The 57,671-nt window shown below is 28.6% G+C and carries 60 protein-coding genes and 1 tRNA gene (2 of these 61 only partly in view); 38 read left to right on the top strand and 23 right to left on the bottom strand.

Features of this window, described 5'->3' with window-relative positions; all coding sequences use genetic code 11:
• A protein-coding gene (argS, locus tag ACULEV_RS03385; protein WP_445457268.1) for an arginine--tRNA ligase crosses the window boundary here: on the bottom strand, positions 1-955 show its 5' portion. Its footprint begins 833 nt before the window's first position; 955 of the gene's 1,788 nt are visible here — the first part of the coding sequence; its start codon is at positions 953-955; the stop codon falls past the left edge of the window.
• 179 nt (positions 956-1,134) lie between these two features.
• Here argS and ACULEV_RS03380 point away from each other — a divergent pair, with 179 nt between their 5' ends.
• On the top strand, positions 1,135-3,489 hold the full coding sequence (locus ACULEV_RS03380) for a TonB-dependent receptor domain-containing protein (RefSeq protein WP_445457267.1): 2,355 nt from the start codon (positions 1,135-1,137) through the stop codon (positions 3,487-3,489).
• Between the two features lie 38 nt (positions 3,490-3,527).
• Here ACULEV_RS03380 and ACULEV_RS03375 read toward each other — a convergent pair whose 3' ends face one another.
• Complete coding sequence (locus ACULEV_RS03375; protein ID WP_445457266.1) at positions 3,528-4,046, bottom strand: DUF4348 domain-containing protein; 519 nt, start codon at positions 4,044-4,046, stop codon at positions 3,528-3,530.
• Positions 4,047-4,054: 8 nt separating this feature from the next.
• Positions 4,055-5,062 (bottom strand): 3-oxoacyl-ACP synthase III family protein, encoded by a 1,008-nt coding sequence (locus ACULEV_RS03370; protein ID WP_445457265.1) that lies wholly within the window; start codon positions 5,060-5,062, stop codon positions 4,055-4,057.
• 184 nt (positions 5,063-5,246) lie between these two features.
• Between ACULEV_RS03370 and ACULEV_RS03365 the strand changes: the two genes are divergently transcribed.
• Positions 5,247-7,658, top strand: a complete 2,412-nt coding sequence (locus ACULEV_RS03365; protein WP_445457264.1) for a prolyl oligopeptidase family serine peptidase — start codon at positions 5,247-5,249, stop codon at positions 7,656-7,658.
• Positions 7,659-7,697: 39 nt separating this feature from the next.
• On the opposite strand, the gene ACULEV_RS03360 is transcribed toward ACULEV_RS03365, so the two are convergent.
• Positions 7,698-8,627: an ABC transporter ATP-binding protein gene (locus ACULEV_RS03360; RefSeq protein WP_445457263.1), complete on the bottom strand. Its 930-nt coding sequence runs from the start codon at positions 8,625-8,627 to the stop codon at positions 7,698-7,700.
• Between the two features lie 152 nt (positions 8,628-8,779).
• On the opposite strand from ACULEV_RS03360, the gene ACULEV_RS03355 reads away from it, so the two are divergent.
• On the top strand, positions 8,780-9,382 hold the full coding sequence (locus tag ACULEV_RS03355; RefSeq protein ID WP_445457262.1) for a hypothetical protein: 603 nt from the start codon (positions 8,780-8,782) through the stop codon (positions 9,380-9,382).
• A gap of 84 nt (positions 9,383-9,466) precedes the next feature.
• Here the strand turns inward: ACULEV_RS03355 and ACULEV_RS03350 are convergent, their stop codons facing one another.
• Both ACULEV_RS03350 and ACULEV_RS03345 read right to left on the bottom strand, forming a co-directional pair.
• Positions 9,467-10,162, bottom strand: coding sequence for an OmpA family protein (locus ACULEV_RS03350; RefSeq protein WP_445457261.1), 696 nt, complete (start codon positions 10,160-10,162; stop codon positions 9,467-9,469).
• A gap of 12 nt (positions 10,163-10,174) precedes the next feature.
• Positions 10,175-10,648, bottom strand: coding sequence for a lipocalin family protein (locus ACULEV_RS03345; RefSeq protein WP_445457260.1), 474 nt, complete (start codon positions 10,646-10,648; stop codon positions 10,175-10,177).
• A 173-nt stretch (positions 10,649-10,821) separates the two neighbouring features.
• Here ACULEV_RS03345 and htpG point away from each other — a divergent pair, with 173 nt between their 5' ends.
• Positions 10,822-12,708 (top strand): molecular chaperone HtpG, encoded by a 1,887-nt coding sequence (gene htpG / locus ACULEV_RS03340; RefSeq protein ID WP_445457259.1) that lies wholly within the window; start codon positions 10,822-10,824, stop codon positions 12,706-12,708.
• 86 nt (positions 12,709-12,794) lie between these two features.
• Here htpG and trhA read toward each other — a convergent pair whose 3' ends face one another.
• On the bottom strand, positions 12,795-13,421 hold the full coding sequence (trhA, locus tag ACULEV_RS03335; RefSeq protein WP_445457258.1) for a PAQR family membrane homeostasis protein TrhA: 627 nt from the start codon (positions 13,419-13,421) through the stop codon (positions 12,795-12,797).
• 44 nt (positions 13,422-13,465) lie between these two features.
• On the opposite strand from trhA, the gene ACULEV_RS03330 reads away from it, so the two are divergent.
• From ACULEV_RS03330 to ACULEV_RS03305, 6 genes are all read left to right on the top strand, one after another.
• Positions 13,466-14,032, top strand: coding sequence for a YdeI/OmpD-associated family protein (locus tag ACULEV_RS03330; RefSeq protein WP_445457257.1), 567 nt, complete (start codon positions 13,466-13,468; stop codon positions 14,030-14,032).
• A gap of 373 nt (positions 14,033-14,405) precedes the next feature.
• Positions 14,406-15,230 (top strand): alpha/beta hydrolase, encoded by an 825-nt coding sequence (locus ACULEV_RS03325; RefSeq protein ID WP_445457256.1) that lies wholly within the window; start codon positions 14,406-14,408, stop codon positions 15,228-15,230.
• Positions 15,231-15,236: 6 nt separating this feature from the next.
• Complete coding sequence (locus ACULEV_RS03320; RefSeq protein WP_445457255.1) at positions 15,237-16,157, top strand: hypothetical protein; 921 nt, start codon at positions 15,237-15,239, stop codon at positions 16,155-16,157.
• On the top strand, positions 16,157-16,675 hold the full coding sequence (locus tag ACULEV_RS03315; RefSeq protein ID WP_445457254.1) for a GNAT family N-acetyltransferase: 519 nt from the start codon (positions 16,157-16,159) through the stop codon (positions 16,673-16,675). The genes ACULEV_RS03320 and ACULEV_RS03315 overlap by 1 nt, the downstream gene beginning before the upstream one ends.
• A gap of 109 nt (positions 16,676-16,784) precedes the next feature.
• Positions 16,785-17,618, top strand: coding sequence for a hypothetical protein (locus tag ACULEV_RS03310; RefSeq protein ID WP_445457253.1), 834 nt, complete (start codon positions 16,785-16,787; stop codon positions 17,616-17,618).
• Between the two features lie 143 nt (positions 17,619-17,761).
• Entirely contained in the window at positions 17,762-18,154 is a 393-nt protein-coding gene (locus ACULEV_RS03305) for a DUF2721 domain-containing protein (RefSeq protein WP_445457252.1), read from the top strand.
• 5 nt (positions 18,155-18,159) lie between these two features.
• Here the strand turns inward: ACULEV_RS03305 and ACULEV_RS03300 are convergent, their stop codons facing one another.
• Complete coding sequence (locus ACULEV_RS03300) at positions 18,160-20,373, bottom strand: ATP-binding protein (RefSeq protein WP_445457251.1); 2,214 nt, start codon at positions 20,371-20,373, stop codon at positions 18,160-18,162.
• 67 nt (positions 20,374-20,440) lie between these two features.
• The gene (locus tag ACULEV_RS03295; protein WP_445457250.1) at positions 20,441-21,061 is read right to left on the bottom strand and encodes a murein L,D-transpeptidase catalytic domain-containing protein; all 621 of its coding nucleotides are present in this window, start codon (positions 21,059-21,061) and stop codon (positions 20,441-20,443) included.
• A 341-nt stretch (positions 21,062-21,402) separates the two neighbouring features.
• Here ACULEV_RS03295 and ACULEV_RS03290 point away from each other — a divergent pair, with 341 nt between their 5' ends.
• From ACULEV_RS03290 to ACULEV_RS03230, 13 genes are all read left to right on the top strand, one after another.
• Positions 21,403-22,302, top strand: coding sequence for an EamA family transporter (locus ACULEV_RS03290; protein WP_445457249.1), 900 nt, complete (start codon positions 21,403-21,405; stop codon positions 22,300-22,302).
• Between the two features lie 46 nt (positions 22,303-22,348).
• Positions 22,349-22,702, top strand: a complete 354-nt coding sequence (locus ACULEV_RS03285; RefSeq protein WP_445457248.1) for a DoxX family protein — start codon at positions 22,349-22,351, stop codon at positions 22,700-22,702.
• 42 nt (positions 22,703-22,744) lie between these two features.
• Positions 22,745-23,347, top strand: a complete 603-nt coding sequence (locus ACULEV_RS03280; protein WP_445457247.1) for an alpha-ketoglutarate-dependent dioxygenase AlkB family protein — start codon at positions 22,745-22,747, stop codon at positions 23,345-23,347.
• A 140-nt stretch (positions 23,348-23,487) separates the two neighbouring features.
• A complete protein-coding gene (locus ACULEV_RS03275) occupies positions 23,488-23,769 on the top strand; it encodes a DUF2805 domain-containing protein (RefSeq protein ID WP_445457246.1) in 282 nt (93 codons plus the stop codon).
• Positions 23,770-23,864: 95 nt separating this feature from the next.
• Positions 23,865-25,724, top strand: a complete 1,860-nt coding sequence (locus ACULEV_RS03270; protein WP_445457245.1) for a M61 family metallopeptidase — start codon at positions 23,865-23,867, stop codon at positions 25,722-25,724.
• 168 nt (positions 25,725-25,892) lie between these two features.
• Positions 25,893-26,621, top strand: coding sequence for a DUF4369 domain-containing protein (locus ACULEV_RS03265; RefSeq protein WP_445457244.1), 729 nt, complete (start codon positions 25,893-25,895; stop codon positions 26,619-26,621).
• 26 nt (positions 26,622-26,647) lie between these two features.
• Complete coding sequence (locus ACULEV_RS03260; RefSeq protein WP_445457243.1) at positions 26,648-27,775, top strand: trans-sulfuration enzyme family protein; 1,128 nt, start codon at positions 26,648-26,650, stop codon at positions 27,773-27,775.
• Between the two features lie 422 nt (positions 27,776-28,197).
• A complete protein-coding gene (locus ACULEV_RS03255; protein ID WP_445457242.1) occupies positions 28,198-28,941 on the top strand; it encodes a hypothetical protein in 744 nt (247 codons plus the stop codon).
• A gap of 249 nt (positions 28,942-29,190) precedes the next feature.
• Entirely contained in the window at positions 29,191-30,048 is an 858-nt protein-coding gene (locus ACULEV_RS03250) for a sensor histidine kinase (protein ID WP_445457241.1), read from the top strand.
• Entirely contained in the window at positions 30,041-30,811 is a 771-nt protein-coding gene (locus ACULEV_RS03245; protein ID WP_445457240.1) for a LytR/AlgR family response regulator transcription factor, read from the top strand. Before ACULEV_RS03250 ends, ACULEV_RS03245 begins: the two co-directional genes overlap by 8 nt.
• A 52-nt stretch (positions 30,812-30,863) precedes the next feature.
• The gene (locus ACULEV_RS03240; RefSeq protein ID WP_445457239.1) at positions 30,864-31,229 is read left to right on the top strand and encodes a hypothetical protein; all 366 of its coding nucleotides are present in this window, start codon (positions 30,864-30,866) and stop codon (positions 31,227-31,229) included.
• A gap of 135 nt (positions 31,230-31,364) precedes the next feature.
• Positions 31,365-31,739, top strand: a complete 375-nt coding sequence (locus ACULEV_RS03235; RefSeq protein ID WP_445457238.1) for a LytTR family transcriptional regulator DNA-binding domain-containing protein — start codon at positions 31,365-31,367, stop codon at positions 31,737-31,739.
• Positions 31,740-31,836: 97 nt separating this feature from the next.
• Positions 31,837-32,955, top strand: a complete 1,119-nt coding sequence (locus ACULEV_RS03230) for an acyltransferase family protein (RefSeq protein WP_445457237.1) — start codon at positions 31,837-31,839, stop codon at positions 32,953-32,955.
• 62 nt (positions 32,956-33,017) lie between these two features.
• Here ACULEV_RS03230 and ACULEV_RS03225 read toward each other — a convergent pair.
• The 6 genes from ACULEV_RS03225 to idi form a co-directional block, all read right to left on the bottom strand.
• Positions 33,018-33,091: transfer RNA gene (locus ACULEV_RS03225), tRNA-Thr, on the bottom strand.
• A 117-nt stretch (positions 33,092-33,208) separates the two neighbouring features.
• A complete protein-coding gene (locus ACULEV_RS03220; RefSeq protein ID WP_445457236.1) occupies positions 33,209-33,478 on the bottom strand; it encodes a hypothetical protein in 270 nt (89 codons plus the stop codon).
• 57 nt (positions 33,479-33,535) lie between these two features.
• Positions 33,536-34,495 (bottom strand): type I phosphomannose isomerase catalytic subunit, encoded by a 960-nt coding sequence (locus ACULEV_RS03215; RefSeq protein WP_445457235.1) that lies wholly within the window; start codon positions 34,493-34,495, stop codon positions 33,536-33,538.
• Between the two features lie 116 nt (positions 34,496-34,611).
• Positions 34,612-35,064 (bottom strand): peroxiredoxin, encoded by a 453-nt coding sequence (locus ACULEV_RS03210; RefSeq protein ID WP_445457234.1) that lies wholly within the window; start codon positions 35,062-35,064, stop codon positions 34,612-34,614.
• 1 nt (position 35,065) lies between these two features.
• A complete protein-coding gene (locus tag ACULEV_RS03205; protein WP_445457233.1) occupies positions 35,066-35,476 on the bottom strand; it encodes a 6-pyruvoyl trahydropterin synthase family protein in 411 nt (136 codons plus the stop codon).
• 66 nt (positions 35,477-35,542) lie between these two features.
• A complete protein-coding gene (gene idi, locus ACULEV_RS03200; protein ID WP_445457232.1) occupies positions 35,543-36,070 on the bottom strand; it encodes an isopentenyl-diphosphate Delta-isomerase in 528 nt (175 codons plus the stop codon).
• A 316-nt stretch (positions 36,071-36,386) separates the two neighbouring features.
• Here idi and ACULEV_RS03195 point away from each other — a divergent pair, with 316 nt between their 5' ends.
• From ACULEV_RS03195 to ACULEV_RS03160, 8 genes are all read left to right on the top strand, one after another.
• Complete coding sequence (locus ACULEV_RS03195; protein WP_445457231.1) at positions 36,387-36,833, top strand: cold-shock protein; 447 nt, start codon at positions 36,387-36,389, stop codon at positions 36,831-36,833.
• 282 nt (positions 36,834-37,115) lie between these two features.
• On the top strand, positions 37,116-37,538 hold the full coding sequence (locus ACULEV_RS03190; RefSeq protein ID WP_445457230.1) for a hypothetical protein: 423 nt from the start codon (positions 37,116-37,118) through the stop codon (positions 37,536-37,538).
• A gap of 160 nt (positions 37,539-37,698) precedes the next feature.
• The gene (locus ACULEV_RS03185; protein ID WP_445457229.1) at positions 37,699-39,447 is read left to right on the top strand and encodes a hypothetical protein; all 1,749 of its coding nucleotides are present in this window, start codon (positions 37,699-37,701) and stop codon (positions 39,445-39,447) included.
• 470 nt (positions 39,448-39,917) lie between these two features.
• Entirely contained in the window at positions 39,918-40,397 is a 480-nt protein-coding gene (locus tag ACULEV_RS03180; protein ID WP_445457228.1) for a hypothetical protein, read from the top strand.
• A 145-nt stretch (positions 40,398-40,542) separates the two neighbouring features.
• On the top strand, positions 40,543-41,055 hold the full coding sequence (locus tag ACULEV_RS03175; RefSeq protein WP_445457227.1) for a hypothetical protein: 513 nt from the start codon (positions 40,543-40,545) through the stop codon (positions 41,053-41,055).
• A gap of 47 nt (positions 41,056-41,102) precedes the next feature.
• Positions 41,103-41,867: a hypothetical protein gene (locus ACULEV_RS03170; RefSeq protein ID WP_445457226.1), complete on the top strand. Its 765-nt coding sequence runs from the start codon at positions 41,103-41,105 to the stop codon at positions 41,865-41,867.
• 80 nt (positions 41,868-41,947) lie between these two features.
• A complete protein-coding gene (locus ACULEV_RS03165) occupies positions 41,948-42,271 on the top strand; it encodes a hypothetical protein (protein WP_445457225.1) in 324 nt (107 codons plus the stop codon).
• Entirely contained in the window at positions 42,240-42,752 is a 513-nt protein-coding gene (locus tag ACULEV_RS03160; protein ID WP_445457224.1) for a hypothetical protein, read from the top strand. Before ACULEV_RS03165 ends, ACULEV_RS03160 begins: the two co-directional genes overlap by 32 nt.
• A 69-nt stretch (positions 42,753-42,821) precedes the next feature.
• Here the strand turns inward: ACULEV_RS03160 and ACULEV_RS03155 are convergent, their stop codons facing one another.
• On the bottom strand, positions 42,822-44,381 hold the full coding sequence (locus ACULEV_RS03155; protein WP_445457223.1) for an FAD-dependent protein: 1,560 nt from the start codon (positions 44,379-44,381) through the stop codon (positions 42,822-42,824).
• 38 nt (positions 44,382-44,419) lie between these two features.
• Entirely contained in the window at positions 44,420-45,469 is a 1,050-nt protein-coding gene (locus ACULEV_RS03150; RefSeq protein WP_445457222.1) for a DUF2891 domain-containing protein, read from the bottom strand.
• Positions 45,470-45,549: 80 nt separating this feature from the next.
• Between ACULEV_RS03150 and ACULEV_RS03145 the strand changes: the two genes are divergently transcribed.
• Positions 45,550-45,786 (top strand): hypothetical protein, encoded by a 237-nt coding sequence (locus ACULEV_RS03145; RefSeq protein WP_445457221.1) that lies wholly within the window; start codon positions 45,550-45,552, stop codon positions 45,784-45,786.
• Here the strand turns inward: ACULEV_RS03145 and ACULEV_RS03140 are convergent.
• Positions 45,783-46,649, bottom strand: a complete 867-nt coding sequence (locus ACULEV_RS03140; protein ID WP_445457220.1) for an AraC family transcriptional regulator — start codon at positions 46,647-46,649, stop codon at positions 45,783-45,785. The two genes, ACULEV_RS03145 and ACULEV_RS03140, sit on opposite strands and share 4 nt — an antisense overlap.
• A gap of 89 nt (positions 46,650-46,738) precedes the next feature.
• On the opposite strand from ACULEV_RS03140, the gene ACULEV_RS03135 reads away from it, so the two are divergent.
• Positions 46,739-47,101 carry a DUF983 domain-containing protein gene (locus tag ACULEV_RS03135; RefSeq protein WP_445457219.1) on the top strand — a complete coding sequence of 121 codons (363 nt, stop codon included), beginning with the start codon at positions 46,739-46,741 and terminating at the stop codon, positions 47,099-47,101.
• 50 nt (positions 47,102-47,151) lie between these two features.
• On the opposite strand, the gene recQ is transcribed toward ACULEV_RS03135, so the two are convergent.
• Positions 47,152-49,347: a DNA helicase RecQ gene (gene recQ / locus ACULEV_RS03130; RefSeq protein ID WP_445457218.1), complete on the bottom strand. Its 2,196-nt coding sequence runs from the start codon at positions 49,345-49,347 to the stop codon at positions 47,152-47,154.
• Positions 49,348-49,433: 86 nt separating this feature from the next.
• Here recQ and ACULEV_RS03125 point away from each other — a divergent pair, with 86 nt between their 5' ends.
• The 5 genes from ACULEV_RS03125 to ACULEV_RS03105 all read left to right on the top strand — a co-directional run bounded on the left by ACULEV_RS03125 (position 49,434) and on the right by ACULEV_RS03105 (position 53,983).
• Positions 49,434-50,399, top strand: coding sequence for a KpsF/GutQ family sugar-phosphate isomerase (locus tag ACULEV_RS03125; protein ID WP_445457217.1), 966 nt, complete (start codon positions 49,434-49,436; stop codon positions 50,397-50,399).
• Complete coding sequence (gene tatC / locus ACULEV_RS03120) at positions 50,399-51,223, top strand: twin-arginine translocase subunit TatC (protein ID WP_445457216.1); 825 nt, start codon at positions 50,399-50,401, stop codon at positions 51,221-51,223. The genes ACULEV_RS03125 and tatC overlap by 1 nt, the downstream gene beginning before the upstream one ends.
• A 6-nt stretch (positions 51,224-51,229) precedes the next feature.
• Entirely contained in the window at positions 51,230-51,580 is a 351-nt protein-coding gene (locus ACULEV_RS03115; protein ID WP_445457215.1) for a carboxymuconolactone decarboxylase family protein, read from the top strand.
• 154 nt (positions 51,581-51,734) lie between these two features.
• Positions 51,735-52,541: an LPS export ABC transporter ATP-binding protein gene (gene lptB / locus ACULEV_RS03110; RefSeq protein ID WP_445457214.1), complete on the top strand. Its 807-nt coding sequence runs from the start codon at positions 51,735-51,737 to the stop codon at positions 52,539-52,541.
• Positions 52,542-52,978: 437 nt separating this feature from the next.
• Complete coding sequence (locus tag ACULEV_RS03105; protein WP_445454988.1) at positions 52,979-53,983, top strand: IS110 family transposase; 1,005 nt, start codon at positions 52,979-52,981, stop codon at positions 53,981-53,983.
• 130 nt (positions 53,984-54,113) lie between these two features.
• Here the strand turns inward: ACULEV_RS03105 and ACULEV_RS03100 are convergent, their stop codons facing one another.
• From ACULEV_RS03100 to ACULEV_RS03085, 4 genes are all read right to left on the bottom strand, one after another.
• Complete coding sequence (locus ACULEV_RS03100; RefSeq protein WP_445457213.1) at positions 54,114-54,431, bottom strand: DUF202 domain-containing protein; 318 nt, start codon at positions 54,429-54,431, stop codon at positions 54,114-54,116.
• A gap of 459 nt (positions 54,432-54,890) precedes the next feature.
• On the bottom strand, positions 54,891-55,340 hold the full coding sequence (locus ACULEV_RS03095) for a sterol desaturase family protein (protein ID WP_445457212.1): 450 nt from the start codon (positions 55,338-55,340) through the stop codon (positions 54,891-54,893).
• A complete protein-coding gene (locus tag ACULEV_RS03090) occupies positions 55,340-56,179 on the bottom strand; it encodes a phytoene/squalene synthase family protein (protein ID WP_445457211.1) in 840 nt (279 codons plus the stop codon). Before ACULEV_RS03090 ends, ACULEV_RS03095 begins: the two co-directional genes overlap by 1 nt.
• Before the next feature lie 91 nt (positions 56,180-56,270).
• A protein-coding gene (locus ACULEV_RS03085; RefSeq protein WP_445457210.1) for a phytoene desaturase family protein crosses the window boundary here: on the bottom strand, positions 56,271-57,671 show its 3' portion. 63 nt of this gene lie beyond the right edge of the window; 1,401 of the gene's 1,464 nt are visible here — the last part of the coding sequence; its start codon lies off the right edge, out of view — the gene reads right to left on this strand; its stop codon occupies positions 56,271-56,273.

Raw genomic sequence — 57,671 nt, 5'->3', positions numbered from 1 at the left:
TTCTATCTAAACCATCTTCGGTTAAATCAATCCAAACCGAACCATCTGGATCTTTTTCGAAAACACCTTTATCTAAACCTATTTGTACCACTTCTTTTCCTAGAAGATAAGTGTTACTTTCGTAATAATTTGGAATGTTAAAATCAACACCAAGATTTATATACGTTTGTTCAAAACCATCATAAACCCATTGGTTCATGGTTTTCCAAAGCGCTACCACTTCATCATCACCAGCTTCCCATTTTTGAAGCATTTTTTGAGCTTCTAAAATAGATGGAGCTAATTTCTTTGCTTCTTCTTCAGTTTTACCTAAAGTAATTAACTCCTTGATTTCATTTTTGTAATGTTTATCAAACTCAACATAGAAGTTTCCAACTAACTTATCTCCTTTCAATCCTGTTGATTCTGGCGTTTGTCCGTTTCCAAATTTCTGCCAAGCCAACATCGACTTACAAATATGAATTCCTCTATCGTTTATGATTTGGGTTTTATATACTTTTTTACCAGAAGCTTTGATAATTTCAGCTACAGAATAACCCAATAAGTTATTACGAATGTGTCCTAAATGCAAAGGTTTATTGGTATTTGGTGAGGAATATTCAACCATAACCGCCTTTTCATCTTCTTTAGGAGTTACAAAACCAAAAGTTTCATTTGCTTTAATGGTATTGAAAAAATTCACATAAAAAGCATCAGAAATTACAATATTTAAAAATCCAGCAACAACATTGAATTTTTCAACCTCAGCTACATTTTCTACTAAGTAGTTTCCAATTTTTGTACCTATTTCAACAGGATTTCCTTTTAATGCTTTTACTAAAGGAAAAACAACCATAGTAATATCACCTTCAAAGTCTTTCCTAGTCGCTTGAAATTCAACTTTTTCAATAGTTAAATCGAATACGGATTGAACGGCTTCTAAAATGTGTTTTGTAAGTGTTTCTTGTAAGGTCATTTCTCTTTGTTTTTATAAAGGTGCAAATTTAGTGATTCGTGATTAGTAATTGGTAATTAGTTCGTAGAATTTTAGCAATATGTTAAAAAAAAGCCAAAAGAATTGAGACCATGTAACAAACTAAAAAAATAGAAGTCTATTAAGTATCATCAATCAAATTACCTTAAACAGTTATTAAAATGAAATTAAAATTATTTATGTTACTTGCTTTGAGCAGTTGTATCAATTTATTTGCTCAAAGTTCTGGAAATATTTCTGGAAAAGTAGTCGACAAAAGAACTAATGAACCTTTACCTTATGTAACTATTGTTGTTAAAAGCAATGATGCTATAGTAACGGGTGGAATTACAAATGATACTGGAAATTTTGAAATTACTAAATTAGTTCCTCAAAAATACAATGTAGAAATTCAATTTATTGGTTACAAAACGCTTCTAAAAGAAGTTGACCTAACAAATAACACAAGAATAGACATGGGAACTATAGCTATTGAAGAAGATGTTGCTCAACTGGCAGGTGTGGAAGTCGTAAAAGAACGTTCTATAATGGAACAAAAAATCGACCGAAAAGTAATTAATGTGGGTAAAGATTTAATTAGCGCTGGTGCTTCTGCTGGAGAAATTATGAATAATATTCCTTCGGTTTCAGTTGATCCACAAACCAATCAAATTAGTTTAAGAGGAAATTCTAATGTTAGAATTCTAATCGATGGAAAACCAACCAACATTTCTCCTGAACAATTGTTAAAACAAATTCCTTCGGCTTCTATTAAACAAATAGAATTAATTACAAATCCATCAGCAAAATATAATCCTGAAGGAATGAGTGGTATTATTAATATTGTATTGCATAAAAATGCTAATGATGGTTTTAATGGTTCTGTTAACTCTGGAATTACCTTTGGTATAACACCAAAAGTAAACTCTTCTTTAGATTTGAATTATAAAACAGGAAAAGTAAATTTTTATGGAAATTATGGTTTCAATCATGGGAAAAATGCAAACGATGGTTTTATAAATAGTTTCGAAACTAATAATGAAAATCATCAGGATTTTAGATTCAATAATAAAAACACATCTCATTTGTTTAAAGTAGGTATGGATTATTTTATCAATGATAATAATACCATTTCTGTTTACACTACACAAAATTTATTTGATGGAGATGGATTAGGAAGAACATTTGTAGATTATAATGACATTGCTACAGCTGATATATTACAACTTTTCAATTCTAAAAATGAAAGTAATTCGCAAGCTTATAATTTTGATTATAAACACAATTTCAAAAAAGAAGGCTCAAATATTGAACTAGAAGTAAATTACAATAATAATGATAGTCCAGAGAGAACCACTTTTGACTTTCCATTAATTCCAAGTTCGACTTTAAACACAGTAGCTAATAATAACGACAATGTAATTATTAATTTAGACTATGTAAATCCATTAACAGAATCTACAAAATTAGAAACTGGTTTAGAAACTCGTATTGAAACAACCGATAATTTATTAAATGTTAATAATAATTACAATTCGAGTTTTAATTATGAAAGAAGAATTTATTCTGCCTATGCTACTTATGGAAAACAATGGAAAAAATGGAGCGCACAAGCTGGAGCAAGAGTAGAAAAGTTTGAAGCAGAAGCAGATTTCAACCAAGTAGGTAATAATCAAGCTCAATTTTCAGATAGTTTTGTAACTATTTACCCTTCAGGTTTTGTGAGTTACAATCCTAATGATAATGATTCGTTTAATTTTAGTGTTGCTAGACGTGTAGATAGAGCAAGTATTCAACAAATAAATCCTATTAGAGAATGGTCTACACCTACTATCGATTCAAAAGGTAATCCAGATTTAGATCCTCAGTTTACCAATTCTTTTGAATTAAACTATACGAGAAGAACTAAAATTGGCTCTATTACTTCTGGTTTATTTTATAGAAAAATTTATGATGAAATTAATAGATACATCTATGAAAGTCCAACAGATCCAAACAAAAACATCTTAACTTATGATAATTTCAAGGATAATGATGCTTTTGGTATGGAAATATCAGGAAATTTAAATTTCACCAAATGGTGGAGTGCTAATTTTGGAATAGATGCCTATTTTAGAAAAATAAGAGGAATTGTTGCAACCGACTATGTGGAAGCAAATACAACGATTTTTAATGCTAGAGTAAATAATAGTTTTAAAGCTACTAAAGATTTACGTTTTCAGCTTTTTGGAATGTACAGAGGAAAAGATATCAACTTACAATTTATTAGAAAACCTATGTGGAGAACAGATTTAGGAGCTAGTTATACGGTACTAAAAGGTAAAGGAACAGTTAGTGCTCGTTTCAGCGATATGTTCAAAGCTATGAAATTTAGTTTTGATGGTGATTTGCCTTACAGACAAGTAGGTGAATTTCATTGGGAAAGTCAAACCGTTTATTTAGGATTTAATTACCGTTTTGGTGGTGGTAAAAACAAAGCCTTACAACGTAAATCGAGAGATAATAATGAAACTCAAAGAAGTGGTGGAATTTTATAAAAAAGAAAAATGCGATTCAAAATTGAATCGCATTTTTTTTATGTTGAACTATCTATCCAAGTTTTTAATTTCCATTTTCCTTTTATTTTTTCAAACAAATAATCAATCATTATTCCATTATTGATACCTCTAATTTCGATAGTAGCATCCTTTTCATTAATTATAAATTTCTGATTGAAATCAATTTCTTCCGAAGGTCTAATAAAATTTAAATAAGAATATTCTTCTTTTTCAATTTCTAATTCAACCGATTCATAATTTTCATCTAAATGCATAACTTTTAAAGGAAACTTAACTCTTTCAGTCTGAAACTGATGATTTTTACTAAACATTTCTACAAAATAAAAAAAATCTTCCTCTTGGATTTCAGATACATTTTCTTGTTTGAGTTCTTCTTTCTTAATAATGTCTTTTTTAATTTCAATCTCTTTAGTTTCTTCTTTTGGTTTTTCGTTTTTACAACTAATTGAAAAGAAACAAATAGAAAAACTTATCGCAAAAAGAAACCGTTTCATCATTCTTGACAAAACAGTTAAACTTTTAATTTTATTTATCATTCTCAATTTTACCAACGAATTATTACGCTTCCCCAAGTAAATCCGCTTCCAAAAGCAGCTAAAACTACTAAATCTCCTTCTTTAATTTTTCCTTGTTCCCAAGCCTCTGTTAAAGCAATAGGAATGGAAGCTGCAGTAGTATTACCATATTTTTGAATATTATTATGCACTTGATTGTCTGTTAATTTAAATTTTTGTTGAATAAACTGAGAAATTCTCAAATTCGCTTGATGTGGAATCAACATATTGATATCTGAAACTTGTAAATTATTAGCTTGCAAACCTTCATTTATGACCTCACTAAAACGAACCACTGCATTTTTAAATACAAATTGACCGTTCATATAAGGGTAATAACTTTCGTCATTTGGATCATTATCAGCTAATATATCTAAAACCCAACGTTTTCCCATTCCAGGTGCAATTAAAGATAATTCCTCTGCATGCTGTCCTTCCGAATGCAAATGTGTTGATAGAATTCCTTTAGATAAATCTTCTTCTCTACTTAAGATAGCTGCTCCTGCTCCATCTCCAAAAATTACGGAAACTCCGCGACCACGTGTAGTCATATCTAAACCAGTAGAATGCAATTCTGAACCAATAACCAAAATGTTTTTATACATCCCAGTTTTTATAAATTGATCTGCTACAGAAATTGCATATACAAATCCCGAACATTGATTTCTTACATCTAATGCACCAATTGTTTTTAGACCTAAATCACGTTGTACTAAAACACCTGGTCCTGGAAAATAATAATCTGGACTTAAAGTTGCAAAAACAATAAAATCGATATCATCTTTATCAATTTTAGCTCTCTCAATAGCAATTTTAGCCGCTTTTACACCCATTGAAGTCGTGGTGTCTTCTCCTCTGATAACGTGTCTTCTTTCTTGAATTCCTGTACGCTCTTGAATCCATTCATCATTGGTATCCATAAGTTTAGACAAATCATCATTTGTTACAATGTTTTCAGGAACATAGTAACCTAATCCTGTTATTTTTGAATGATACATTTTTACACTTTTTATATTTTAAAGCTAGCAAATTTAATAAATTATCATTTTAAACAAATTAAGCTATCTAGTTTTTCATTAATCTCAAAAATAGACATTTTAAAATTATATTTTAACAAAATTTACAGATTTTAAGATTTTAAATTCAATATTTTTGAAAGACAAACTAATTATCCCATTTAAAATGAAATCTTTTTTTACCAGTTTATCTATTCTTTTATTGAGCATGAATGCTTTTTCGCAAGAAAATTTAAGCTATCAAAAACCCCCTCAAGAAATCCTAACACTTGCTAATTATGAAAGAGCACCAAGTGTTTCGATGGATACCAAAAAGGAATATATGTTGTTAAGTTATAGAAATACTTACAAACATCTTGATGATTTAAATCAAGAGGAAATGCGTTTAGGCGGATTGCGTATTAACCCTATAACAAATATTTCAAGTACGGTTACTTATGTAAATAATTTGAAAATTGGCAAAATAAAAGAAAAGAAAGAAACTCAAGTTATTGGATTACCTAATAATCCAAAAATCACTAATATTTCTTGGTCTCCTAATGAGAAATTTATTGCCTTTACTAATACTACAGAATCTGGTGTAGAATTATGGTATTTAGATGTTGCTACTGCAAATGCAAAAAAAATAAGTGATGCCAATTTAAATGCAAATATGGGAAATCCAGTGAGTTGGTTTAAAAATAGTAGCTCATTATTAATTAAAACGTTACCAAAAAACCGACTGACTTTAATTGATAAAAATAAAGACTTACCAAAAGGCCCTACAGTTTCAGAAAGTGAAGGAAAAGTATCTCAAAACAGAACCTATCAAGATCTATTAAAAAACAAAACTGATGAAATTAATTTTGAATCTTTAGTAACTTCAGAATTATATAGTATTGATTTGAATGGAAATAAGAAGTTATTTAAACCAGCAGCAATGTATAGTAATGAGACCTTTTCTCCTGATGGAAATTATGTTATGGTTACAACTCTTGAAAAACCTTTTTCATACATTGTTCCTTTGAATCGTTTTCCACAAACAACAATTATTTATGACATCAATGGAAAAACAATCAAAACAGTTAATGAAGTACCTTTAAATGAAATTGTTCCTAAAGGATTTATGTCAACGAGAAAAGGTAAAAGAAATATGTACTGGAGAAGTGATGCACCAGCCACTTTATATTATGTTGAAGCACTTGATGAAGGTGATCAAGCAAATGAAGTTCCTTTTAGAGATGAGTTATTTTTATGGGAAGCACCCTTTAATAATGAGCCAAAATCCTTATTAAAAATCAAACAAAGATTTGCTAATATACAATGGGGAAATAAAAACAATGCAGTTATAACTGATTACTGGTATGATACTAGAAATAGTAAAACTTATTTAATAGATCCGTCTGCTAATGGTGCAAATCCAAAATTAATTTGGGATAGAAATTACCAAGATAAATATAGCGATCCAGGCAATTTTGAAACCAAGAAAAACGAAATGGGTAGCTATGTTTTAGCTATTGAAAATAATAAAATGTATTTACTAGGTGATGGTTATACCAAAGAAGGTCAATTTCCTTTCATAGACGAATTTGACATAACAAATTTAAAGACTAAAAGAGTATATACTTCGAAACTTACTGACAAGAAAGAAGATTTATTATCAATTGAAGATATAAAAAAAGGAGAATTATTAGTGATGATTCAATCTAAAAATGAATATCCAAATTATTATTTTAGAAACTTAAAAACCAAAAAATTAACTCCTGTTACTACTTTCAAAAATCCATTTGAGAGTTTAAATAATGTGTATAAAGAAGTGATTAGCTATAAAAGAAATGATGGTGTAACACTTTCAGGAACTTTATATTTACCTGCTAATTATGACAGAATTAAAAAAGACAAAAAACTACCATTATTAATATGGGCTTATCCCGAAGAATTTAAAGACAAAAATAGTGCTGGACAAAATACTCAAAATCCAAATGACTTCACATTTCCATATTATGGTTCGTTTGTATATTGGGTAACCAGAGGTTATGCTGTTTTAGACGATGCCTCTTTTCCAATTATTGGAGAAGGAACAACCGAACCAAATGATACTTTTATACCACAATTAGTAGCTAATGCTAAAGCAGCTATTGATGCTGTAGATAATCTAGGATATATCAACAGAGAAAAAGTGGCAGTTGGTGGTCACTCTTATGGAGCATTTATGACTGCTAATTTACTAACACACTCCAATTTGTTTGCTTGTGGAATTGCTCGAAGTGGAGCTTACAATAGAACTTTAACTCCTTTTGGTTTTCAAAGTGAGCAACGTAATTATTGGGATGTTCCTGAAATATACAACACCATGTCTCCTTTTATGAATGCTTCAAAAATGAAAACACCATTACTCTTAGTCCATGGTGAAGCTGATAATAATCCTGGTACTTTTACCTTACAAACTGAACGCTATTTTCAAGCTTTAAAAGGACTAGGTGCTCCAGTAAGAATGGTACTTTTACCTAAAGAAAGTCATGGTTATGTTGCAGAAGAAAACATTTTTCATTTATTATGGGAACAAGACCAATTCTTAGAAAAACATCTAAAAAATTAATTCTTTAAAGAGATTAAAATAAAAATAGACTTGTACATTTTACAAGTCTATTTTTATTTTCAAGCCTACTTTTGTATTAAGCTCTATGCTATATTTACTCTCAAAAAAAATAATTTGTTCATTAAAAATAGATTCTATAAGGTACTTATCTCCTTTAAAATAAGATTCTTTAACTACAACTTCAAAAGTTGAGTTTGGTGAAATTTCTAGTTGATGTGGATAAACAAAGAGTTCATTTTCTTCCCACTTTATTTCATTTACTTCTCCAAATAAAGAAGCTGAATAAAAAGAACTAGGATACCTGTATATTTCTTCTGTTTGTCCTATATCAACTATTTCACCATCTTTCATTACCAATACTTGATCGCAAAATGAAAGCACATCATTAGTATCGTGAGTTGCTATAATACAAGTAATCTCTTTTTCCTTTAAATATTTAAAAATTTTTCTTCTTAAACTGTTTTTAAGAAAATTATCAATATGACTAAATGGTTCATCTAGCAATAATAACTCAGGTTCTAGAGCTAATGTTTTTGCTAAAGCCACTCGTTGTATTTGACCACCACTTAATAGTTTTGCCTTAGTATTAGCAAATGCTGTCATTTCAACAACTTCAAGTAATTCATTCACCCTTCTTGCTTTTTCTTCAGGGAAAAAATTAGACAAAAATTTGCCCACATTTTCAGCAACAGTTACATAAGGCATTAAATCAAAATCTTGTGCCAAATATTTCATATTTGGCATTCCAGGCACTAAATTAAATTTTGGCCCTAGAACCGAATTATCATTCCAAACAATAGAACCCGATTCTAAATCATGCAATCCATATACTAACTTCAACAATGTGCTTTTCCCACAACCACTCTCTCCTATAAGTGCTAAAAAATCACCTTTGGCCAAAGAAAAGCTCATCTTTTTTATTAAAGGAGTGCTTGAATAAGAAAAAGAAATATTCGATACTTTTAACATTATTTAATTAAAATTTCAACAAACTTACAAATAAAATGACTTTAATCCAGTTATCATTTAGAAACACCAAATTGTTAATAAAAAGGTCTTCATTAGGTAAAATTTAATTTATATCTTGCGACGCCCAAAATAAAAACCTATTATAATTCAAAATGACACGAAATTTTTTTACTATTAGTTTAATTTTATCCTTTTTTTTATTTTCAAATTCTTCAAAAGCACAATTCGGTATCGAGATTAATTATGGATTGAATGGTGTATTACAACCAAGTATCAATAATTTTTCACACTTTGGAGGTGGAATCTTATATGATTTTGATGAGTCATTTGGAGCCAAATTAGATTTTGGTTCAGACCAATTTAGATCAAGAAATGATTTTTTCAATAAAGAAACAGGAATAAACATTACAAGAATTTCATTACAAGCAACAGCTAATATTTCTGACTTAATCGACCCAACTAGCCTTTATAGCTCTTTTAATTTATCTGCGCATGCAGGAGGTGGTTATTCCTTTATTAAATCTACAGAATATTCTAACGCAGACAATACAGTAAATGCTATTATTGGTTTAACACCAAAAATCAAGATATCACAAGGATTGTATTTTGCAATTGATACTTCCGTAATTTTTAATTTATCACAACATTATGGTTTTGATGGTCAATTTACTTATCAAGACTATCCAAATTCTATTACAGGAATTATGTACAATATTACTGGAGGAATTGTTTATAAATTTGACGAGTATTATTAATATACTAATTAGATTAATACCATAAAAAAGGAGATTGTTTTTAAAAACAATCTCCTTTTTTATTAGCCAATCAAAATTATGTTTTTAATTTTGAGACTCTTTTTTAGCATCTTCAATCATTTTTTCATTAGCAACAATAGCAAATTCAACACGTCTATTTTTACTTCTTCCTGCATCTGATTCATTATCTGCAATTGGATCAGCTTCTCCCATACCTTTTATTACAAATCTTGAAGAAGAAATTCCTTTTTGTGTCATATAATTTTTCACACTTGTAGCTCGTTGTTGTGACAAACTTAAATTATAATCATCAGCACCTTTACTATCAGTATAACCAAAAATGGTAATATCTGTATCTGCATAATCTTTAAAAACTGGTACTAATTTATCTAAGTTTTGTTTTGCTAAAGGAGTTAATGTCGCTTTGTTAAACTCAAAATTTACAGAACTCTCTCCTAAAACTAATTGTATTCCTTCTCCTACCCTCTTAACTTCTGCTCCAGGCAAAGCAGTCTCTATTTCTCTAGCTTGCTTATCCATTTTGTTTCCAATAACACCACCAGCAACACCACCTACTACACCACCAATTACCGCTCCAAGTGCTCCATTACCACCTTTTCCTATATTGTTACCTAAAACACCTCCAATTATAGCTCCACCAACTGCACCAATAGCAGCACCTCTTTGTGTTTTATTTGTATTCTTAACTGCATTACAACTATTAAATACTATTAATGAACACATTAAAAGTATTAATACTATCGATTTAGATTTTTTCATATTTTTTAAAATTTAATTATTTCTTATAAATTGATATACTACATTAGTACTTTTTCCACCCACATTTATAGTATCTATTAATTGAAACGAATTTTCTGTTACATTAGTAACTGTTAAAACATATCCTATATCCATCTTTTTCGCCTTCACTCCTTCTAAAAATTTCATTACTAACTTCCCATCTTTATTGATATACCAAGTTATTGGTGAATTATAGCCACTACATCCTCCTTTAGTTAGTCTCATTTCTCCTTTATTATTATTTGAAACAAAACTCCATTCACTTCCCACAAAACATTGAGAATCTTCAATGTTAAAAGAAGTTACTTTAATATATTCAGAACCAAGATAATCAACCGAAGATATGCTCCAATTTCCTTTTAAAGCCACTTCCGTTTTCATATCTAGCTTAGTTCCAACAGGTGAATTTGATTTACACGAGACTAGCATTACAACTAAACTCATTACAATTAGCATTTTTTTCATATTAATATTTTTATATTTCTTTTACAAATGTAAATCTATTTCTTAATATTTTTTTTACATAATCTCATTTTTCCCTTGTAAAATTTCCATTCAGCCAATTTGTCAGTTTACATAAATTGGTATTCCTTTTGACTAAGAATTAACACAAAATGTATAATTAAAAAATCATAAATATGTCTAGTGGAAAAATTAATGTATCAGTAGAAAACATCTTCCCTTTAATTAAAAAGTTTTTGTACAGTGATCACGAAATTTTCTTACGTGAACTTATCTCAAATGCAACCGATGCAACCTTAAAATTAAAACATTTAACAAGCATAGGTGAAGCTGCAGTCGAATATGGCAATCCAAAAATTAATGTTAAAATTGATAAAGAAGGAAAAAAACTTCATATCATAGATCAAGGTTTAGGAATGACCATTGAAGAAGTTGAAAAATACATCAACCAAATTGCTTTTTCTGGTGCAGAAGAATTTTTAGAGAAATACAAAGATTCTGCCAAAGATTCAGGTGTAATTGGACATTTTGGTTTAGGATTTTACTCCGCTTTTATGGTTGCTTCAAAAGTAGAAATCATTACTAAATCATTTAAAGACGAACCAGCTGCTCATTGGACATGTGATGGTAGTCCAGAATTCACATTAGTATCACATGACAAAACAGAAAGAGGAACAGAAATTATTCTTCATATTGCTGAAGATTCATTAGAATTTTTAGAAGAAGGAAAAATTAGAGGTTTACTAACAAAATATAATAAGTTCATGCCTATTCCAATTGTATTTGGAACTAAGCAAGAAGCGTTACCAAAACCAGAAGATGCTCCAGAAGATTACAAAACAGAATACAAAGAGGTTGAAAATATCATTAACAATCCTAATCCAGCCTGGACAAAACAACCAACGGATTTAAAAGATGAAGATTATAAAAGTTTTTACCGTGAATTGTATCCAATGCAATTTGAAGAACCTTTATTCCACATTCATTTAAATGTTGATTATCCGTTTAACTTAACTGGTATTTTATATTTCCCAAAATTAGCACCAGATTTACAAATTCAGAAAGATAAAATTCAGTTGTACCAAAATCAAGTTTTTGTAACGGATAATGTAGATGGAATTGTTCCAGAATTTTTAACGATGCTAAAAGGTGTTATCGATTCACCAGATATTCCATTAAATGTTTCTCGTTCCTATTTACAAGCAGACGGAAATGTAAAGAAAATATCAAATTATATTACTCGTAAAGTTTCCGATAAGTTAAAATCATTATTCAGTGAAAACCGAGAAGATTTTCAAGCAAAATGGAATGATATCAAGATTGTTTTAGAATATGGAATGCTTTCAGAACCAAAATTCTATGAAAAAGCGGGTGATTTTGTGTTATATCCAACGATTGATAATAAATATTTCACTTTAGCTGAATTAAAAGAAAAACTAAAAGACACACAAACCGATAAAGACGGAAAGTTAGTTATTCTTTATGCTTCAAATAAAGAAACGCAACACAGTTATATTGAAACTGCCAAAGAAAAAGGATACGAAGTATTATTATTAGATAGTCCAATTGTTTCGCATTTGATTCAAAAATTAGAATCAGATAATGAAAACCTAACTTTTGCACGTGTAGACGGAGATGTAATTGAGAAATTAATTCAGAAAGAAGAAAATCAAATTTCTAAATTATCGGATGACGAAAAAGAAAGTTTAAAAACCGTTCTTGAAACTATTGTTCCAAAACAAACATATACAGTTCAATTAGAAGCTATGGATAGCAAATCGGCTCCATTTATGATTACGCAACCCGAATTCATGAGAAGAATGAAAGAAATGAGTCAATCTGGTGGTGGTGGAATGTTTGGAATGGGTAATTTACCTGAAATGTACAATTTAGTAGTAAATACAAATTCTGAATTAGCTACTTCAATTTTAAGTACTGAAAACGAAGATGCAAAAGCTAACTTAGTAAAACAAGCCCTAGATTTAGCTAAATTATCTCAAGGTTTATTAAAAGGAGAAGAATTGACTTCTTTTGTAAAACGTAGTTTTGAAACGCTTCGCTAAGAAGAAAGAGAAAAAAATAAAGAAAATAGAAAATAGAAAATAGAAAAACCTGCAAATGATATTTGCAGGTTTTTTTTTTAACCTATCTAAACAATACTATAAATCATAAAATAATGCGAGATACTTCCTCCTAAAACAAATAAATGCCAAATAAAATGTCCATAAGGAATTCTTTTTGAAGCATAAAAGATAGTTCCTAATGTATAAAAAACACCTCCAATTGCCATATAAGTTAAAGCTTCTGTAGAAAGTAAATTCATCAACTCATTTAATTCTGCAACTACTAACCAGCCCATTATTAGGTACATAATCAATGATAATTTTTCTACTTTACCTGTTAAAAATAACTTCATTACCAATCCAATACCTGCAATACTCCAAATCACAAAAAACAATCGCCAACCTGTCGTTTGTTCTAATGTTATTAAACATATTGGTGTATAAGTTCCTGCTATAAGAAGAAAAATACCTATGTGATCAAAAATTTGAGCTTTTTTCTTCTTCTTTTCATGTTCTAAAGCATGATAAACAGTTGATGCTGTATATAAAGCAATCAAACAAAATCCATAAATCCAAATACTTAATGTACTAAAATGATTTACTTCTCTATTTTTTAACAACAAAAATACCAATCCAAAAATCCCTAATACAATACCAAATCCATGTGAAATTGTATTTAAAAATTCTTCCTTATTTTTGACTTTCGCTACCATTACAAAAAATAATTATTTATCAGATTAAAGATACTAAAAATCACATGAAAGAAAAACCTATTTTATATTTTAAAAATGATACAGAATGGAGAGAATGGTTACATGACAATCATAATTCATATAACGGTGTTTATTTAATTTTCTTTAAAGTAGCTAGTGAAACAGAAAGTATGCGATGGGAAGAAGCTGTTAAAGTAGCCATTTGTTATGGTTGGATAGATTCAACTGTTAAAAAACTAGATGAAGAAAGAAGACAACAACTTTTTACTCCTAGAAAAGACAAAAGTGTGTGGAGTAAATTAAACAAAACGTACATTGAAGATTTAATTGAAGTAGGTTTAATGCATGAAAGTGGTCTAAAAAAAGTTGAAACGGCAAAACAAAATGGTAGTTGGGAAAGTTTAGACAGTGTAGAAAATTTAGAAATTCCAACAGATTTACAAGAAGCTTTTAAAAACAATGAGTTAGCTTATGCCAATTATCAAAATTTCAGTAAATCATATCGTAAAAACTATTTATATTGGTTAAACCAAGCAAAAAGAGAAACAACTAGACAAGTGAGAATTAGCCAAATAATAGAACTTTGCGAGAAAAATATTAAGTCAAGATAAACAATAGTCATTTTTAAATTATAAAAAGTAATCCAAATCAAAACTTTAACAAATTCTATATTTTTATTGTAAAATCAATTTAAAAAAACTCAATAAATTTGTAACAACAAACAAACAGATCAAGCATGATAGAACCGTCTAAATTAAATTTTTTAGACGGTTTTGTTTTTTTAATCTATCTTGATATTAATTGGTCTTGTACTATTTAACTTACTTTGCATTTACTTCACATTCCTAAATTACTCTTTTAATCAAAAAGAGTAGTTTGTAAACACTTTCTAATTACTACTTTTATTTTCTAAATTGTTAAATAAAAAGAATCATTAAAATAAAAATGATAAATGTTTATATTTGAAAAACAAATGAAAGCATAATGAAAAAAAACATTGTATTTATCTTATTAGTAGTATTTGCAATTCCATCCATTATTTTTAGCCAAGAAGTAAAAAAATCATTTTCTATAGGAGAAACGGTTACAATCTCATCGAAAATTCTTTCTCAAGATCGCATTTTAAACATTTACTTACCTGAAGGCTATACTAAAAATGATTCCATTCCTTATCCTGTAATTTATTTATTAGATGGTTCTATTACTGAAGATTTTTTGCATGTAACTGGCTTGGTTCAATTTTTTAATCTTCAATTAGGTATGCCAAAGACTATAGTTGTAGGAATTGCAAATGGAGATAGAAAACACGATTTTACGTTTCCAACAGAAATTGCTGACTTAAAAAAAGAGTATCCAACAACTGGTGGTTCAGAGAAATTCATTCGTTTTATAGAGGAAGAACTTCAGCCATTCATAGCAAACAATTATAAAATTTCAGATAAAAAATATCTACTAGGACAATCTTTAGGTGGATTATTAGCAACTGAAATTTTATTCAAAAAAACAGAATTGTTTACACATTACTTCATCATAAGCCCAAGTTTATGGTGGGATGATCAATCTTTATTACATAATGCATCTAATTATCTGTCAAAAATTAAAAAGCCTGTTTATGTCTATCTTGCTGTAGGTGAAGAACATAATATAATGGTTAAAGACACTAAAACTTTAGCATCGGAATTAAAAAAGCATCCCAATAACATTGTTTCAAATTTCATTTTTTTTCCGAAAGAAAATCATACCACTATTTTACACAACAGTCTGTACCAAGCTTTTTTACTTGAATTTCCTTATAAAGAACAAAAATAAACATATATGTATAAATTATTATCCCTAGTTATTATTTGCAACATTTCAATCCTATTTGGACAAAAAGGAAACACAACACCAGCATTTGACTTTTTAATACAGTATGCAAACTGTAGAGATTTTGCTATCTCAAAGAATCAAAACGAAATTTATTTTACGCTTCAAAGTTCAAACGGAGATGTATCTAGAATTTTATGTGCAAAAAAAATAAAAAACAAATGGAGTAAACCACAATTAGTTTCTTTTACTACTAATCATAGAGACATTGAACCCTTTTTAAGTCACGATGATTTACGATTATATTTTGCTTCAGACAGACCTTTAAATGATTCTGTTACAAAAAGTAAAGATTATGATATTTGGTACGTAGAACGAAAAACTATAAATGAGAATTGGTCAAAACCCATCAATTTAGGCTTGCCAATAAACACTGAAAAAGATGAATTTTATCCTTCTGTAGCTCTAAATGGTAATTTATATTATACTTCTGATAATGAAAATTCTCTTGGTAAAGATGACATTTTTGTAAGTTATTGGAAAGATAACAGTTATACAAATCCTATAAATTTAGGAACAGCAATTAACAGTAATGGTTATGAATTTAATGCATTTATTGCTCCAGATGAAAACTTTTTAATTTTCACAGGTTACAACAGAAAAGAAGGATTAGGTAGCGGTGATCTTTACATAAGTTATAAAAACAAAGAAGGAAATTGGCAAACTGCAACTAACTTAGGAGATCAAATTAACTCTTCAGCAATGGATTATTGTCCTTTTTATGATACTACTACTGGTATATTATATTTTACAAGTAAAATGAATTTGGTTACCAATAAACCTTTTAAAACCCTTGAAGAATTTGAAGAAGAAATTAATAAATATGAGAATGGTTTCAGTAGAATTTACAAATCTAATTTAAAATTATAATGAATCTTCAGCCCTTTCTTACAAATGAATTAGTTAGTTTAAAACCTTTGGAAGAAGCAGATTTTGAAGCATTATTTACTGTAGCATCTGATAAACTACTTTGGGAACAACACCCTAATAATGACAGATATAAAAGAGAAGTCTTTCAAGATTTTTTTCAAAAAGCAATAGAATCTAAAGGCGCATTTATTATTATTGACAAGGTTACTAATAACATCATTGGCTCTTCGCGTTTTTATGATTTAGACAGCAATAAAAGCACACTAGTTATAGGATTTACATTCCTAGCAAGATCCTATTGGGGAACAAACTACAATAGTGCTATAAAAAAATTAATGTTAGATTATGCTTTCCAATATGTAAATGCTGTTCATTTTCATGTAGCGAAAAGCAATTTTCGCTCTCAAAAAGCTATGATTAAATTAGGAGGAAAAATAATTGGTTATTCAACATCTAATCAAGGTATTGAAGGAAATCCTATTTATGAAATTAAAAAAAGTAATTGGTTACCTTCCTAAAACTGGCATGTTTATTGAAAAAGATTATGAATGTTAAAAAAATTAACATTTAGATTAAACCTTTTTAACTTTTTTAAATCTTATATATAAAACACTAATACTTTGAATTATGAAAAAAACAAATCTTTTAGTACTAACAATCTTATCTATTTTAAGTCTTACCTTTTATTCTTGTGATAAAGAAGATCAAGAAACCAATACGGTAGATCAAGAATTACTTGTTGCGAATGGTCAAATTGATTTTTCAAATGAACTTGATTTTAATTTGGGGTTAGATGTTGCAACAGAAAACAATAGTTATTCAAGTAGAACAGAAAATACTCAAATGTCTTTTCCTCAATGTGCCAATTTAAGTGTAAATGACCCAACTCCAGGGGTTTTTCCAAAAATATTCACTATTGACTTTGGAACGAGTTGTTTAGACAACGGTATTTTACGATCAGGAATTATAACAATTACTTTTGATGATTATTTTACAAATTATGGTAGTAAAATGACAATTGAAAGAACTAATTACTACGTAAACGGAAGAAAGATAGAAGGAACAGTTGTTTATGAAAACCAAACTACTGATTCACAAGTACCAAAATGGACAAGAACAGTTACAAATGGTAAATTAATTACTATTACAGGAAATGAGTTTACTTTTTCTGGAACTAGAACCGTTCAACAAACAGCTGGTGTAAGCACTTTAACTTTAGGAGATAATATTTATGAAGTTTTATCTGGCACTCACACTGTAAACAGACCAAATGGAACTTCTTTAACAGTTACAGTTGTTGAACCACTAATTAAAAAATATGCTTGTAATTATATTTCTCAAGGTCAACTTGATTTACAAGGTAGTTTCTTAGATGGTATTTTAGATTATGGAGATAACACTTGTGACAATCAAGCTTCCTATACACATTCAAACGGTGTGGTTTATACTATTTCACTTTAAAAATTAGCATCATGTGTTAAAACAAAAAGACAAAGAAGATAATAATTTCACAAAAATCGCTAATCCTTTTTTAAATTTGATTAGCGATTCTTTTTTGTTTGCTTAAATTTTAACGACCTTTGATTTTTTTGTAATTATCACTTATGAATTTATCTATTGAAACTCCTGCTCTTCTATTTTCTGCTACTTCTTTAATTCTTTTAGCTTACACCAATCGTTTTCTAACCATTGCTCAAATTATTAGAAGTCTAAAAAAAACATACGATGAAGAAGAAAACAAGCTTATATTACTTGAAATTAAAAATTTAAACTTAAGATTAACACTTATAAGATACATGCAATTATTTGGAGTAATGTGTCTGTTCTTATCAGTCTTTGCTATGCTTCTTTTATTCATAGGACATCAACTAATAGGAATTTATTTATTTGGGTTGTCCTTATTAAGCCTACTTACTTCTTTAGGTCTTTCTTTCTGGGAAATTAGTATTTCTGTAAAGGCTTTACGCCTACATCTTAGCGATTTAAAAGATAAATAAATGTTTTAAGAAACTCTTTCCAAAGTTTCTCTTAGTTTGTCAATTTCAAATGGTTTCCATAAAAACCCGCTAAAATGATTGGTTTCATAATTTTTTGAAGTTACCATAGTATCTGCTGTTAATGCTATAACTGGTGTTTTAGTATTTAAATTCTCAGTAGTTTTTATAATTTTGGTAACTTCTAATCCATTCATGTCTGGCATGTGAATATCCATTAAAATAATATCATAAAAGTTTTCTTTTACCTTTTCTAAAGCAATTTTTCCATTCTCAACATGTTCCGATTCTATTTCCCATTTAGCGAGCAGCTTTTGAAGTAAAACAGCATTTATAACTGTATCTTCAACTATTAATACTTTTTTACCTTTTAAATTAATGTTTTTCACAACTACTTTTTCTTCAATTAAATGACTTTCAATCAATTGTTTTTTAGGAACTTTTAATTTAAAATAGAAAGTGGTACCTTTTCCAACTATACTTTTAACTTTTATCTTACTATTATGTAATTCTATTATTTTCTTTACAATAGCAAGACCTAAACCAGTTCCTCCTTGTTTACGAATTAAAATAGGTTTTACTTGAGAAAAACTTTCAAAAATTTCATCTAAATTTTCTTTTGAAATACCTTCTCCAGAATCATTTACTTCAAATAAAATTGTATCCTTTCTAGGGGTTGATTTAATCTCATTGATTTTTAATTCAACACTACCTTTATCGGTGAATTTAATTGCGTTACTAATTAAATTATTTAAAACTTGTGTTAATTTCGTTTCATCTAAGTCATACGAATTTTGATTTGGTATTGAACAACTCAGTTTTAAACTTAAGCCTTTTTCTTCAGCTTGTATATCATAAACACTTACAATGCTTTTTGCTAGTTTAGCTAATTGAACAGGAGCAATCTCTAATTTTGATTTATTTGAATCTAGTTTTGTAAAATCTAATACATCATTAACAATTTTAATAAGATTTGAAGAAGCAAATTTTAAACTATCTAATAATTCTTTTCCTTCACCACTTATTTCATCATTTAATAGTTCAACAATAGAAGTTATCGCATTTAAAGGTGTTCTAATTTCATGACTCATTATGGACAAGAAATCTTGTCTCATTTTTATTGCTTTGGCCTCATCTTGATTTTTCTTTTCAAGTAATAATTGTTTTTCTTTATGAAGCTTAGTCTCATTTTTTAAGACTTCCATTTTAGAAATTAATTCATAATTTTCAATTACTTTTAAAGTTTGAGAATTAATTACTGTCTCCTTTTCCTGTTGATAGCGTTCAAAATAATCCAAGGCTAATTCATGTTCATTCTTAGCTTTATAAATGAGATAAACCAACTTTTTAAGTTTAATTGTAGACATTGCTAATTTAAGAGAAGTAGCAATTTCTAAACCAGTAAATGCAGTTTCTAGAGCTAAATCCAAATCGTTCTTAGCATAATATAACTCACCTAACTTTGTATAAGTCATAGCTCGACCAGTATTCTCGCCTGTTTCATTATGAATTTTTAAAGCTTTAAAATATAACTCCTCAGCTTTTTCATATTCTTTTAAATAAAAACAAACTTTCCCTTTACCATATAAAGCATAGGCCATACCTCTTATATCATTAGTAATTTTTTTTTGTTCAATCGATCGATTAATAAAAGCCATCGCAAATTTTAATTTGCCCTTTTTAGCAAGAATGCCAGATATATTATTGTAAGCATTAGATTCTAAATTAAAATCATTTATTTTTCTTGCATTTTTAATAGCACTATTATATGATTTTAAGGCTTTACTTTGATCGCCAATATAGCCATAAATAGTTCCTAATGATTTTTCTGTTCGAGATTGGTTGTAATAATCTCCTACTTTTTGATATATTTTTAAAGCATCTATAAAAGAAATCAGTCCTAAATGGTATAAATTTGTTTTGTAGTAAACACCCGCCAAACTATACTTAGCATCAGCGATACCTTTTTCATCTCTTAATTTTGTAAAAATTATTAAAGCCATCTTAGAATAAACTGCGGCTTTATCCATTTCACCAATAACCATGTAGTACAATCCTAACTGACTATAACTTTTAGCCAATAAAGGTTTACTCCCTATTTGAGAACTTGAGTCTAACGCACTAATTGTTAATGCAATACTCTTTGGCAGGTTACTAATTCTAATTTGATGAGCTTCATCAAGCAATAAAAGTATTTCTTTTTCTCTTTTATTTACTTTCAATCGGTTTAACATTTAAGCAGCATTGGGACAATAAATGTATGAAAAAAATAATATAAAAAAATATTTTTTATATTATCCATAATAAAACAGGTTTTTGTACCTGTTGCAACTGATTATCAAGCTTTTCCATAAATTCATTTGAAACTGCAGGACAACCCCAACTTAAAGGGCTATATTTTGGATAAATCTCTTCGTTTTTAACTGCATCCCAAGAATGTAAAACCACAACTCTTTTAACAGCAGTATTATTTGTTTTTTCTAAACCAAGCATCCAATATTTAACATTTATTCCCCAAGAACTATAATCTCTTTTTCCTATTTTATATTTTCCATCCATAGAACAATGACTATCATTTCTTACATCAAACTTTACTTTTTGCCACTTTTCAGGATTTTCTTCAAATTGATCACAACTACCATGTGTAACTAAATTTCTATCTGTAATTTTTTGCTGTTTGAAATTATAAATAAAAAAACGATTCTTACCAGAATGTTCATTTAAATCTACTAAATAATAATAAGTTTCATTAAAGTTATTTTTTTCAATGAAAGCTTTAGCTTCATTATGATAATTAGAATAATCTTTTACTAACTCTTGCTTTGTATTTTCTACAGTATTCTTATCTGAAATCTTTTTATTATTACAGCAGAATAATGCGATAAGGCTAATAAATAATATTTTTTTCATTCTTAAATTAAATTACAATGGTAATATTAAAATATAATTTAAACCTTTTGCGTTAAATTTTGTCTAAAAATTACATAAAGTCTTTTAATCATGAATATAAATACACTTTAATCACTTCAATTAGGATTTTCTAATAAGCAAAGTCTTTTAATTGAAAATTAGGTTTAAAAAAGTATTTAGAATAATCTTTTATTACAAAAGACGACACTACTTTACCTGTATTTTAGAGAACTAAATAGTTGAAAGTTAGTATAAAAAACAATCCTCTAAATGATTATTTTAATTAATCTAACTAAAAACTAATTCTTTGCTTATATTTGCGCCCCTTAAAAATGGAGTATATGTCGAAGAATGAAATAATTAAAGGTGTTTTCTTAGTTGGATTAGGTGCAACAAGTTATGGAATGCTAGCAACTATAGTGAAACTAGCTTATCAAGACACAGAAAAATTTACTACCGCAGAAGTCATAACTGCACAATTTATATATGGAATAATTGGAATGCTTTTGATTAATTTATATCAAAAAACAACTACAAAAGGGCCAATAGTAAGAGCTACTTCTAAGAATATTTTTAATTTAATGTTGGCAGGAACATCATTAGGAGCCACTAGTATTTTTTATTACTTATGTGTAAAATACATAGATGTATCAATTGCTATTGTTTTACTAATGCAAACCGTTTGGATGGGAGTCATTGTAGAATGGATTTTAGATAAAAAAGCACCTTCAAAACAAAAAATAATAGCTGTAGTCGTTGTTTTATTTGGAACTATCTTAGCTACAAGTCTCTTATTTAACCAAAATGCATTCAACTGGACTGGATTTGTATGGGGAATGCTTGCGGCTGCTTCTTTTACTACTACTATGTTTACAGCTAACAAAGTAGGATTAGGACTTTCTTCCGCACAACGCAGTTTATATATGCTTTTAGGAGGAGCAATTATTGTATTGTTTTTTGGACTTTACACACAAACTGATGTTTTTAATCTATCTATTTTTGGTAAATATGGCATTTTGTTAGCCCTTTTTGGCACTATCATTCCTCCTATGCTAATGAATAGCGGCTTCCCGAAAACAGGCCTTGGATTAGGAAGTATTGTCTCTTCATTAGAGCTACCAGTTTCAGTTTCAATGGCTTATTTTCTTCTAAATGAAAAAGTAATTCTCTTACAATGGACAGGTATTGTGTTGATTATTGCAGCAATTGTAATTATGAATATCAATTTCAAGAAAAAATAGCTTTTTTAGAATGTTTTTTGGTACATTCGAAATAAAATACCTTTCTATGGATTTACCTTGGCATCAATATGTAATGGGATTACTATACATTCTAGCTGGTTTGAACCATTTTAGACAACCTCGATTATATATCAAAATCATTCCACCTTATTTTAAAAACCCAAAATTATTAAACCAATTAAGTGGTTTAGCAGAAATAACTTTAGGAATACTAGTTAGCATTACATTTTTAAGTACTTATGCTGCATGGGGAATTATTTTACTTTTAATTGCCATTTTTCCAGCTAATTATTATATGTATAAAAATGATAGTGTAGCTTTAGGGTTGCCTAAATGGCTTCGATTACTTCGATTACCATTGCAATTATTTTTAATCTATTGGGCATATCTATATACATAAAAAAGTTTTTTTAAAAACAAATAATTTTACTATTTTTAAAGTATGTTAGATTTATTTCCAAACGAAAAAATAATTTTAGATTTACCAGATGCTTTATTTGAGTATTACCCAAACTTTTTATCTGAAGAGAAAACAAATCTACTTTATGACAAACTGCTAAATGATACTCCTTGGAAACAAGACTCAATTACAGTATATGGGAAAACGCATTTACAACCAAGATTAACTGCCTTATATGGAAACGAAGGAAAACCATACTCTTATTCAAATATTGTAATGCACCCTCATCCGTGGAATTCTACTTTAATGTTCATAAAAAATGAAATTGAAGAAATATGCCAATTAAAATTCACCACAGTTTTATTGAATTTATACAGAAATGAAAATGACAGTAATGGTTGGCATTCTGATAACGAGAAAGAATTAGGTAGAAATCCTATTATAGCATCATTAAGTTTAGGAGAAAAACGACTATTTCAATTAAAGCATATTGATAAAAAAGAAGCAAAACAAAATATAATACTCAACAATGGGAGTCTTTTAGTTATGAAAGAAGGCAGTCAACTTTATTACAAGCACCAACTTCCAAAATCTACTTCTCCTAAAAAGAGCAGAATAAATTTAACATTTAGAACAATTATCTAATGATTTTTAAAAAAAATGAAGCAAAGTTGGTTATATATTAAGAAATTTTTAAAAATGTAATATTTTATTTTTTTTCTCATTTTTTTTAGTAATATTGAACTATATAACACTAATAAATTTATAGATTAATTTTTCATCTGATGAAAAAAAGAAAGATTTCAGAATTAGACAATCAAACTATTGAACGAATTGTCAGTATGGCTCAAGAGGAAAAAAAACCTTTTGAAGTCTTAAAAGAAGAATTTGGAATTTCAGAAAATGAAGTTACAGAATTAATGAGAAACAAATTATCGAAAGATAATTTTGAAATTTGGAAAAAAAAGGCAGCTTCAAGCAAACCTAAACCAAAACCTTTAAAATTTGATCCTCTACAAGACGATGATTTAGATAGTAAGTATTACTTTAAAAATAAATTTGATTAAAAACTAATGCTCTTCCGAAAAGAAGAGCTTTTTTTATAAAAAATGTAACGAAACCATCAAAAAGTCGTCATATAAAAATATCAATAAAGATTTAAATGAAAAAAATAATTTTAACACTTGCTGTCGCAAGCTTTGTTTGGAGTTGTAAAACAACTCCATCTTCTACAAAAAAAGACGAAGTTAATGTATCAATCGACTTAGTAAACGTTACAGACGATAAAGTTATGGTGTCTATAGATGCTCCAACTTTTACTTCTGAAACCACTACTTTTTTCATACCAAAAACAGTTCCTGGAACTTATTCTGAAGATGATTACGGTAGATTCATTGAAGATTTTAAAGCACTAGATGCTTCAGGCAATGGATTAAAAGTCACAAAAATAGACGTGAATTCATACAAAATTGATGAAGCAAAGAAATTAGCCAAAGTAACCTATTTAGTAAACGACTCTTTCGATACTGAAGGTGGTGGTGGATTTGGAAAAAGTGATGATGTATTTTCTCCTGCAGGAACAAACATAAAAGCTGGAGAAAACTTCATGCTAAACACACATGGTTTTGTTGGATATTTTGAAGGCAAAACAGAAACTCCTTATACTTTAACAATTACACATCCAGAAAATTTATTAGGTGTTTCTGCCATGATCGATTTAGACAAATCGAATAGTACTGACATCTTTCAAAGTTCAAAATATGCAACATTAGTAGAAATGCCTTTGATGTATTCTAAACCAGATATTACTACTTTCATGGTAGATGATATGGAAATCATCATTAGTGTTTACTCTCCAACAGGAAAATACACAGCAAAAGACATTACTCCTAACATGGAAGCAATGATGACTGCGCAAAAGAAATTCTTAGGAGCTTTCAACGCTACTAAAAAATATGCTATTTTACTTTATCTTTCCAATTTAGATGAAAAAGATGCAAAAGGTTTTGGAGCTTTAGAACATCCAACATCTACAACTGTTGTAATGCCTGAAAAAATGGAATTAGAACAATTAAAAGAGCAATTGAAGGACATTGTTTCTCATGAATTTTTCCACATTGTAACACCATTAACGGTTCATTCAAATGAAATTCAATATTTTGATTTCAACAACCCACAAATGTCTGAACACTTATGGATGTATGAAGGTGTAACTGAATATTTTGCCAATCTTTTCCAAGTAAACCAAGGTTTAATTGACGAAACTGAATTTTATGAAAGAATGTCTGATAAAATTCAGCAATCGAAACGTTTAAATGATAAAATGAGTTTTACTAAAATGAGTAAAAACGTTTTAAAAGAACCTTACAAAGATCAATATATTAATGTGTACCAAAAAGGAGCTTTAATTGCAATGTGTATTGATATTTTAATTAGAGAAAACAGTAATGGTCAAAAGGGAATTTTAAACTTAATGCAAGATTTATCAAAAGAATTTGGTACGAAAAAAGCATTTAAAGATGAAGAATTATTTGCTACAATTACTAAATTCACATATCCAGCAGTTGGAGAATTTTTAAACAAATATGTAGCAGGAGAAACTCCTATTCCTTATGATGAATATTTTGCAAAAATGGGAGTTACACCAGCTGAAATTGAAGTAGAAGGAAATCCTTTCTTGAAAGGTGGTCAAATTCCTTATATCACTATCGATCAATCTACAAAAGAAATCATGATTATTCCTAGTATAGAACTAAACGAATTCATGACTAATCTAGGTTTAAAAGGTGGTGACAAAATTCTTGCTGTAAATGGAACAAATTATAATTTAGATAATATTTATGATTTGGTAATAGGAAGCATGGGTTGGAAAGATGGTGATGCAATTACTATGAAAATTAAAAGAGACGGTAATGAGCAAGACATAAAAGGAACCATAAAAATGCCAAAAGAAAAACGTGAAGGCTATCAATCTACAGATAATAGCAAGAAAACAGTTAGAGAAGCTTGGTTAAAAGGCTAATCCTTTTTTATAATAAAAACAGTAATCCTCAAAGTAGTTCCTATTTTGAGGATTTTTTTGTTATCTAATTAATAAAATCAAACATTATATCAAATTAAACTTTTTTTTGATGTTAATCCATTTTATTATCATCTTTGCGAAATAGAATTAACTAAATAAAAAAATTAAATGAAGAAGTTATTACTTTTTGGAGTTGGATTATTAACACTAATTGCTTGTAACAAAAATGAAACTCCTGAAGGAAGTTTACACTTAACAGGAAATGTAAAAGGACTAAGTCAAGGAAAATTATACGTTAAAAAAATTGAAGATACTACTTTAGTAGTTTTAGATAGCATTATCATTAAAGGAGATTCTCACTTCGACACAACTATACCTCTTAAAAATCCAGAAGTATTATATTTGTTTTTAGATAGAGGACAAACCAATTCTGTTGACAATAACTTAAGTTTTTTTGCTGAACCAGGAGAAATGAATATTGAAACCACTTTAAAAGAATTTTATGCTTCAGCAAAAATTACAGGTTCGAAAAATCAAGATTTATTAGTTGAATTTAACAGTTTTAAATCAAAGTTCAATGATGAAAATCTAGGATTAATTGAAAAAAGAATTCAAAACACAACCAACTTTAATCAGCAAACGGCAGATAGTATTGAAGAAGCTTATGCTAGATTACTAAAAAGAAAATACCGTTATACGGCTAATTTTGCCACTACTCATGGAGAATATGAAGTAGCACCTTACTTAGCGATTACAGAAATATCAGATATTAATGTAGTGTATTTAGATACTATTGCCAAACACATGAGCAGACAAGTAGCTGCGTCTAAATATGGTAAACTATTGAGAAAACACATTTATGATGTAAAAAAAGAAACGCTTAATTCTAACAAATAGAAACGCTTGCAACAACTATAAAAATCATGAAAAAGCAACACATTCAGACTTTAGCGATTCATGCTGGTGAAAAAAAAGGAAAGAATACCGATATTATTCAACCCATTCATTTATCAACTACATTTGAAAGAAATGAAGATAGCACTACTGGTGAATACATTTACACTCGCGCAGAAAACCCTAATAGAATAGCTGTTGAACAAAAAATGGCTTCTATAGAAGGTGTAAAAACAGCTATTGCCTTTGCTTCTGGTATGGCTGCTATAAATGCTCTATTTGATACTTTATTAGAACCTAATTGTCATATTCTAATTCCAGATGATTGTTATCATGGTACACGACAATTGCTTGATAATTTCTTCAAACGTTGGAACGTGCAATCAGAAATGGTTGATATGACTAATGTTACTAATATTGAAAAGAGAATACAACCTAATACTAAATTAATTTGGATAGAAACTCCTTCTAATCCACAATTAAAAATCACTGATATTGAAGCAGTAGTTTCATTAGCCAAAAAGAAAGCAGTAGTAACCGTTTGTGATAATACATTTGCCACACCCATTTTACAAAAAACATTAGAAATAGGAATCGATTATGTTATGTATTCGTCCACAAAATTTTTTAGTGGTCATTCTGATATTTTAGGCGGTGTGGTTTTAACAAATAAAGAAGACGAAGTAAGTCAAAGCATTAGAAACTATCAAAAAATGGCTGGAGCAGTTCCTTCACCATTCGATTGTTGGCTTCTAAATAGAAGTTTAGCTACTTTTCCTTTACGTTTTAAAGCACAATGTGAAAATGCTACGACAATAGCGCATTATTTAATCACACATTCAAAAATTGAAAAGGTTTTTTATCCTGGATTAACTTCTCATGAAAATCATGAAATAGCTAAAAAACAAATGAAAAATGGCTTTGGAAGTATTATTTCTATTTTAGTAAAGGGCAATCAAGAAAAAGCGTTACAATTTACAAGCAAACTACAGATTTTTAAACACGCAACCAGCTTAGGTGGTGTAGAAAGTTTAGTAGAACACAGACGAAGTGTAGAAGGTATAAACCCGATAAGTCCAGAAAATTTAATTCGCTTATCTATAGGAATTGAATATATTGAAGATTTGATTGCTGATTTGGAACAAGCATTAATGTAATTAAATTCAGGAAAAATATTTCTTAATAAAATCAATAATAATAAATTTAAATAGTTTTATCAGAAATAAGGAAAAGTGCATTTTGTATTTTAATTGAAAAAAAATCTTGCAAAGAGCGAATAGGTCTCTCATTGAAATGATTTAGAAAAATACTAAAGACTTATATAGTTCTAATATAAGCACTATTTTCTTACTTAAAAATCAAAATACCTCAATCTCCTATTACTTAAGAATAATAGTCATTTTTATTCCAACCAAGTATTCAAACTATCCTAATCCTACATTCTCAAAATTCATTCTTTCTCAAATTTCATACGCTTATTTTGTATTTTCCTTGGTTCATTGTTTTTAGGTTGTTACTAGATCACTATCATAGTAGTTTTGGAGTATCAAAATAAATGTATAACCAAAATTATAAAACAATGAAAAGAGAATTAGTTTTTTTAAGAACATTTGCCATCGCAACAGCAGTAGGAACCATTTTACTTTCAACTAGTGCTTTTAAAAAAAATGGTAACCAAAAATTTAGCGAAATAGACGTTGAACGCATTAATATCATAGAGAAAGACGGAACAGTAAAAATGATTATTACTAATGTAGATAAATTTCCAAATGGGAATACAATTATCAACGGAAGAAAAACCAATGAAACAAGAAAAAAACGTTCTGGTATGTTATTTTTCAACGAAGATGGTATTGAGTGTGGTGGATTCATTTATGATGGTGAGAAAAAAGAAAACGGACATAGTTCTGGTTTATCCTTAACCTACGATCAATATAATGGTGACCAAGTAATGCAATTGCTAAACCAAGATTATCAAGAAGGAGATAAACGTTTTGTAAGCACCAGCTTGGTTTTTAATGATAGACCCGCAAAAGAAACACAAGAACAAAGTGCTGAAATATCCAAAGAACTAGAAGCACTTCGTAAAGAAGATCCTCAATTAATGCAGAAAAAATACAAAGAATATCAAGAGCAAGGTTTAATAGGTGGCGCTCCACGAGTAATGCTAGGAAAAACTAGAAGTCAAAATAATGGACTGTTTTTATTTGACGATAAAGGAATGCCAAAAGCTATGTTTTATGTAGACAAAAACAACAATGCTAAACTTGATTTTTTTGATGATAAAGGTGAAGTTATTGCTTCTTTCCCAAATAACAAATAAAAGAATTAAAATATAAATAGCGCTATTTAACTTATAGCGCTATTTTTGTAACTATAGAAAATTAATAAAATGCATCATATTCTTAACAAAATCAGGACACACAAGTATTTTTTGTTATTTATATTTTTATTTGGTTATGCCCAATCTGTCCAAATTCGCTTTTTAATAAGACGAAAAATCAGTTGGTATCTATTTACTCCTGAAGCTGCTGTCACGAAATTTATTAGTACTTGCCTGTTCTTTTTAATTATGTTATTTCTAATTAAAAAATGGCAAAAAGCAATTACTTTTAATATAAAAGAAACCTTAAAAATCTTTAGCACTTCGTTACTTTTACATGTAATAATCTTACAATCTTTGGGATTATGTATCTCCTTTCTATTTGATAATGTAGAGCGAAATTTCAATTTAGAAGTACTTACTCATTCTTTAGTTTCAAACTTTATGGATGCTTTAATTTATGGAAGTTTCTTTTTAGCATATTATTATTATCAGAAAAATAGAAACTATCAAAACCAAATTTCAACATACAACGAAGCACTTTCTGAAAATAAGATAAACCAACTCAAAACACAGCTTAATCCTCATTTTCTATTCAACAATCTCAATGTTTTAGACCAACTCATTGAAGAAGACAAATACAAAGCGTCAGATTTTTTAAATGAATTTGCAGAAATTTACCGTTATGTGTTAGAAGTAAGCGATAAAAAATTGGTTACACTTACAGAAGAACTTTCTTTTGCCAAAAGTTATTTTTCACTCATGAAACACAAATATGGGAATGCATTTCAATTAGAAATTAACCCAAAAACCAATAATAATACCTTTATTGTTCCTCTCACATTACAATTACTTTTAGAAAATGCAATCAAACATAATTTGGGAACCGAAAACAATCCAATTGAAATAATCATAAAAATTGGAGAAAATATTATCGTTTCCAACAACATTATTAAGAAACAGAACCAAAAACTCACATCGGGTAGAAGTTTACAAAATCTTAAGGAACAATATCTTTTATTATCCAATAAAGAAATAGAAATCAACCACAAAAAGGAAGCATTTACTGTTACTTTACCCTTAATTCCATTCCATAAAAATGATTAAAGTACTTATAATTGAAGATGAAATTCCAGCAAGGAAAAAACTAAAACGATTCTTAGAAGAACTAAACGAACCTATTACTATCGTAGGTGAAATAGGAACTACTGAAGAGGCAATTACATTTTTAGAATCTAAGCCAACACTAGATTTAATTCTATCTGACATTGAACTTCTAGACGGAAATGCTTTTGAAATTTATACAAAAGCAAAAGTTACTTGTCCTATTATTTTCACTACAGCTTATAATCAATTTTTAATGGATGCTTTTGAAAGTAATGGAATTGAATATTTACTAAAGCCTTTCTCATTTGAACGGTTTAAAAAAGCTTGGGACAAATTTTTATTATTACGAAAATCAGACGTTTCAGAAAGCGATTTAGTTACTAAATTAAATCAAATTATAAACCAGCCTAATACTTTAAAAGCAGCAAAAAAAAGATTCTCCATACATACCAATAAAGAAATTTATTTTATAGAAACTGAAGATGTTTTATTTTTCACTGCCGAAGAAGGAGTAGTATTTGCTATAGATAGCCATTCTAAAAAACATTTATTAACACAAAACACCTTAAAAGAAATTGAAGAGGTAATAGATAGTTCAAAATTCTTCAGAATTAACAGAAGTGAGTTAATAAACAAAAAACACATCGCTAAGATTGAAAAATATTCCAAAAACAGTTTAGCAGTAAAACTCTCAGGATATGAAAAACATCTTGTAACAAGTCAAAGCAATACAAAGGCTTTTAGAGAATGGGTGGAAGATTGAAAATGAACAAAAGCAAATTTATATTAGTATAAAAAGCTACTTTACAAAAATTATGATACCATTAGAAGGACTAAAAAAATACATAAACCAACCTTATCCCTATTACTACTCTGGAAAAAAACTGATAGAGATATCCTTTGTTCTTATTACATTAGCATTCATATTCAATTATTTTGTTCAACCGTTTGAAATGAATAAAACGGAACTAAAATTATCTTTTTTTTGGGTAGCTTTGATTCATTCTATTAGTCCATTGCTAGCCATAATACCTGTTGCTATTATATTTACAAAAAGCCATTCTTCAATAGAAAACTGGAAAATTAGAGACGAACTTTTTGTAATCTTTACAATGCTTTTTCTCACAGGTAGTGTTCAATTTTTATTACGTGATATACTTTACAACAACCCTAATAATTGATCTTGGCTCTATTTTTATGAAGAAATAACCAATACTTTATTAATCGGTTCTTTACTAGCAAGCATTGTGGTTTCTATTAATTTAAATCTTCAATTTCTTAAAAATAACGAACAAGCTTCAGCGTTTAATTTAAAATTGAAAGAAAAAAAGTTAGAAATTATTAATTCAGAAATAACAATAGAAACCGAACTTAAATCTGAAGCTTTTAAACTTAAAATACAGGATTTTGTTTTTGCCAAATCTGAAGGAAATTATGTCGAAATTTGGATTGTTGATGATTCATTAGTTAAACCTCTTTTAAAACGAATAAAACTTAAAGATTTAGAAAGCTTTCTTCATAATTTCCAAAATATTATCAGAACACACCGTTCCTTTCTTTTAAATAAGAATTACATTGAAAATATAAGTGGCAATGCACAAGGATATAAAATTAATTTAAAAAATTGCAAAGAACTTGTCCCTGTTTCACGAAATTATCTCAATTCATTTAATACACAAATGAATCTTTAATAGCTCTAAAACTTGTTTTTCATCACAAAAGCTTGTCAACTACACCATTCTTTTTTACAATCATTTTATTCTTATGATGTTTGTCAAAAAATAAAGAATGGAAAGAAGATACGACTTAGACTGGCTACGAGTAATTGCTTTTGCACTACTAATTTTTTATCACATAGGAATGTTTTTTGTCCCTTGGAATTGGCACATTAAAAACAACATCATATATGAATGGCTAGAATATCCAATGATTTTTTTAAACCGCTGGAGAATGCCTTTACTATTTGTAATTTCAGGAATGGGAACTGCACTATCTTTGGGCAAAAGAAAACCATTACAATTTACTACGGAAAGAATCTTTCGATTGCTCATTCCGCTTATTTTTGGAATGCTAGTGATTGTTCCTCCACAAGTATACATTGAACGTATTGCTCATTTACAATTTACAGGTAATTATTTTGATTTTTGGCCTTCGCATGCATTTGAAGGAAAATATCCAGAAGGCAATTTAAGTTGGCATCATTTATGGTTTTTACCTTATATCTTAATTTATTCCTTACTATTATTGCCTGTTTTTCTTTTTATAAGAAGAAATGAAAATACTAAGATAATTCGGATAGCAAACAAATTAAGCGAAACAAAATTTGGATTATATTGGTTAATTCTTCCTTTGCTTCTTATGGAGTGGTTTCTAGACCCTTTTTTTCCAGTAACTCATGGATTATTTGATGACTTGTTTAATTTCTCTTATAATTTAGTATTATTTTTATATGGCTTTATCTTGATTTCAATTCAAAAATCCTTTTTTAAAGCGGTACAAAAACATTATAAAACGAACTTATTAATAGGGATAATTTCATTTTTAATATTTCTCTCTATTGTACAAAATTTTGAAGATGGTGTTTTCATACATTTCACTGAAGCAGTTTTTAACCAATTATACATGTGGTCATCGCTATTAGCATTATTTGGAATAGCCTCAAAATATTTAAATAAGAAAAGCAATCTAGTTCTTTATTGTAATAGAGCTGTATATCCTTTTTATATACTTCATCAAACAATCATAATTATTATAGCTTATTGGCTTATGAATTCTAATTGGAATTTATTGGTAAAATTCACATTACTAATAACAGGTACATTTATTACTTCTTGGATATTATATGAATTCCTGATAAAAAGAATTAAAATTTTAAGAATTGTAATGGGAATAAAAGAAAGAAAATAACGGATTAAATTCGAAAAGTTATACTAATAAAAAAAGGAAAGTTTTCACTTTCCTTTTTTTTGAGCCGATGGAGGGACTCGAACCCACGACCTGCTGATTACAAATCAGCTGCTCTAGCCAGCTGAGCTACACCGGCAATTCTAAAAGATAACTTATGTCTTATTTCGTACAGTATGTTACCTTTATTGCGGTGCAAATATAATTTTGATTTTTATATTTGCAAAAGAATTTCCGCTTTTTTTTGTTATTTTTTTTAATTTAATTTGTTGATTTTTTCAACTATTTGATTTGCAGTAGCTTCGTATTCTTTACGAATTTGTTTAAAATGAGCTTTATTGTTTTCAACGTCTTTTTGATTCATTTTTGTAACTAAAGCATCATAGTTCTCATAGATTTCATCAATAATTGCATCTGTAGTTTCTGTTGGCTTTCCACCATTTGTCATTTCCCACACGTAAACAATATTTACTAAATCCCCTAAAACGTAGTTGATTTCTTTTTTCAAGTTTTTAACGCTTGCCATTTTTTATTTATTTAAAATTTGATGCAAAATTAAACAATATATTCTAATGATAATGAATTAAATAGAAATTTCTAATATTGTAGCGATTCCTTTTATTTCAATTGTGGCTATACTTGCTGGTAATAAGATAGTATTTCCTGCTTTTATAATGAAAAATTCTTCTTCATAAACAAACTCAAATTGACCTTCTGTACACATTAAAACGGTAAAAGCTTCTTGTTTCTTTTTCCAAGAATAATTCCCCTGTAAAGGAACTACATTCGTTTTAAAATAAGGACAATCAACAACTATATTAGATTTATTTTCAAGAGCAGAATATTCAATTTTTGAAGCTGTTTTACTATAGTTGATGGCATCAAGGGCTAATTCAGTATGAAGTTCTCTACTTTTTCCATTGGCATCTACTCTATCCCAATCATATATGCGATAAGTTATATCACTCGTTTGTTGAATTTCTGCAATAACAACTCCTGCTCCAATCGCATGAATAGTACCTGTTTCCAAAAAAAACACATCTCCTTTTTTTACAGGCATTTCATTTAAAAGCGAAACTATGGATTTGTTTTCTAAATGATTTAAATACTCTTCTCGATTAGAATCTTCTTTAAAACCAACTACTAAACGGGAATTTTCATCGGCTTGCATCACATACCACATTTCGGTTTTCCCAAGAGAGTTATGTCTTTCTTTAGCTAATTCATCATTTGGATGTAATTGAATAGATAAATCTTCTTTAGCATCAATAAACTTAAAAAGAAGTGGAAATTGATTACCAAAACGCTCTACTACAGATGTTCCTAAAAATTCATTAGGTGCTAGAGCAATAAGTTCGTTTATGTTTTTACCTTTTAAATCACCGTTACTCACAACACTAACGTCATTTGGCACAGTAGAAATTTCCCAACTTTCACCAGTAATTTCAGATGAAATAGGCTTATTAAGATAAGTTTTTAATTTGGTTCCTCCCCAAATGCGTTCTTTAAGAATAGGTTCAAATGTTAATGGATAAAAATTCATGTTTTCTTCAATTTACAGTACAAATATGAGGAAATTATCTTAGTGAGATGATAAATTACGCTGTATTGCTTTTTTTATATATTAGTTTGATAAAATAATATAAATACTAAGGAAAGCTACTTCATTTCTCGAATAGCATTTAATGCAACAGGAATATGATTAGTCGCTTTCATACTATTAAAAATAGAAACGACTGTTCCTTCTTTATCTACTATATAAGTAACTCTCCCAGGAATAAGACCTAATAAATTAGTAGGTACATTAAAAAGCTTTCTAATAATCTTGTCTTTATCTGATAATAAGATAAAAGGAAGATTATACTTTTGAGCAAATTTTACATGCGATTTTTCAGAATCTCCACTTATTCCTATTACTTCTGCTCCCAAATCTTTAAAATCCTGATATTCATCTCTAAAACTACATGCCTGAGCTGTGCAACCAGTTGTGTCGTCTTTTGGATAAAAATAAATAACAGTAGGTTTACCTAAGTGCTCACTCCAATTAAATGTAGCTCCGTGCTGATCTTTTGCTGTAAATTCAGGAACTTGGTCTCCTATTTTTAATTCCATTTTAATTCCCTTTATAAGTTACAAAATTACGAGGTGTTTCATATAAAACAACTTCCATATCCATATCTGAATCAATGAAAGGTCTTAGTTTACCCCAAATAACAACCGCAATATTTTCGGCTGTAGGATTTAAATTAGTAAAATCAGGAACATCTAGATTTAAATTTTTATGATCAAAAGCATCTTCTATATGTTCTTTAATCAAATCAGATAATATTTTTACATCAATTACAAAACCCGTTTCCTGATTTATCGTCCCTGTAACACTAACAATTAATTCATAATTATGACCGTGATAATTAGGATTATTGCATTTACCAAAAACCTTATTATTCATTTCATCTGACCAATCTTTCCTATACAATCTATGAGCTGCATTAAAATGTGCTTTTCTAGAAACCGTTACTTTCATTTGATTTTAAAATTTAGATTTTGGAATACCAATTTTGGAAATTTAAAAAACTAAAAAATCCTTTTGTTAAATTTTATGATTCTCTAAATAGTGGTAAAATTCATCAAAGATAATTTTAAACCAAACGGTATAAAGAGTAGGATTATTAATCATATCTTCTTTAATATCTTCAATTTTCATCCATTTCCAATCTTCTACTTCGTCTTTATTAATAATAGGTTCTTCATTATATCTACCTATCATCACATGATCTAATTCATGTTCCGTTAAACCATTATCAAAAGGGGCTTTATATATAAAATGAAAAAGTTCTTTTAAGTCTGTTACAAAACCCATTTCTTCCATTAGGCGTCTTTTACCTGCTACTATATTAGATTCACCAGGTCTTTGATGACTACAGCAAGTATTAGTCCATAATAGTGGAGAATGGTACTTTAGAGCAGCTCTTTGTTGTAACATAATTTCATTTTTATCATTTAAAATAAAAACGGAAAAAGCTCTATGCAACAAAGCTTGTTCATGAGCAGCTATTTTTTCCATTAAACCTATTGCTTCATCATTTGTATCCACTAAAATTACTTTTTCTTCTCTCATAGTATAAATTAATGTCTCAAAAATACGAAAAAAAGTTTGGCTTATAGGCTACTTTTTGAGTTTGTAACAAGATTAACAATTGTGTAATTAGAAAATTTACTAAATATACTCCTCTACTATTCTAATATCCAAATTATACTGGTTATCAATTTTTTAAATAATTAACACAAGCTCAAATTATTATTGTATCTTTGTAGTCAAGAAATTTATAAAATCCTACATTATTTACACTTTATTTACTTTTAAGTAGTACTAGACATATAATAATCGCTTTTTCTAAATTTTTATAGTATTCATTTAAAATTATAATTAGTTAATGGCTAGACCTCAAGAAACATTTAACAAAAAAGAGCAAGAAAAACTTCGTGCTAAAAAAAGAAAAGAAAAACAAGACAAAAAAGAAGCTAGAAAATCAAATCCAAAATTATCTGGAGAAGACATGTATGTCTATGTAGATGAAAACGGACATTTAACTAGCACACCTCCAGATCCATCTAAGAAAATAGTGGTTGATGTTGAAAGTATCGAAATAGGAATTCCTAAAAGAGAAGATGTTGAAGAAGTAGATACAGAAAAGAAAGGAATTGTAGATTTTTATGACACATCAAAAGGTTTTGGTTTTATAAAAGAACTAGATTCAGACAATAAATTTTTCTTCCATGTTAAAGGTTTAATTGATGAAGTAAAAGAAGGCAATAAAGTTACTTATGAACTTGAAAAAGGTATGAAAGGAATGAATGCCGTTAGAGTTAAGAAGATATAAACTCATATTTACATATTTTTAAAAATGTCATTAAAGCTAACTGTTTTAATGACATTTTTCTTTTATAATGACTCTTACATTATTAGAAATCTACAGAATGCGCTACTCAACAATAAATAACGATTTTTATTTATTTTTTCCAAATAAACAAAAAATCATGATTTATAGTGATTCTTTGCCTTAAAAACATCCTGTTATTTGCACTTGAATATTTTTAACACTTGCAAAAGTTTTAAAAAATAAATTTCAACAAATAAATAATAACATCTAAAACTTAGAAAAATGATTTACGGAATTACATTAATTATTTTAGGATTACTAGCTGCTCCTTCACTATTACTATCAAAAAAACCTGACGCAAAAGAACTTTTAGAAAAAATAACACCTTATCAAGGTTGGATAGGTTTAGCATTCTGTTTTTGGGGAATTTGGGGTGTTATTCAAGCGGTTTTAAATTTAGGACTATTAACTACTTTTCCTATTTGGTGGATTACTTGGCTTTCATCATCTGCAATAGAAGCTGTTTTAGGGTTTATCCTTGGATATGGAATGATTAATAAACTTGTTTTATCTAAAAACGAAGAAGCAAAACAAAAAGGAGAACAATTATTAGCAAAATTAGCTCCAATACAAGGAAAATTAGGTTTAGCAGGTATCGTTATAGGTATATGGGTAATTGTTGCTAGTATCTTATTTTATGCATAAATAAATTATACTTACACTTTTACAAGTAAACAAAAAAAATCATAGCAATTGCTATGATTTTTTTATTATTCCTTTTTATCTGATTTAGAACTAGAAGAATTAGTAAACTATTTTTTTACTTTTGCGTTTATCAAAAATACTGTTAACTTTATATCTCTATATGAAAAAACTACAACCCTTATTATTTACCTTTATTATTCTCTTTTTTACCAATTGTGAAAAGGAGGAAGTTACTACAGAAACTGAAAACAATTTTATTCCAAATATTACTTCAAGTAAAATTTCTTTTTCTGAATTAAACAATGAGATTGAAACACCAAGAATAAAGACAATTTTACAAAGCGAATTATTTTATACATCAAACAATGATTCTTATTTAAGAACAAGTCAAACGGAACCCACTTTTACTAAAATTCAGAAACCTAGTTTAACTACTTATAGCTTACTTCTTAATTCTTATTCATCGGCAAAGCCTTATTTTCTTAAACTTATTATTACCAAGAATACAAATGAATCAGAAAAAATAGGTTTCTTAAAGTACATTCCAACCACTCCTATAACAACATTAGATATAACCAGTTTTTCTGGTCAAATTCAAATTTTAGATTTAAATTTTGAAGTAACTGCAATATCAGAATATGTTAATGGAGTAAAACAAAATAATCAAAATAAAATAGAAAATGTCGCTAGAGGAAGATGTAGAAATGTTATAGATATTGTAGAGGTTAAATGCAGTCATTCAGGTGAGCATGGTGTAGGAGAATCATGTGCTGCAGGCTATACAAACGATGCACATTTTATGATTTATGTTACTACCACTTGTAACGACCCTTCGGTACCTGTACAAATTATAGAAGACACAGGCAGTACTAGTAATGGAACAGGAGGAGTTTATCCTGCTTCAATTTTTCTTAATCCTTTTCTTAATACATTAACACAAGATGAATTAGTGGTTTATTATTCTAACCCATCTATACAAATATATTTAGTAAATAATCTTATTGTAGTTCCAACTCCTAATTACAACCCTCAACTAGGTGGTGATCCTACAATAGTAGTTATTGAACCAGAAGCAGAAGAGTTTGTAAAACAACTAATCGAAAACAGCGTAGAAACTGGCTTAACTTTTGATGTAGAATTATCTAAAAAATCACCAGCAAATATAGATTTCTCTGAAATTGACACCACAACTCCCGAAGGACAAAAACTAGATTGTTTATATAAAAAACTGACTCAATCTTCAACTTTTACTAATTTATTTGTAAACACCTTTGGAGGAACTCAAGAAAAATTAAATATAAAATTTGAAATTGATGAAAATATGATAGATAATGGAAGTTGCAGAATGACAACTTATACAACTAATGGAGTAGTTACAAAATATACTAATTTCATAAAAATAAATAAAAACAGATTAAATACTGCAACAAATATTGAAAATGCAAGAACAATTATTCATGAACTAATTCATGCCTACTTGAATATTAAAATGGCAGATTGCACTTTAGGCTCAACCATTCCTGAAATTAATAATTTAAACTTTCAGGAATTAATAAATGTTTTCTATCAAAATTTCAATTGCCATATTGATGTTAATGGTTCACCTCAGAGTCAGCATGTTTTTTTTCTTGATTTTATGATGCCAGTATTTAAAACAATTTTATTTGAAGTAAAAGATTTATTAATTAGCTCAAATCATCAAAATGCTCTTACTCAACAGAGTTTTTACAATACAATAACAGAACAAAATGAATCTTTTAATTGGAATGATTTTTTAATAAATATGTGTTTTTCTGGACTACATAATACAGATACTTTTACAAATGAGATTCAATTGAATCAAGGTAATTATGAAAGATACTTATTCTATAAAGATTTAGCAGAAATGGTAACTAAAGACTGTAATTAATTATGAAAACATTTTTTTTCTACATAGCATTTTTTTTGATGTTAACATCCTCTTTCTCACAAGAAGGTGATTATCTGTACATAGATTTTAAAATAAGCGAAAGTCAAAATATAATTAAGAAGTGGTCTTTTAATAAGGATTTCGAAAAATTTACAATAATTAACAAACAAAATGATAGTGTTGTTTTTATAAGTTACAAAGAATCATACATTAAAAGGGAAAAAGTTAAAAAGAATTTAATCGAATTTAATTACAATTTTGACTTTAATTTCATTGACTTTTTTAAGACATTAGAAAATAAAAAGGTAATAATAATTTTAAATGATAATAAGAAATATAGGTACATAATAATCAACGAAATCATACAATATCAAAGAGAACAATCATAATTAATATAGTTACTAATTTATTATAAAGAGCAAGACAATTGACTAATCTATTAGGCAATTGTCTTTTTAAATAATCACAATATGAAAAAAACAATAATGATATCTTTTATTACTTTTTTTTCAATAAGTATTTTAAATAGTCAATCTCTTGAGGCTGTAAAAAAAGCTGATACTTTATATATTTATTTTGATAAAGAACATAAAAATACCGTTAAATACCATGATGCAAACAAGCATATTGATTTTTATAAAAATTATGTAACTTATGGGTTTAATCCACACCCTTCTAGCATTATACTTTTTAATAGTAATACCTACAAAGATTATGATAATATGAGAAAGGGAATTAAAAACGATGAACGAATAGAAAAAAAATCATTTTTAAAGAAAAACAAAGACATTATTTTAGATTATGATTTTTTTGCAGAAAACGGATTTAAAAAAACATTTTTTGCTCTCTATAAGAAAACAATTTATTTAATCGATGAAGACGAAATAAAAGGAAGAAAAATAAAGGTAAAGCAAGTGGATATAAGTTGTGCCACTTGTTTTGAAGAATAATTTTAAAAGGCTAGTAATAATTTACTAGCCTTTTTTTACTTTTACACACAACTTTCTTTTGAAGGTTTACATAATACACCGTGTTTCATAGACGATATAGCAAATAACCCAATTGAATTAAGAAAACACAATAAATACAATGATTATGCAAGAGATTCATCACAAGATTGCCAATAAAACAAAAATATTTATAATACTTTTCATTATTTTATTCTCTAAAGGAATTATATATTCTCAATCTTTAGATCAAATAAAAAATGTGGATACCGTTTATATATATTTTGATAAAAACAAAAAACATTCAATTAGAGAAGACTCCTCAGTTAATGAAAAATCTGAATTCTACAAGAATTATGTTATGTATAGGTTTAATCCTGATCCTATGAATATAATAAGTTTTGCAAGTAATACATATAAAAATTTTGATGATTTAAGAAAAGGTGTTAAAAACGATGAAAGGTTAGAAAAAAAATCATTTTTAAAGAAAAACAAAGATATTATATTAGATATCGATTTTTTCACAGAAAACGGTTTTAAGAAAACATTTTTTGCTATATATGAAAAAGTGGTTTATATAATTGATAAAGATGATATAAAAGGGAGCAAAATAAAAGTAAAACAAATAGATGTAAGATGTTACACTTGTTTTGAAGAATAATATAGAAAGGCTAGTTTTAAGTAACTAGTCTTTTATTTTATAATTTTATGTCTGATCATATGATTCCTCAATTTAAAATTATCCTTTCTGAAATTTTTACAGATTTAATACCTCAAAGCGATATATTAACTTTAAACAATACAGTAATAAATGATTTAAATGGTAATTTTATTGAAAATTTTAATTTTCAACATTTTTATGCCTCACTTGCTTATGAAGGCTTACATAATACATCAAGTTATTTAAGCAACATAGCAAATAACCTATTGAATCAACAAAACACACTAAATATAATCAATATGCGGAAAGTACATCAAAAAGTTGTCAATAAAACACAACTGTTTTTAGCGTTTATTTTTATCTTGATATATTCTAGTAATATATACTCTCAAAACGTTGAAGATATAAAAAAAGTAGACACAATATACATATATATTGATAAGACTAATAAAAAAATAAGAAGGTATCCTGATGCAAATAGGCATAAATCTGTTTTTTTTAAAAATTATATAACTTATGAATTTAATCCTAATAAAATCAATACGATATTTTTTGTTAGTAATACTTACAAAGATTTTGATGATGTTGAAAAAGGGATTATAACTGATGAGCGAATTGAAAAAAAATCATTTTTAAAGAAAAATAAAGATGTTATTTTAGATGTTGATTTTTTTGAAAAAAATGGATTTAAAAACACATTTAACTTACTTTATAAGAAAACCATTTATCTAATTGATAAGGATGAAATAAAAGGAAGAAAGATAAAAGTAAAACAAGTAAGGATGAGTTGTTTTGATTGTTTTGAGGAATAATTTTAAAAAGGCTAGTAATAACTAGTCTTTTTAGTTAAGAGTACTAGTACTCTTTATCTAATTTAGAACTAGAAGAGTTAATGTATTATTATTTTACACCAGCTACCGAACATAATTTTATGTCTCAACATATGATTCCTGTGTTTAAAAATATTCTTTCTGAAATTGTTAACGATTTATTATCACCGAGTGATATTGCCGATTTTAATATTACACCAATAACAGATGCAAATGGAACAGTTATTGAAAACTTTGATTTTATGCATTTTTATAAGTATATTACTTATGAAGGTTTACATAACTCTCAAAGCTATATGAATAACATAAATAATAATCCAATCGAGCTAAGAAAACATTTAGAATACAATAGAAATGGAAGAAATACATCAAAAGATTGTCAGTAAAACAAAAACATTAGTTGTTTTTTTATTTATTTTATCATTCAAAAGTAGTTTGTTCTCTCAATCTTTTGAGTCAATAAAGCGTTCAGACACTATATATGTTTATTTTGACAAAGACAAAAAAAAATCAAATAGAGAAAAAGCTATAACTACTGAAAAATCTGAATTCTATGAGAATTATTTGACTTATAAATTTGACCCTGACCCAACTAATACAATACTTTTCATAAGTAATAAGTATAAAGATCGTGATGATTTAAAAGAAGGAATTAAAAACGATGAAAGAATAGAAAAAAAATCGTTTTTAAAGAAAAACAAAAATATTATTTTAGACATCGATTTTTTTACTAAAAATGGTTTTTTAGAAACTTATTTAGCTATTTATAAAAAGACTATTTATTTAATAGATAAAGATGAAATAAAAGGGAGGAAAATAAAGGTAAAGCAAGTGGATATAAGTTGTGCCACTTGTTTTGAAGAATAATTTTAAAAGGCTAGTTTATCCAAAACTAGTCTTTTTAATTTATTAGAAACATTAAACAAAAATTAATTTTTAATGGATACTTTCTGCTATTTTCAAAGCACATTTTTCCCCATCAATTGCAGCAGAAATAATTCCACCTGCATAACCAGCTCCTTCTCCACATGGATACAATCCTTTTATTTGAAAGTGTTCCAATGAAACTGGATCACGTGGAATTCTAACTGGTGAAGAGGTTCTACTTTCTGGAGCGTGTAAAATAGCCTCATTTGTAAAATAGCCACGCATTGATTTTCCAAATTGAACAAATCCTTCTCGCATCGTATTTGTTAAAAAACTTGGAAATACATCTCCTAATTCTACTGAAGTTGTTCCAGGAACATATGAAGTTTTAGGGATTTCTGAAGAGACTATCTTTTGAGTGAAATCGACCATTTTTTGAGCAGGTACTTTCTGACTTGAACCTGCTAATTGCCATGCTTTTTGCTCGATAGCTTTCTGAAATTCCATTCCTGCTAACGCTCCAAACTTTGCAAAAGGTTGAAAGTCTTCTAATCGCAATTCTACTACAATACCAGAATTTGCAGTCACCTGATCTCGTTTTGAAGGAGACCAACCATTTGTAACTACTTCACCTGGACTTGTAGCGCAAGGTGCTATTACACCTCCTGGACACATACAAAAGGAATACATTCCTCTTCCTGCTATTTGTTTTACTATTGAATAAGGAGCTGGTGGCAAAAATTCTCCTCTAAAATCGCAAGAATATTGAATTTTATCAATCAATTCTTGAGGATGTTCTGCACGAACACCAAGTGCAAAAGGTTTGGCTTCAATAAGAATTTCTTTTTTATCTAATAATTCAAAAATATCTCGAGCGGAATGTCCTGTAGCTAAAATTAGTTTTTTCGAATGAATTATAGTTCCATCTTTTAAAACCACTCCATTTATTTCACTGTTTTTAATTAAAATATCTATTACTTTAGCTTCAAACAAAACTTGTCCTCCACAAGCTCTAATTTTTTCTCTAATATCTTGAATAATCTGTGGTAATTTATTGGTTCCAATGTGAGGATGTGCTTCCACTAAAATCTCATCTGAAGCACCAAAACCAACTAATAATTGTAAGATTCTATCTACATCTCCTCTTTTTTTAGAACGAGTGTACAATTTACCATCAGAATAAGTTCCTGCTCCTCCTTCACCAAAACAATAGTTTGAATCTTCATTTACAATATGATCTACATTTATAGCTTTCAAATCTCTACGTCTGCCTCGCACATCTTTTCCTCGTTCTAAAACTATAGGTTTTAAACCTAACTCTATTAATTGCAAAGCGGCAAACAAACCTGCTGGACCAGCACCCACAACTATTACTTCTTGAGCATTAGTCACATTGGGATAATCTGGCAATTCTATTTTATTTTCAACAAAAGGCTCGTTTACCAAAAAAACCATAGCTTTAATATTAATTTTGATTGCTTTTTGTCTAGCATCAATAGAACGTTTCACCACAACTACTTTTTGAATTTCTTTTGGAGAAACTTGAAATAATTTGGCAACATGATTCGCTAACAAAGCTTCGTTAGCAGCTACTTCTGGTGAAACTTGAAATTGAAATTCGCGAGGCATTTTCTTGATATATTTTCTGCAAAAGTAAACAAATGAATTTAGTTTTTCGCTTCAAAAGCACGTAATGCAAAAGAAGCTAACCAATGTTCTCCTTCATAATTTCCATCAACAACTGAAGGTAATGAAAATTGTAAATGCCCATCGGCTATTTTTCTCAAATGGGAAAACTTTTTAGAATATTGGTTAGTTAGTCCATACAAATTCCAAGCTCTACTAAAATTTAATCCATCAAGATGCACTAAATGACCGTCTGTTCTATCTGAAACTTTTGCGGGTTGCCATTCAAAACTTTTTTTAAATAAATTAGGGGCAAATTTTTTCAACCAACTTAAGAATTCTTTTTCAGATAAAACGCGTTGCATCAATCCTATTTCTTCCATACAGGGTGACAAAAAATCGGTTCCACTAGGTTCCCAAGTAAACGGACAATTTTCATCACCAAAGTACATTCGTAAAGCATTTTCTTTTATAACGGTTTGAAATTCAATATTATTTGAATAAACTGCATAATCCCAAGCATGGGTTAAACCAAAAGCAGTATTTGAATGTGTTCCTACTCGAATAGGATACAACAATTTTGGTAGAAATTCGGTATATCTCTGAATTAATAAATTTGTTAATGGTTTTAAATTATCTGCTAAAGGCTTTGCAAAAGAATGTTTACTTTTCTCTAATTCCAATTGAAGTTTTAATAACCAATTCCAACCATAAGTTCTTTCATAAGATTTCTCATGAGGTTTACTTAAATAGGCTATTTCTTTTTCAATATTCTCTTTTGATAAATTAATTTGAAGTTTACCAATGATTTTTTCTTTATTTTCTAAGTTAGCAAAATTATTTAGCAAATAAATCAAACTCCAATGTCCGTGAACAGAAGAATGCCAATCGAAACAACCATAAAAAGCGGGATGCAATTCTTTAGGAGATAATAATTCTGAACCGTCAATCAAGAATTGGTTTAATTTATTAGGATATTCTTGTTGGAGACATTTTATAGGTAAAGTAGCTAAATGATTAGCTTGTTCTATTGTTAACTCTTGTGAGAAAATTTGGTTAACACAGAAAATAAGGAAGAAAAAGTTTTTCATTTGATAAAGTTTTCATCAAATTTAATAAAAACCTACCTTTGATACTTCTTTTCTAAAGAAAGCTATTTAAAAAGTATAAAATGCGTAAGATAAAATTAATTTGGGATTTTAAAGGTCAGGCTGCAGCTAAAACAGCAGAGCATCATGAAATACACTTAAAAGAATATATTCATAATGAAAGACTTTCTTTAAATATAACTGGATTTGAAATTATCAATGACATGTATGCAATTGCATTTCTAGTGGTTGAAGAAAAAGACATGATTCCTGTAAGAGATGTTTTAAAACCTCATCGTGGTGAAGTTTACATTTCTTAATTAAAGATTTGTTTCAGAAACTCTTTTGAAGTCATTCCTTCCTGTTTCTTAAATAATTTTACAAAATAATTAGCACTAGAAAAACCCAATTCATCAGCAATTTGAATCAAACTTAAATTGCGTTCTACTAACAAGCGTTTGCTTTCGAGAATAACTCTTTGAGTAATTAATTCTGTTACAGTTTTATTCAAAATAGTTTTGGTTATCCTATTCAAATGTTTCAACGTAATTGCCATTTTATCTGCATAGAAAGAAGGTGATTTTTCAGTCTTAAAATAGGCTTCCAATAATAGATCAAATTGCTTTAACTTATAATTGTAAATGGGCTTTTCTTGATTCATTTCAGAAGAGTAAATTCTTGAAATATCAATAAGAATTACATCTAAAAGATTCAACAGCTTATCCTTTTTATAACCCAAATTTGCACTACTCTCTTCAATCATTATATTAAAATAAGAGCTTAATTGTACTATGTTTTTTTCAGATAAAAGAATTTCAGGATTATTTTTAAAAGATTGAAAAAAAGGATATTGTTCAATTTTTTTACTTTCAAAATGCAGGTTAAATATTTCTTTAGAATAAAACACAATAAACCCTTCAATATCTGAAGAAAGTTGCCATGAATGAATTTGTCCAGGCTGCATTAAAAACAGACTTCCTTTAGTAATTTCGAAAGTGTCAAAATCTATAGTATGAGTTCCTTTTCCATTTGTAAAAAGGACCAACAAATAAAAATTATGTCGGTGCAACTTTTCAATAAAATGATGCTTCTTTAAATGTTCTTTAAAAGAATTGACATACCAATTATTATAAAATATATTTTGTTCAAAGTTTTCTATTTCATAAACAGGATATTGCTTCATATACAAAATGTCTTTTTTGTGCACTTTTTAGCGAATATACAAAACTTTCTAAAATGAATAATAGCTTAATTTTGCTAAAATTTAATAAAATGAAAAACAATATACTCAATCTTTTTAGCAACAAATGTCCTAACTGCTCAAAAGGTACTATCTTTAAAAATGGATTACTTAATTTAGGATTTGGTTTCCCCCAAATGCATAAAAATTGTCCTAATTGTAATTTTAAGTTTGAAAAAGAGCCTGGGTTCTTTTTTGGAGCCATGTTTGTAAATTATGCTCTTGGTTGTGCAGAAGCATTAATCATTTATTTTATTGCAACTCCTTTTTTTGATAAAACTTTCGATTTGAGAATTTTTCCTATTATAGGAGTAACTATTCTAACTCTTTCTATATTTAACATTAAACTATCTCGATTAATATGGATTTATATATTTAAAAACTATTCCAAATAAAATAGCCTCAATGATATAGATTGAGGCTATTTTATTTTTTAAATATTTTCTTAATTAGCTACTTCGCTAATAAATCTAATACGCATTAATCTTAATTCTTCGGTATCATAGTCACCATCAAATTCTTTTAGAGCATCTTTTATATTATCAGACTCCGATTCCATAAAATAATCATGAATTTCTTCTTGTTGGTCTTCATCAAGAATATCATCTAGCCAGTAACTAATGTTTAATTTTGTACCCGAATACACAATTTGTTCCATTTCTTTTAACAAACCATCCATATCAAGACCTTTTGCTTTTGCAATATCATCTAAAGCTAATTTTCTATCTACATTTTGAATAATATATAATTTCAAACCAGAATTAGCTCCAGTAGATTTCACTACTAAATCATCAGGACGAATGATATCATTATCCTCAACATATCTAGCTATTAGTTCTACAAAATCTTTTCCATATTTTTTAGCCTTGCCTTCTCCTACTCCATGAATATTTCCTAATTCTTCAACAGAAATAGGATATTTTAAAGCCATATCTTCTAATGAAGGATCTTGAAAAACCACAAAAGGTGGAACACTTAGTTTCTTAGCAACTTTTTTTCGCAAATCTTTTAGCATACTCATTAAAACCTCGTCTGTAGTTCCAGAAGATTTTGCAGCAGCCACAATATTTTCGTCTTCCGCTTCACTGTATTCGTGATCTTCAGACATCATAAAACTTATTGGATTTTTAATAAAATCTTCTCCTTTACTAGTCAACTTAATAATACCGTAAGTTTCAATATCTTTTTTAATATATCCAGCTACTAAAACTTGTCTTATTAATGCCATCCAATAGCGATCATCAAAATCACTGCCTTTTCCAAAAAAGGATTGATTATCAATCTTATGTGCTTTTACAATTGCATTTATTTTTCCAGTAAGAGCTAGTACAATCTCCTTAGATTTAAATTGTTCTTTAGTTTCTTTTACAACTTTTAACAATAATTGAACTTGGTCTTTGGCTTCAATTTTTTTCTTAGGATTACGCACATTATCGTCCATATCTGCTCCTTCACCTGTTTCAGAATCAAATTCTTCTCCAAAATAGTGCAACAAATATTTCCTTCTAGACATAGAAGTTTCAGCATAAGCAACCACTTCTTGTAATAAAGCATAACCAATTTCTTGTTCTGCCAAAGGTTTACCAGCCATAAACTTTTCTAACTTTTCAATATCTTTATAAGAATAATAAGCCAAGCAATGTCCTTCTCCACCATCTCTACCTGCTCTACCTGTTTCCTGATAGTAACTTTCTAATGATTTTGGAATATCATGATGAATAACAAAACGTACATCTGGTTTATCTATTCCCATACCAAAAGCAATAGTAGCCACAACCACATCTACATCTTCCATTAAGAACATATCTTGATGTTTGGCACGTGTTTTAGCATCTAATCCTGCATGATAAGGAACTGCACTAATTCCATTAACTTGAAGTAATTGTGCAATTTCTTCCACTTTTTTACGGCTCAAACAATAAATAACACCTGATTTTCCTTTATTCTGTTTTATAAATCGAATAATATCTCCTTCAATATTTTTTGTTTTTGGTCTTACTTCGTAAAATAAATTAGGCCTATTGAAAGAAGCTTTAAATGTATTAGCACTAGACATATCCAAATTTTTCAGAATATCCTCTTGTACTTTTGGAGTAGCAGTAGCTGTTAAACCAATAATAGGAATATCACCTAATTGCTTAATAATAAATTTTAAGTTTCTATATTCTGGTCTAAAATCATGACCCCATTCTGAAATACAGTGCGCTTCATCTATAGCAACAAATGATAGCTTCACTCCTTTCAAAAATTGAATATATTCATCTTTGGTTAATGATTCAGGAGCAACATATAACAATTTGGTCAACCCAGAAGTTATGTCGCTTTTTACTGCGTTTATTTCAGTTTTTGTCAATGAAGAATTTAATACATGGGCTATTCCCGATTCTGAACTTATGCCTCTAATGGCATCAACTTGATTCTTCATTAAGGCTATAAGCGGAGATACAACAATAGCAGTACCTTCTAAAACTAGCGCAGGAAGTTGATAGCATAGTGATTTTCCTCCACCCGTAGGCATAATAACAAAAGTATTATTTCCATAAATAATACTATTAACAACTTGTTCTTGAAGTCCTTTGAATTGGTTAAACCCGAAATATTTTTTTAATTCTTTGTGTAAATCAATTTCGTTTGGTTTCATTCTCTATTAATATGATTTTACCTAAATTTGCAAACATAAAGATACAATTTTCTTTAAAAAAACAAAACATTAATCTATTTAATACTTTGGACACAATAACAACCATTTTGAATTCGGTAAAAAACACCATTTTAACTGAAAGTAAGAGCATTGCTAATCTAACAGAATATATAACTGAAGACTTTGCCAAAGCCACAGAAACCATCTTAAATTCTAAAGGCAGATTGGTCATTACTGGTATTGGAAAAAGTGCCATTATAGCTCAAAAAATTGTAGCTACCTTAAATTCTACAGGAACACCTTCTGTTTTTCTTCATGCTGCTGAAGCGGTTCATGGTGATTTAGGAATGGTTTTACCTGATGATGTTATTATTTGTATTTCTAAAAGCGGTAATAGCCCTGAAATAAAAGTTTTAGTTCCTTTATTAAAACGTTTCGGTAATGTACTAATTGGAATGACAGCAGATACTAATTCCTTTTTAGGAAAAGAATCGCATTATATTTTACATGCTTATGTAGAAAGTGAAGCTTGTCCAAACAATCTAGCTCCTACTAATAGTACAACTGCTCAATTGGTCTTAGGGGATGCATTAGCTGTAGCATTAATGGAATTACGTAATTTTAAAAGTGAAGATTTTGCTATTTATCATCCTGGTGGTGCTTTAGGCAAAAAATTATTACTTAGAGTAAAAGACATGTTAGACACCACACATACACCACAAGTAACTCCAGATGCAAGTATCAAAAAAGTTATCATGGAAATTTCAGAAAAAAGATTAGGTGTAACCGCTGTCATTGATAATGAAAGTATTATAGGTATTATTACAGATGGAGATATTAGAAGAATGTTAAATACAAATGATACCTTTACACATTTGCATGCAAAAGATATTATGACTAAAAATCCTAAAAATATTAACTCTTCAATTTTAGTTGCAGATGCGTTAAGTATTTTAGAAAACAATGCTATAACTCAATTAGTAGTATCAGATGAAGGAAAATACAAAGGAATATTACATTTACATGACATTTTAAAAGAAGGTATTGTATAATGGCTAAGAAAAATTTAGGAGAAATGTCGTTTTTAGACCATCTTGAAGAATTAAGATGGTTATTAATAAGAGGTACTATTGCAATTCTTGCATGTTCAGTGATAGCTTTTTTCTTTAGTAATTTTATTTTTGATCAAATTCTTTTTGGTCCAAAAAATCCAAATTTCATTACTTATCAATTTTTTTGTGATCTTTCACAACAATTTGGCTTAAGTGAGAGTCTATGTGTATCGGAAATTAATTTACCAATACAGAACAGAGAAATGGGCGGACAATTTTCTATTCACATGTGGACCTCTATCACTGTAGGATTTATAGTATCATTTCCTTTCCTTTTGTGGGAAATTTGGAAGTTCATTAGTCCAGCTTTGTATGACAATGAGAAAAAATATGCTTCTGCTTTTATCATTATTTCATCACTTTTATTTTTTATTGGTGTCTTATTTGGTTATTATTTAATAGCTCCTTTATCAGTTCAATTTTTTGCGAGTTATATTGTTAGTGCTGAGATAAACAATTCAATTGATATAACATCTTATATCAGTTTAATGAAAACTTCTACAGTAGCGAGTGGTTTATTATTTGAATTACCTATAATTATCTATTTTTTAACCAAAATAGGCTTGGTAACACCCGAATTTTTAAGAAAGTACAGAAAATACACCCTAGTAATAATCTTAATTTTATCTGCAATTATAACACCACCAGATGTATTGAGCCAAATTATTGTTTCTATTCCAATAATGCTATTATATGAAATTAGTATTTTTATAAGTGCAGCCGTTGTTAAAAAACAAATTACCACAACCTCTTTAACAAAATAATATATTATGTCTAATTTAGTTCAAGAATTCAACGATTATCGTGCAAAAATGAATGAAAAATTGTTAGCCGATAACAATAAAGTGATTAAAAGAATATTTAATGTAGATACCAATGCTTATATGCCTGGAGCATTAGATGTCAAAACCAAAGAACTTTTAGGCTTAGTAGCCTCTGCTGTTTTACGTTGTGATGATTGCATCAAATACCATTTAGAAACCTCTCACAAAGAAGGAATTACTAAAGAAGAAATGATGGAAGCTATGGGAATTGCTACCTTAGTAGGTGGTACAATTGTAATACCTCATTTAAGAAGAGCTTATGAGTTTTGGGAAGCGCTGGAGGAAAGTGCTCAGTAATTAGTTACAGTGAGCAGTCTACGTATTCCGTTAAGCAATTAAAATTGATTAACAATCGCATCATCAAAAATGTTAATCTACTACCAATAAAATTTGAACTCACATTAAATTTTATATTTTTACAAACTCATTAGTAAATTGACACATTATCAAAATGAAATTAAGAGCAGAAAATTTAGTAAAGACCTATAAAAAAAGAAGTGTTGTAAAAGGGATTTCTGTAGAAGTAAACCAAGGAGAAATTGTAGGTTTATTAGGTCCTAATGGAGCTGGAAAAACAACTTCTTTTTACATGATTGTAGGATTAGTTAAACCTAATAGTGGTAATATTTATCTCGATGATATGGATATTACTAATTTTCCGATGTACAAGCGTGCACAAAACGGAATTGGTTATTTAGCCCAAGAAGCATCTGTTTTTAGAAAATTAAGCATCGAAGATAATATTTTGAGTGTATTGCAATTAACCTCGCTTTCAAAGGCTGAACAAGAAGCAAAAATGGAAGAATTAATCGCAGAATTTGCCTTAGAACACATTCGTACTAATAGAGGAGATTTACTTTCTGGTGGTGAAAGAAGACGTACAGAAATTGCAAGAGCTTTAGCAACTGATCCAAAATTTATTTTATTAGACGAACCTTTTGCAGGTGTTGACCCTGTTGCTGTAGAAGACATTCAAAGAATTGTGGCACAATTAAAAAACAAAAATATTGGTATTTTAATAACTGACCATAACGTACAAGAAACGTTAGCTATTACCGACAAAACATATTTAATGTTTGAAGGAGGAATTCTTAAAGCAGGAAAACCAGAAGAATTAGCAGAAGATGAAGTAGTAAGACGTGTTTATCTAGGACAAAACTTTGAATTAAGAAAGAAAAAAATCGATTTTGAAGCCCCAAAAACGACCATAATTCATGGAAAAGGAGAACTTATGAAAGAGGAACAAAATAAAGAATAGAAGAAAAGAGAGAACTGATTAGTTCTCTTTTTTGTTTTTGACTTAAGAGGTTTGCCTGTATTTAAATAATTAGGAGCACCGCAAATAGTCTTCAGTAGAAAATTCCACCCGCTTTCCGCGTTACATGGTAACTTGCTACAATCGGGGCTAAAATAGAACTTTAGTCTTTTTAAACGCTAAGCAAAATCTCAAAATAATTAGTCCTCAAAGTCAGGAGACTTTGCCTTTACTTTGGATTAGATAAAAAATGATTAAATTTATTCAAAGGAAAGCAGAGGTGAACTTTAGACTTTGCTAGTATAAGAACTATGCTCCGCAGTAGTCCTCTGCCTTCTCCTTGAACCCAGTTGAATTGCTTCAAATAGAATGATAGACATAGCGGTCTAATAAAGGCTCTAAAGAAGTTCAACATTTTTGTTTATCCTAATCTCAAAGTTATGAAAAATTATTTATTTCACTCAGGAATTGACATTTCAAAATTAAAGTTAGATGTAAACCTATTAAATTCTCAAACATTACAGTCAGAACATTTTGTGATTAATAATAATCCAAAATCAATAAAGGAATTTGTAAAACTATTGACTAAACGAAAAATTGATGTAAAAGACATTTTGTTTTGTTGTGAAAATACAGGTGTTTACACCAATCATTTAAGTTATATTTTATTAGGTTTGAAATTAGATTTATGGATTGTTCCAGCTATTGAAATCAAACGTTCAAAAGGAATATCAAGAGGTAAAAATGACAAAACAGATGCTAAAGATATTTCATATTATAGTTTTAGAAATATTGATAAATTAAGATTAAACGAGTTGGTAGAAATTGATATACAAAAATTAAAAATGCTTTATACAGAAAGAGAAAAAGCACTTAAATCCTTATTGCTTCTGGAAACAACCAAGGAAAATAGCGAGTTTGTTATTAAAGAGGTTTATAAAGAAGTTTTACCAATCAACCAATCTTTGATAAATAGTATCAAAAAAAGTATCTGTAAAATTGAGAAGAGAATTAAAGAAATAATCAAATCCAATGAAAAATTAAACAATCAATATAAATTAATAAAATCAGTTCCTGGTATTGGTGAGCAAACAAGTCTTTATTTTATTATAGCGACAAAAGCATTTTCCTCTTTTAAAAACTGGAGACAATTTGCTTGTTATTCTGGAGTTGCCCCATTTGAATATAGTTCTGGAACAAGTATAAAAGGAAGAACTAAAGTAAATCATATGGCTGATAAAAAAATGAAGTCATTATTGCAAATGTGTGCCATGACCACATTAAAATATGATCCACAATTGAAGGAGTACTATTCAAAGAAGAAAGAAGAAGGTAAAAACTCAATGCTTGTATTAAACAATATTAGATGCAAACTTATAAGTAGAGTCTTTGCTGTTGTAAACAGAGAAACTCCATATATCAATACTTATAAATTTGCATCATAAAATTTAATCTTTTTTAGTTGTTTTTTATCATAGAATGCGGAGCTGGATAATAATCTGAAGTATGATCTCTATGAAGTCTTCAGTTTTATCTACTTTTTTGTACTATAATTGAAATTACATTGTTAAGTGTTTACAATTCATTAGTCGGGTCACTCGGAATAGGAATGGGTCTATACATTTTTTTTAGATGCCTTTTAAGTTGAAAAAAACGAGCAATTCCTATAGAAATAACAATCATAGAAAGTGTTAGAGAAAAATATCCCAACCACTTAATTTCTTCCAAATCTTTCATACCTAAAAATGCAATTCCACCAAGTATAAGATAAAGTGATGTTCTGATATAAGACAAAAGTGTTCTTTCATTAGCTAATTTAGTACGTTCCATTGCCAAATGATCACGTAGAATGATATCTTCTTTTTTTTCATAGTCATTTGTGAACTTGACCATTTTTTTGATTTTATTTATCATTTGCTATCTCAGTTTTTATGTGATTAAATTTTATAAAGTGCATAATAAATACTATGTCTAAAATAATTAAAGTCATGCCTTTTCTCATAAATTAAAAAGAAAAAATAAGGAGATGATAAAAGAAAACGGTTATCCAAATAATGATACTAAACTATGTATCCTAACTTTCAAGTAATTATTGTTTTACCATCATGCAGTAGTCCTAAAATGGTTTATACTATTTTTCTATTTAATGATGTGGCAACTTTTCAACATCAAAGTTACTAAAAATTTTTAATGTTTGTTTAACCACTTCATCTTCAAATCACCAAACTAATATACGTAGATTATATTTATATTTTAATTTCCTTGGTAATGGTATTTAAGTCAGTTGTGAATTATACCGTGAATTGAAAAACAACTTCTTCTTTAGCACATCCCAATATAATTTTTAAAATGCTACATCGAAAAATACTTAAAAGGAACATATAACATTCCAAAACATTCTCCATGTTCTTTTCCTAAATGCTTGTGATGAATTTTATGGGCTTTTCTTAAACCTACTAAATACTTGTTTTTAGTATTCTTAAACCATTTAAAACGCTGGTGTATTAAAACATCATGTATTAAAAAGTAAGCCATACCATATAACATAATTCCTAAACCTATAAAGAATAAATAATTTAGCTCTGGGTTTACTCCAAAATAAAGCAAAGCAATACTTGGTACTGCAAAAATTACAAAAAACGCATCGTTTTTTTCAAAAACACCTTGGTATTTAGGTTGGTGATGATCTTCATGCAAATACCATAAAAAACCATGCATTACAAATTTATGAGTTAACCAAGTTACTCCTTCCATTGTTAGAAAAGTAAATAGTGTAACTAGAATATATAATAAAATAGACATTAGGCAATAATATTTAATTGATAACGAACGTAAGATTTTCCCAAAATTACTAATTTTAAAGGATTTGATACGCTAATTCGCTTACTTAAAAACTCCTCTGGTTGCGTTTTATTAATCTTTTTCATTAAACTTTTATAATAACGATAAGCTGTGTAAACACCAAATTTTGCTTCAGCTGGCAATCGTAGAACTCCTTTAAATGCCTCTTCAAAATCAGTATTAATTTCTGTTACTATTTGCTCCTTATTAGCATTGGTCAAAGAAGAAAAATTAATACCCGGAAAATACACCCTACCTAGTGTTTCATAATCATGTTTCAAATCTCTCAAGAAATTAACTTTTTGAAAAGCTGAACCTAATTTCATTGCACTCTCCTTTAATTCCTCATACTTTGCAATATCTCCTTTTACAAATACTTTTAAACACATTAAGCCTACTACATCAGCTGAACCATAAATATATTCTTCATATTCTGCTACAGAATTGTATTCTTTTTTAGTTAAATCCATTCGCATACTCTTCAGAAATGGAGGAACCAAATCATGCAATCCATATTCATGAACAACTCTTTGAAATGCATTTAAGATAGGATTTAAACTTATTTTTCTCTTTAATGCTTTTTCATATTCGGCTTGAAATTCATCTAACAAAACTTCTTGTTCATAGCCCTCAAAAGTATCTACAATTTCATCCGCACAACGCACAAACCCATAAATTGCATAAATTTCTTCTTGGATTTCTGGTGCCAACATTTTAATAGCCAATGAGAAAGAAGTACTATACTTCTTGGTAATTATTTTACTGCATTCAATAGATGCTTGGTCGAATAATGCTTTCATATATGCAAATTTTATTTGTAGGTAGCCAAATATGCTATCGCTTTTTTATTGATGTTTTTTTCAAAAAAGAAACCTATTATTAGCGATTTCATTATGAGAATTCTTTTATAATTTTTTCACTAACAATTTTTCCAGAAATCAATGAAGGAGGAACACCAGGTCCAGGAACTGTTAATTGTCCTGTAAAAAATAAATTTCGAACTTTTCTACTCTTTATTTTGGGTCTAAGAAATGCGGTTTGGGTTAGAATATTTGCTAATCCGTAAGCATTTCCTTTATAGGAATTATAATCTTTTATAAAATCATTCACACAGTATGATTCTACGAATATAATATTTTGCTTTAAAGTCTGTTGTGTTGTTCTTTCAAGTCTATCTATAATAATATCAAAATACTTTTTTCGAATAGCTTCTGTATCTTCTAAACCTGGAGCAATTGGTATTAAAAAAGTAGCTGCTTCTTTCCCTTCTGGTGCAAAAAACGAATCGGTTTTTGAAGGAAAACTTGCATAGTACAAAGGTTCTTTTGGCCATTCTTTAGTGTCATATATTTCTCTTGCATGCGGTTCAAACGGTGTATCAAAAAACAACGTATGATGAGATACATTTTCCAACTTTTTATCAAAACCTACATAAAATAGCAAAGAAGATGGTGCAAATATTTTATTTTCCCAATATTTCTCAGAATACATCCTATTTTTTTCTTCCAATAATTGTTCAGAATGATGATAATCAGCTCCACTAAGCACAATGTTTGCCAATTCAGTTCTACCATTTACAACTACACCAACAGCTTTTTCATCTTCAACTAAAATTTTTGAAATAGTAGCATTGGTAACAATTTCAACACCTAAATCTATTGCTAAATCTTGCATAGCTTCAACAACCGAAAACATTCCTTTTTTAGGATGCCAAGTACCAAGACCGAAATCTGCAAAATTCATAAAACTATAAAAAGAAGGTGTATTTGATGGTTTTGCTCCTAAAAACAAAACGGGAAACTCTAAAATTTTAATCAGCTTTTCATTTTTAAATCGCTTTCTAACTTCTTTAGAAATGGTAGAAAAAAACTGCCCAACTCTAGCTATAGTTTCAGTTGTTACAAGTTCTAAAGGAGAATCTCCTGGCTTATAAACCATTTTATCTACAGCAATGGCATAATTATCTTGAGCTTCTTTAATGAAAGAACGCAATTTTTTTTCGCTTCCTTTTTCTATCTTTTCAAAAGTAGCTGCTATATCATCTAAGTTATCTGAAATTGTTACTTTCTCATTCCCTTCAAAATAAACATCATAAGCAGGCGATAATTTTTCTAAATCATAGTAATCCGAAACTTTTTTACCAAAATCTGCAAAAAATTTCTCAAAAACACCTGGCATCCAGTACCATGTAGGTCCAATATCAAAATGAAAACCTTCTCTTGAAAGTCTTCTAGCCCTACCTCCTACAGATGCATTCTTTTCATAGACAGTAACTTTATTTCCTGCTTTCGC

Source organism: Flavobacterium sp. HNIBRBA15423 (assembly GCF_052655965.1).
This window is presented reverse-complemented; position numbering and strand designations above follow the sequence as displayed.

What these genes read in the sequence shown, in the direction of transcription:
- ACULEV_RS03205 (WP_445457233.1), bottom strand. Translation starts at nt 35,476, where the DNA reads ATGAAAGTAACGGTTTCTAGAAAAGCACATTTTAATGCAGCTCATAGA.
- ACULEV_RS03105 (WP_445454988.1), top strand. Translation starts at nt 52,979, where the DNA reads ATGAAAAATTATTTATTTCACTCAGGAATTGACATTTCAAAATTAAAG.
- htpG (WP_445457259.1), top strand. Translation starts at nt 10,822, where the DNA reads ATGTCTAGTGGAAAAATTAATGTATCAGTAGAAAACATCTTCCCTTTA.
- ACULEV_RS03305 (WP_445457252.1), top strand. Translation starts at nt 17,762, where the DNA reads ATGAATTTATCTATTGAAACTCCTGCTCTTCTATTTTCTGCTACTTCT.
- ACULEV_RS03330 (WP_445457257.1), top strand. Translation starts at nt 13,466, where the DNA reads ATGAAAGAAAAACCTATTTTATATTTTAAAAATGATACAGAATGGAGA.
- ACULEV_RS03245 (WP_445457240.1), top strand. Translation starts at nt 30,041, where the DNA reads ATGATTAAAGTACTTATAATTGAAGATGAAATTCCAGCAAGGAAAAAA.
- lptB (WP_445457214.1), top strand. Translation starts at nt 51,735, where the DNA reads ATGAAATTAAGAGCAGAAAATTTAGTAAAGACCTATAAAAAAAGAAGT.
- ACULEV_RS03140 (WP_445457220.1), bottom strand. Translation starts at nt 46,649, where the DNA reads ATGAAGCAATATCCTGTTTATGAAATAGAAAACTTTGAACAAAATATA.
- ACULEV_RS03090 (WP_445457211.1), bottom strand. Translation starts at nt 56,179, where the DNA reads ATGAAAGCATTATTCGACCAAGCATCTATTGAATGCAGTAAAATAATT.
- ACULEV_RS03290 (WP_445457249.1), top strand. Translation starts at nt 21,403, where the DNA reads ATGTCGAAGAATGAAATAATTAAAGGTGTTTTCTTAGTTGGATTAGGT.
- ACULEV_RS03210 (WP_445457234.1), bottom strand. Translation starts at nt 35,064, where the DNA reads ATGGAATTAAAAATAGGAGACCAAGTTCCTGAATTTACAGCAAAAGAT.
- ACULEV_RS03145 (WP_445457221.1), top strand. Translation starts at nt 45,550, where the DNA reads ATGCGTAAGATAAAATTAATTTGGGATTTTAAAGGTCAGGCTGCAGCT.
- ACULEV_RS03350 (WP_445457261.1), bottom strand. Translation starts at nt 10,162, where the DNA reads ATGAAAAAATCTAAATCGATAGTATTAATACTTTTAATGTGTTCATTA.
- ACULEV_RS03370 (WP_445457265.1), bottom strand. Translation starts at nt 5,062, where the DNA reads ATGTATCATTCAAAAATAACAGGATTAGGTTACTATGTTCCTGAAAAC.
- ACULEV_RS03165 (WP_445457225.1), top strand. Translation starts at nt 41,948, where the DNA reads ATGTATTATTATTTTACACCAGCTACCGAACATAATTTTATGTCTCAA.
- ACULEV_RS03270 (WP_445457245.1), top strand. Translation starts at nt 23,865, where the DNA reads ATGAAAAAAATAATTTTAACACTTGCTGTCGCAAGCTTTGTTTGGAGT.
- ACULEV_RS03285 (WP_445457248.1), top strand. Translation starts at nt 22,349, where the DNA reads ATGGATTTACCTTGGCATCAATATGTAATGGGATTACTATACATTCTA.
- ACULEV_RS03230 (WP_445457237.1), top strand. Translation starts at nt 31,837, where the DNA reads ATGGAAAGAAGATACGACTTAGACTGGCTACGAGTAATTGCTTTTGCA.
- tatC (WP_445457216.1), top strand. Translation starts at nt 50,399, where the DNA reads ATGGCTAAGAAAAATTTAGGAGAAATGTCGTTTTTAGACCATCTTGAA.
- ACULEV_RS03160 (WP_445457224.1), top strand. Translation starts at nt 42,240, where the DNA reads ATGGAAGAAATACATCAAAAGATTGTCAGTAAAACAAAAACATTAGTT.
- ACULEV_RS03135 (WP_445457219.1), top strand. Translation starts at nt 46,739, where the DNA reads ATGAAAAACAATATACTCAATCTTTTTAGCAACAAATGTCCTAACTGC.
- ACULEV_RS03195 (WP_445457231.1), top strand. Translation starts at nt 36,387, where the DNA reads ATGGCTAGACCTCAAGAAACATTTAACAAAAAAGAGCAAGAAAAACTT.
- ACULEV_RS03150 (WP_445457222.1), bottom strand. Translation starts at nt 45,469, where the DNA reads ATGAAAAACTTTTTCTTCCTTATTTTCTGTGTTAACCAAATTTTCTCA.
- ACULEV_RS03220 (WP_445457236.1), bottom strand. Translation starts at nt 33,478, where the DNA reads ATGGCAAGCGTTAAAAACTTGAAAAAAGAAATCAACTACGTTTTAGGG.
- ACULEV_RS03115 (WP_445457215.1), top strand. Translation starts at nt 51,230, where the DNA reads ATGTCTAATTTAGTTCAAGAATTCAACGATTATCGTGCAAAAATGAAT.
- ACULEV_RS03310 (WP_445457253.1), top strand. Translation starts at nt 16,785, where the DNA reads ATGAAAAAAACAAATCTTTTAGTACTAACAATCTTATCTATTTTAAGT.
- ACULEV_RS03170 (WP_445457226.1), top strand. Translation starts at nt 41,103, where the DNA reads ATGTCTGATCATATGATTCCTCAATTTAAAATTATCCTTTCTGAAATT.
- ACULEV_RS03095 (WP_445457212.1), bottom strand. Translation starts at nt 55,340, where the DNA reads ATGTCTATTTTATTATATATTCTAGTTACACTATTTACTTTTCTAACA.
- ACULEV_RS03380 (WP_445457267.1), top strand. Translation starts at nt 1,135, where the DNA reads ATGAAATTAAAATTATTTATGTTACTTGCTTTGAGCAGTTGTATCAAT.
- ACULEV_RS03190 (WP_445457230.1), top strand. Translation starts at nt 37,116, where the DNA reads ATGATTTACGGAATTACATTAATTATTTTAGGATTACTAGCTGCTCCT.
- ACULEV_RS03250 (WP_445457241.1), top strand. Translation starts at nt 29,191, where the DNA reads ATGTTATTTCTAATTAAAAAATGGCAAAAAGCAATTACTTTTAATATA.
- ACULEV_RS03260 (WP_445457243.1), top strand. Translation starts at nt 26,648, where the DNA reads ATGAAAAAGCAACACATTCAGACTTTAGCGATTCATGCTGGTGAAAAA.
- ACULEV_RS03275 (WP_445457246.1), top strand. Translation starts at nt 23,488, where the DNA reads ATGAAAAAAAGAAAGATTTCAGAATTAGACAATCAAACTATTGAACGA.
- ACULEV_RS03255 (WP_445457242.1), top strand. Translation starts at nt 28,198, where the DNA reads ATGAAAAGAGAATTAGTTTTTTTAAGAACATTTGCCATCGCAACAGCA.
- ACULEV_RS03355 (WP_445457262.1), top strand. Translation starts at nt 8,780, where the DNA reads ATGACACGAAATTTTTTTACTATTAGTTTAATTTTATCCTTTTTTTTA.
- idi (WP_445457232.1), bottom strand. Translation starts at nt 36,070, where the DNA reads ATGAGAGAAGAAAAAGTAATTTTAGTGGATACAAATGATGAAGCAATA.
- ACULEV_RS03345 (WP_445457260.1), bottom strand. Translation starts at nt 10,648, where the DNA reads ATGAAAAAAATGCTAATTGTAATGAGTTTAGTTGTAATGCTAGTCTCG.
- ACULEV_RS03315 (WP_445457254.1), top strand. Translation starts at nt 16,157, where the DNA reads ATGAATCTTCAGCCCTTTCTTACAAATGAATTAGTTAGTTTAAAACCT.
- ACULEV_RS03240 (WP_445457239.1), top strand. Translation starts at nt 30,864, where the DNA reads ATGATACCATTAGAAGGACTAAAAAAATACATAAACCAACCTTATCCC.
- ACULEV_RS03320 (WP_445457255.1), top strand. Translation starts at nt 15,237, where the DNA reads ATGTATAAATTATTATCCCTAGTTATTATTTGCAACATTTCAATCCTA.
- ACULEV_RS03365 (WP_445457264.1), top strand. Translation starts at nt 5,247, where the DNA reads ATGAAATCTTTTTTTACCAGTTTATCTATTCTTTTATTGAGCATGAAT.
- ACULEV_RS03295 (WP_445457250.1), bottom strand. Translation starts at nt 21,061, where the DNA reads ATGAAAAAAATATTATTTATTAGCCTTATCGCATTATTCTGCTGTAAT.
- ACULEV_RS03185 (WP_445457229.1), top strand. Translation starts at nt 37,699, where the DNA reads ATGAAAAAACTACAACCCTTATTATTTACCTTTATTATTCTCTTTTTT.
- ACULEV_RS03100 (WP_445457213.1), bottom strand. Translation starts at nt 54,431, where the DNA reads ATGGTCAAGTTCACAAATGACTATGAAAAAAAAGAAGATATCATTCTA.
- trhA (WP_445457258.1), bottom strand. Translation starts at nt 13,421, where the DNA reads ATGGTAGCGAAAGTCAAAAATAAGGAAGAATTTTTAAATACAATTTCA.
- ACULEV_RS03265 (WP_445457244.1), top strand. Translation starts at nt 25,893, where the DNA reads ATGAAGAAGTTATTACTTTTTGGAGTTGGATTATTAACACTAATTGCT.
- ACULEV_RS03360 (WP_445457263.1), bottom strand. Translation starts at nt 8,627, where the DNA reads ATGTTAAAAGTATCGAATATTTCTTTTTCTTATTCAAGCACTCCTTTA.
- ACULEV_RS03175 (WP_445457227.1), top strand. Translation starts at nt 40,543, where the DNA reads ATGCAAGAGATTCATCACAAGATTGCCAATAAAACAAAAATATTTATA.
- ACULEV_RS03180 (WP_445457228.1), top strand. Translation starts at nt 39,918, where the DNA reads ATGAAAAAAACAATAATGATATCTTTTATTACTTTTTTTTCAATAAGT.
- ACULEV_RS03325 (WP_445457256.1), top strand. Translation starts at nt 14,406, where the DNA reads ATGAAAAAAAACATTGTATTTATCTTATTAGTAGTATTTGCAATTCCA.
- ACULEV_RS03155 (WP_445457223.1), bottom strand. Translation starts at nt 44,381, where the DNA reads ATGCCTCGCGAATTTCAATTTCAAGTTTCACCAGAAGTAGCTGCTAAC.
- ACULEV_RS03215 (WP_445457235.1), bottom strand. Translation starts at nt 34,495, where the DNA reads ATGAATTTTTATCCATTAACATTTGAACCTATTCTTAAAGAACGCATT.
- recQ (WP_445457218.1), bottom strand. Translation starts at nt 49,347, where the DNA reads ATGAAACCAAACGAAATTGATTTACACAAAGAATTAAAAAAATATTTC.
- ACULEV_RS03375 (WP_445457266.1), bottom strand. Translation starts at nt 4,046, where the DNA reads ATGATAAATAAAATTAAAAGTTTAACTGTTTTGTCAAGAATGATGAAA.
- ACULEV_RS03280 (WP_445457247.1), top strand. Translation starts at nt 22,745, where the DNA reads ATGTTAGATTTATTTCCAAACGAAAAAATAATTTTAGATTTACCAGAT.